The organism is Paenibacillus sp. BR2-3 (genome assembly GCF_046529485.1).
Taxonomy (GTDB): domain Bacteria; phylum Bacillota; class Bacilli; order Paenibacillales; family Paenibacillaceae; genus Paenibacillus_AQ.
In genome coordinates, this window is sequence record NZ_CP126311.1 from 749,730 (window position 1) to 807,400 (window position 57,671).

General features: G+C 46.2%; 45 protein-coding genes, 15 tRNA genes, 3 rRNA genes and 2 pseudogenes (2 of these 65 cut by a window edge). 51 read left to right on the forward strand and 14 right to left on the reverse strand.

What is annotated here, in order from left to right; all coding sequences use genetic code 11:
- From PaeBR_RS03555 to PaeBR_RS03565, 3 genes are all read left to right on the forward strand, one after another.
- A protein-coding gene (locus PaeBR_RS03555; RefSeq protein ID WP_410515064.1) for an IS630 family transposase crosses the window boundary here: on the forward strand, positions 1–510 show its 3' portion. The gene continues 147 nt to the left of window position 1, outside the view; only the last 510 of its 657 coding nucleotides appear in the window; the start codon falls outside the window, past its left edge; the stop codon is at positions 508–510.
- 180 nt (positions 511–690) lie between these two features.
- The gene (locus tag PaeBR_RS03560) at positions 691–3,384 is read left to right on the forward strand and encodes a DEAD/DEAH box helicase (protein WP_410513535.1); all 2,694 of its coding nucleotides are present in this window, start codon (positions 691–693) and stop codon (positions 3,382–3,384) included.
- A 21-nt stretch (positions 3,385–3,405) separates the two neighbouring features.
- Positions 3,406–4,134: an SWIM zinc finger family protein gene (locus PaeBR_RS03565; RefSeq protein WP_410513536.1), complete on the forward strand. Its 729-nt coding sequence runs from the start codon at positions 3,406–3,408 to the stop codon at positions 4,132–4,134.
- 1,197 nt (positions 4,135–5,331) lie between these two features.
- Here the strand turns inward: PaeBR_RS03565 and PaeBR_RS03570 are convergent.
- From PaeBR_RS03570 to PaeBR_RS03580, 3 genes are read right to left on the reverse strand one after another with little or no spacing between them, the layout of a single operon-like run.
- Entirely contained in the window at positions 5,332–6,612 is a 1,281-nt protein-coding gene (locus PaeBR_RS03570; protein WP_410513537.1) for a DnaJ domain-containing protein, read from the reverse strand.
- Positions 6,613–6,627: 15 nt separating this feature from the next.
- Positions 6,628–8,484, reverse strand: a complete 1,857-nt coding sequence (locus tag PaeBR_RS03575; RefSeq protein ID WP_410513538.1) for an Hsp70 family protein — start codon at positions 8,482–8,484, stop codon at positions 6,628–6,630.
- Positions 8,481–9,098, reverse strand: a complete 618-nt coding sequence (locus PaeBR_RS03580; RefSeq protein ID WP_410513539.1) for a nucleotide exchange factor GrpE — start codon at positions 9,096–9,098, stop codon at positions 8,481–8,483. The genes PaeBR_RS03575 and PaeBR_RS03580 overlap by 4 nt, the downstream gene beginning before the upstream one ends.
- 623 nt (positions 9,099–9,721) lie before the next feature.
- Here PaeBR_RS03580 and PaeBR_RS03585 point away from each other — a divergent pair.
- Together PaeBR_RS03585 and PaeBR_RS03590 are read left to right on the forward strand one after the other, a co-directional pair.
- The gene (locus PaeBR_RS03585; RefSeq protein ID WP_410513540.1) at positions 9,722–10,291 is read left to right on the forward strand and encodes a hypothetical protein; all 570 of its coding nucleotides are present in this window, start codon (positions 9,722–9,724) and stop codon (positions 10,289–10,291) included.
- Positions 10,292–10,306: 15 nt separating this feature from the next.
- Positions 10,307–11,002, forward strand: coding sequence for a nuclease-related domain-containing protein (locus PaeBR_RS03590; RefSeq protein ID WP_410513541.1), 696 nt, complete (start codon positions 10,307–10,309; stop codon positions 11,000–11,002).
- A 117-nt stretch (positions 11,003–11,119) separates the two neighbouring features.
- On the opposite strand, the pseudogene PaeBR_RS03595 reads toward PaeBR_RS03590, so the two are convergent.
- Positions 11,120–12,656 (reverse strand): annotated as a pseudogene (locus PaeBR_RS03595) (acyl-CoA synthetase).
- 384 nt (positions 12,657–13,040) lie between these two features.
- Between PaeBR_RS03595 and PaeBR_RS03600 the strand changes: the two are divergent.
- From PaeBR_RS03600 to PaeBR_RS03660, 13 genes are all read left to right on the forward strand, one after another.
- On the forward strand, positions 13,041–13,415 hold the full coding sequence (locus PaeBR_RS03600; protein ID WP_410513542.1) for a hypothetical protein: 375 nt from the start codon (positions 13,041–13,043) through the stop codon (positions 13,413–13,415).
- 189 nt (positions 13,416–13,604) lie between these two features.
- A complete protein-coding gene (locus PaeBR_RS03605) occupies positions 13,605–15,743 on the forward strand; it encodes a right-handed parallel beta-helix repeat-containing protein (protein ID WP_410513543.1) in 2,139 nt (712 codons plus the stop codon).
- A gap of 180 nt (positions 15,744–15,923) precedes the next feature.
- On the forward strand, positions 15,924–16,670 hold the full coding sequence (locus PaeBR_RS03610) for a YveK family protein (RefSeq protein ID WP_410513544.1): 747 nt from the start codon (positions 15,924–15,926) through the stop codon (positions 16,668–16,670).
- On the forward strand, positions 16,660–17,325 hold the full coding sequence (locus PaeBR_RS03615) for a CpsD/CapB family tyrosine-protein kinase (protein ID WP_410513545.1): 666 nt from the start codon (positions 16,660–16,662) through the stop codon (positions 17,323–17,325). Before PaeBR_RS03610 ends, PaeBR_RS03615 begins: the two co-directional genes overlap by 11 nt.
- Before the next feature lie 42 nt (positions 17,326–17,367).
- On the forward strand, positions 17,368–19,212 hold the full coding sequence (locus PaeBR_RS03620) for a polysaccharide biosynthesis protein (protein WP_410513546.1): 1,845 nt from the start codon (positions 17,368–17,370) through the stop codon (positions 19,210–19,212).
- 20 nt (positions 19,213–19,232) lie between these two features.
- Positions 19,233–20,375, forward strand: a complete 1,143-nt coding sequence (locus tag PaeBR_RS03625; protein WP_410513547.1) for a glycosyltransferase family 4 protein — start codon at positions 19,233–19,235, stop codon at positions 20,373–20,375.
- The gene (locus tag PaeBR_RS03630) at positions 20,365–21,543 is read left to right on the forward strand and encodes a glycosyltransferase family 2 protein (protein WP_410513548.1); all 1,179 of its coding nucleotides are present in this window, start codon (positions 20,365–20,367) and stop codon (positions 21,541–21,543) included. Before PaeBR_RS03625 ends, PaeBR_RS03630 begins: the two co-directional genes overlap by 11 nt.
- A complete protein-coding gene (locus PaeBR_RS03635) occupies positions 21,446–22,561 on the forward strand; it encodes a glycosyltransferase family 1 protein (protein ID WP_410513549.1) in 1,116 nt (371 codons plus the stop codon). The genes PaeBR_RS03630 and PaeBR_RS03635 overlap by 98 nt, the downstream gene beginning before the upstream one ends.
- A gap of 14 nt (positions 22,562–22,575) precedes the next feature.
- Positions 22,576–23,523, forward strand: coding sequence for a glycosyltransferase family 2 protein (locus PaeBR_RS03640; protein WP_410513550.1), 948 nt, complete (start codon positions 22,576–22,578; stop codon positions 23,521–23,523).
- On the forward strand, positions 23,520–24,593 hold the full coding sequence (locus tag PaeBR_RS03645) for an EpsG family protein (protein WP_410513551.1): 1,074 nt from the start codon (positions 23,520–23,522) through the stop codon (positions 24,591–24,593). The genes PaeBR_RS03640 and PaeBR_RS03645 overlap by 4 nt, the downstream gene beginning before the upstream one ends.
- Before the next feature lie 13 nt (positions 24,594–24,606).
- A complete protein-coding gene (locus PaeBR_RS03650) occupies positions 24,607–25,341 on the forward strand; it encodes a glycosyltransferase family 32 protein (protein ID WP_410513552.1) in 735 nt (244 codons plus the stop codon).
- Positions 25,342–25,354: 13 nt separating this feature from the next.
- Complete coding sequence (locus tag PaeBR_RS03655) at positions 25,355–25,969, forward strand: sugar transferase (protein ID WP_410513553.1); 615 nt, start codon at positions 25,355–25,357, stop codon at positions 25,967–25,969.
- Positions 25,969–27,153, forward strand: a complete 1,185-nt coding sequence (locus tag PaeBR_RS03660) for an aminotransferase class I/II-fold pyridoxal phosphate-dependent enzyme (protein ID WP_410515065.1) — start codon at positions 25,969–25,971, stop codon at positions 27,151–27,153. The genes PaeBR_RS03655 and PaeBR_RS03660 overlap by 1 nt, the downstream gene beginning before the upstream one ends.
- 4 nt (positions 27,154–27,157) lie before the next feature.
- On the opposite strand, the gene PaeBR_RS03665 is transcribed toward PaeBR_RS03660, so the two are convergent.
- The gene (locus PaeBR_RS03665; RefSeq protein ID WP_410513554.1) at positions 27,158–27,814 is read right to left on the reverse strand and encodes an acetyltransferase; all 657 of its coding nucleotides are present in this window, start codon (positions 27,812–27,814) and stop codon (positions 27,158–27,160) included.
- 192 nt (positions 27,815–28,006) lie between these two features.
- On the opposite strand from PaeBR_RS03665, the gene PaeBR_RS03670 reads away from it, so the two are divergent.
- From PaeBR_RS03670 to galE, 11 genes are read left to right on the forward strand one after another with little or no spacing between them, the layout of a single operon-like run.
- On the forward strand, positions 28,007–29,191 hold the full coding sequence (locus PaeBR_RS03670; RefSeq protein WP_410513555.1) for a nucleotidyltransferase family protein: 1,185 nt from the start codon (positions 28,007–28,009) through the stop codon (positions 29,189–29,191).
- 14 nt (positions 29,192–29,205) lie between these two features.
- Entirely contained in the window at positions 29,206–29,862 is a 657-nt protein-coding gene (locus PaeBR_RS03675) for an acyltransferase (RefSeq protein ID WP_410513556.1), read from the forward strand.
- The gene (locus PaeBR_RS03680) at positions 29,859–31,091 is read left to right on the forward strand and encodes a glycosyltransferase (RefSeq protein WP_410513557.1); all 1,233 of its coding nucleotides are present in this window, start codon (positions 29,859–29,861) and stop codon (positions 31,089–31,091) included. The genes PaeBR_RS03675 and PaeBR_RS03680 overlap by 4 nt, the downstream gene beginning before the upstream one ends.
- On the forward strand, positions 31,088–32,119 hold the full coding sequence (locus tag PaeBR_RS03685) for a glycosyltransferase family 2 protein (RefSeq protein ID WP_410513558.1): 1,032 nt from the start codon (positions 31,088–31,090) through the stop codon (positions 32,117–32,119). The genes PaeBR_RS03680 and PaeBR_RS03685 overlap by 4 nt, the downstream gene beginning before the upstream one ends.
- Positions 32,120–32,134: 15 nt before the next feature.
- Complete coding sequence (locus PaeBR_RS03690; protein WP_410513559.1) at positions 32,135–33,292, forward strand: polysaccharide pyruvyl transferase family protein; 1,158 nt, start codon at positions 32,135–32,137, stop codon at positions 33,290–33,292.
- Between the two features lie 8 nt (positions 33,293–33,300).
- Positions 33,301–34,500, forward strand: a complete 1,200-nt coding sequence (locus tag PaeBR_RS03695; protein WP_410513560.1) for a glycosyltransferase — start codon at positions 33,301–33,303, stop codon at positions 34,498–34,500.
- On the forward strand, positions 34,500–35,699 hold the full coding sequence (locus PaeBR_RS03700; RefSeq protein WP_410513561.1) for a glycosyltransferase: 1,200 nt from the start codon (positions 34,500–34,502) through the stop codon (positions 35,697–35,699). Before PaeBR_RS03695 ends, PaeBR_RS03700 begins: the two co-directional genes overlap by 1 nt.
- A 22-nt stretch (positions 35,700–35,721) precedes the next feature.
- Positions 35,722–36,918 carry a glycoside hydrolase family 88 protein gene (locus PaeBR_RS03705; RefSeq protein WP_410515066.1) on the forward strand — a complete coding sequence of 399 codons (1,197 nt, stop codon included), beginning with the start codon at positions 35,722–35,724 and terminating at the stop codon, positions 36,916–36,918.
- A 1-nt stretch (position 36,919) separates the two neighbouring features.
- On the forward strand, positions 36,920–37,807 hold the full coding sequence (locus PaeBR_RS03710; RefSeq protein ID WP_410513562.1) for a glycosyltransferase family 2 protein: 888 nt from the start codon (positions 36,920–36,922) through the stop codon (positions 37,805–37,807).
- Positions 37,804–39,336 (forward strand): lipopolysaccharide biosynthesis protein, encoded by a 1,533-nt coding sequence (locus PaeBR_RS03715; protein ID WP_410513563.1) that lies wholly within the window; start codon positions 37,804–37,806, stop codon positions 39,334–39,336. Before PaeBR_RS03710 ends, PaeBR_RS03715 begins: the two co-directional genes overlap by 4 nt.
- Before the next feature lie 21 nt (positions 39,337–39,357).
- Positions 39,358–40,392: a UDP-glucose 4-epimerase GalE gene (gene galE / locus PaeBR_RS03720; RefSeq protein ID WP_410513564.1), complete on the forward strand. Its 1,035-nt coding sequence runs from the start codon at positions 39,358–39,360 to the stop codon at positions 40,390–40,392.
- A gap of 3 nt (positions 40,393–40,395) precedes the next feature.
- Here the strand turns inward: galE and PaeBR_RS03725 are convergent, their stop codons facing one another.
- The 8 genes from PaeBR_RS03725 to PaeBR_RS03760 all read right to left on the reverse strand — a co-directional run bounded on the left by PaeBR_RS03725 (position 40,396) and on the right by PaeBR_RS03760 (position 46,840).
- Positions 40,396–40,725 (reverse strand): helix-turn-helix domain-containing protein, encoded by a 330-nt coding sequence (locus PaeBR_RS03725; protein ID WP_410513565.1) that lies wholly within the window; start codon positions 40,723–40,725, stop codon positions 40,396–40,398.
- Between the two features lie 51 nt (positions 40,726–40,776).
- The gene (locus PaeBR_RS03730; RefSeq protein ID WP_410513566.1) at positions 40,777–42,576 is read right to left on the reverse strand and encodes an ABC transporter ATP-binding protein; all 1,800 of its coding nucleotides are present in this window, start codon (positions 42,574–42,576) and stop codon (positions 40,777–40,779) included.
- Positions 42,577–42,589: 13 nt separating this feature from the next.
- Complete coding sequence (locus PaeBR_RS03735; protein ID WP_410513567.1) at positions 42,590–43,048, reverse strand: lasso peptide biosynthesis B2 protein; 459 nt, start codon at positions 43,046–43,048, stop codon at positions 42,590–42,592.
- Complete coding sequence (locus PaeBR_RS03740) at positions 43,045–43,344, reverse strand: lasso peptide biosynthesis PqqD family chaperone (RefSeq protein ID WP_410513568.1); 300 nt, start codon at positions 43,342–43,344, stop codon at positions 43,045–43,047. The genes PaeBR_RS03735 and PaeBR_RS03740 overlap by 4 nt, the downstream gene beginning before the upstream one ends.
- Before the next feature lie 2 nt (positions 43,345–43,346).
- Positions 43,347–44,273: an aldolase gene (locus tag PaeBR_RS03745; RefSeq protein WP_410513569.1), complete on the reverse strand. Its 927-nt coding sequence runs from the start codon at positions 44,271–44,273 to the stop codon at positions 43,347–43,349.
- Positions 44,274–44,385: 112 nt separating this feature from the next.
- Positions 44,386–44,511 carry a paeninodin family lasso peptide gene (locus tag PaeBR_RS03750; protein WP_410513570.1) on the reverse strand — a complete coding sequence of 42 codons (126 nt, stop codon included), beginning with the start codon at positions 44,509–44,511 and terminating at the stop codon, positions 44,386–44,388.
- Positions 44,512–44,536: 25 nt separating this feature from the next.
- Positions 44,537–46,474 (reverse strand): asparagine synthase-related protein, encoded by a 1,938-nt coding sequence (locus PaeBR_RS03755; RefSeq protein ID WP_410513571.1) that lies wholly within the window; start codon positions 46,472–46,474, stop codon positions 44,537–44,539.
- A gap of 234 nt (positions 46,475–46,708) precedes the next feature.
- On the reverse strand, positions 46,709–46,840 hold the full coding sequence (locus tag PaeBR_RS03760; protein ID WP_410513572.1) for a DUF4023 domain-containing protein: 132 nt from the start codon (positions 46,838–46,840) through the stop codon (positions 46,709–46,711).
- A 117-nt stretch (positions 46,841–46,957) separates the two neighbouring features.
- On the opposite strand from PaeBR_RS03760, the gene PaeBR_RS03765 reads away from it, so the two are divergent.
- The 22 genes from PaeBR_RS03765 (at position 46,958) to PaeBR_RS03870 (ending at position 57,402) form a co-directional block, all read left to right on the forward strand.
- Entirely contained in the window at positions 46,958–47,650 is a 693-nt protein-coding gene (locus PaeBR_RS03765; protein WP_410513573.1) for a pseudouridine synthase, read from the forward strand.
- 118 nt (positions 47,651–47,768) lie between these two features.
- A complete protein-coding gene (locus tag PaeBR_RS03770; RefSeq protein WP_410513574.1) occupies positions 47,769–48,431 on the forward strand; it encodes a TetR/AcrR family transcriptional regulator in 663 nt (220 codons plus the stop codon).
- A gap of 2 nt (positions 48,432–48,433) precedes the next feature.
- Positions 48,434–49,645 (forward strand): Acg family FMN-binding oxidoreductase, encoded by a 1,212-nt coding sequence (locus tag PaeBR_RS03775; protein ID WP_410513575.1) that lies wholly within the window; start codon positions 48,434–48,436, stop codon positions 49,643–49,645.
- A 366-nt stretch (positions 49,646–50,011) separates the two neighbouring features.
- Positions 50,012–51,569 (forward strand): 16S ribosomal RNA (locus PaeBR_RS03780).
- Between the two features lie 307 nt (positions 51,570–51,876).
- Positions 51,877–54,805 (forward strand): 23S ribosomal RNA (locus tag PaeBR_RS03785).
- A 74-nt stretch (positions 54,806–54,879) separates the two neighbouring features.
- Positions 54,880–54,996 (forward strand): 5S ribosomal RNA (gene rrf / locus PaeBR_RS03790).
- Together the 16S, 23S and 5S rRNA genes with 15 tRNA genes alongside form the textbook arrangement of a ribosomal RNA operon.
- A gap of 57 nt (positions 54,997–55,053) precedes the next feature.
- Positions 55,054–55,130, forward strand: a tRNA-Ile gene (locus PaeBR_RS03795).
- A 3-nt stretch (positions 55,131–55,133) separates the two neighbouring features.
- Positions 55,134–55,209, forward strand: a tRNA-Asn gene (locus PaeBR_RS03800).
- Between the two features lie 4 nt (positions 55,210–55,213).
- Positions 55,214–55,303, forward strand: a tRNA-Ser gene (locus tag PaeBR_RS03805).
- 75 nt (positions 55,304–55,378) lie between these two features.
- Positions 55,379–55,450 (forward strand) — tRNA-Glu (locus PaeBR_RS03810).
- A gap of 6 nt (positions 55,451–55,456) precedes the next feature.
- Positions 55,457–55,532 (forward strand) — tRNA-Val (locus PaeBR_RS03815).
- 90 nt (positions 55,533–55,622) lie between these two features.
- Positions 55,623–55,699, forward strand: a tRNA-Met gene (locus PaeBR_RS03820).
- A gap of 116 nt (positions 55,700–55,815) precedes the next feature.
- Positions 55,816–55,892 (forward strand) — tRNA-Met (locus tag PaeBR_RS03825).
- Between the two features lie 25 nt (positions 55,893–55,917).
- Positions 55,918–55,995, forward strand: a tRNA-Asp gene (locus PaeBR_RS03830).
- A gap of 130 nt (positions 55,996–56,125) precedes the next feature.
- A tRNA-Gln gene (locus tag PaeBR_RS03835) sits at positions 56,126–56,200 on the forward strand.
- 31 nt (positions 56,201–56,231) lie between these two features.
- Positions 56,232–56,304: transfer RNA gene (locus PaeBR_RS03840), tRNA-Lys, on the forward strand.
- 20 nt (positions 56,305–56,324) lie between these two features.
- Positions 56,325–56,408 (forward strand) — tRNA-Leu (locus PaeBR_RS03845).
- 6 nt (positions 56,409–56,414) lie between these two features.
- A tRNA-Gly gene (locus tag PaeBR_RS03850) sits at positions 56,415–56,489 on the forward strand.
- 10 nt (positions 56,490–56,499) lie between these two features.
- A tRNA-Arg gene (locus tag PaeBR_RS03855) sits at positions 56,500–56,576 on the forward strand.
- Positions 56,577–56,603: 27 nt separating this feature from the next.
- A tRNA-Pro gene (locus PaeBR_RS03860) sits at positions 56,604–56,677 on the forward strand.
- 12 nt (positions 56,678–56,689) lie between these two features.
- A tRNA-Gly gene (locus PaeBR_RS03865) sits at positions 56,690–56,760 on the forward strand.
- Between the two features lie 177 nt (positions 56,761–56,937).
- Positions 56,938–57,402: a DUF1905 domain-containing protein gene (locus tag PaeBR_RS03870; RefSeq protein ID WP_410513576.1), complete on the forward strand. Its 465-nt coding sequence runs from the start codon at positions 56,938–56,940 to the stop codon at positions 57,400–57,402.
- 91 nt (positions 57,403–57,493) lie between these two features.
- Here the strand turns inward: PaeBR_RS03870 and PaeBR_RS03875 are convergent.
- Positions 57,494–57,671, reverse strand: a pseudogene (locus tag PaeBR_RS03875) (dihydrofolate reductase family protein); its annotated part runs 109 nt beyond the window's last position; the annotation flags it as partial.

Genomic DNA, 57,671 nt, shown 5'->3' on the forward strand with positions numbered 1-57,671 from the left:
ATGAAACCTGGGCAAGTGCGGCGTGAAGATTACGAATACGTACGAAAGGGGAGCTGCAGTGTGTTTTTGTTTACGGAACCGTTAGCTGGATGGCGTCACGTACAGGCAAGCGAAAGACGAACCAAGGCAGATTGGGCACTTCAAATCCAGGAATTACTGGACGTTCACTATCCCGATGCGAAACGGGTTCGGCTCGTCATGGACAATTTGAACACGCACACAATCTCTTCGTTATATGAAACCTTTCCGCCAGAACAGGCCTTATCTTTAGCGAAACGATTGGAAATCCACTACACTCCCAAGCATGGAAGCTGGCTAAACATGGCCGAAATTGAACTGAGTTCTATGACGATCCAATGTCTGGATCGGCGCATCGGCTCTATCGAACAATTGCAACGCGAAATCACGGCATGGGAAGTCGATCGCAACCAGGCACAAAAGTCCGTGGAGTGGCACTTTACCACTCAGCAGGCCAGAGGCAAATTGAAACATTTATACCCTGAAATTTGATGCGGTCAAGGTACTAGGGATGAACTTGTATGAAGGAGATACCGACCGGCTGTCTGACTTTTAATGGGCTTAATCGATCTGGATTTTCCCATCACATTTATAGTTTATGCTATGATGAAATGAGTAGACAAAGGTGGACAAAGGATTAATGGCGTATATTTCTAAATGGAGTGATGCAAGATGTTGACGGACTCAGATCATATTGGCGATAGCCGGAAAAAACAGCTCATTGCGATTATTCATCCTGATGGGCTGTTTGAGCTGGATTGGCAGGCTGCGAATCAGAAGCTGGACAGCAGTGCCCTTGCTGTACAGGATGAAATATTCAGGCATTATCGCCAGCATTATGAACAGTTTTGGTTCAGGCTGGGATTTGTGAAGAACTCCGAAGCGATGTCGGAATCGCTCAGCTACCTTATTCGTATCGCGGCTTCCTTCGTAAGAAAGCTTGCGCAAAATCCGGATATTGAAGCGCTGCGAGAGAATGCCAAGGCTGAGCTTGAGGAAGGGGAAATAGAAAAGCTTCTATACAACGCACCTTATTTAATAGGCTCGCAATATTTGGACCAAAGCTGGATGGAAAAGGCTTGGGAAGCGCTTCATAGAGCTTTTGGACATAGAATACAGAACTACGAGGGCAGTATTGCGCAGCTATTCATGGCCAGTGACTACCCGATTCATCTTGCAGGACGAGTATACTTCCATCTCGTAGAGAATAAGAAGGAAGGGGAGGAGTACCCCTTCTCCTTCTTGTCGACCTATGCGGCTGAACTTTCGACAGAAGGTAAATCCAGGCATCTCCCGCTAAAGAATGCGCTCATGGAGTACGGCGAAAATAATAGAAAGCTGCTTGACTTGCTATCAACAGTCAATAAAGCATCGGAGAAAAGTGCATTCATATCAGAGCTGCTAGAATCGGGAGATATCTTTCATCCGATCGGCTTGACTGCGGATGAGGCGTATACGTTTTTAAGGGAAGTATTGCTGTATGAGGAAGCCGGCATTTTGTGCCGCATACCCAAGTGGTGGAAAAATAAGTCGGATGCGCTTAAATTAACTGTCAGTGTAGGTGACAAGCAGCCATCTCATATGGATATGGATGTGTTATTAGGTTTTAATGCCGAGCTATGGCTAGGCGGAGAAGCCATTACTGCCGATGAGTTGAAGCAGTTGCTGGCAGAAGAAGAAGGGCTCGCGTTCATTAAAGGCAAGTGGGTAGAGGTTAACCATAAGCGGCTGCAGGAAGCACTCAAAGCCTATGAGCAGGCACTGCAATTGATGGACGAATCAGGCCTCAGCCTGGTCGATGCGATGCGGCTGCAATTAAATGGAAGTAAAATGCTCGACATATCCGAGGAAGCGGTAGAGCTTGATGTAACGAATGGAGAATGGCTCGATTCGGTTATTAACCGTCTGACACATCCGGATGAGATAGAATCGCTTGCATCCGCGGGGGACAATTTTCATGCTAGCTTGCGCGCCTATCAGGAGCGGGGCCTTGACTGGCTTTATTTGATGAAAACGCTGGGTTTGGGAGCATGCCTTGCTGATGATATGGGTCTGGGTAAGACTGTTCAGGTTATTGCGCTGCTGAATGTTGTGCGGACGCGGAAACAGGAGAAGGCCTTGCTGGTGGTGCCAGCGTCGCTCATCGGGAACTGGATGAGTGAGATCGGGAAATTTGCTCCTTCATTGAAATATTATGTCTACCATCCATCTGAGAATAAGGAAATAGCCGAGAATGACGGAAGCTTGGAGGAGCATGAGCTATTTATTACGACCTATGGCATGCTTTCCAAATATGAATGGCTTACGGAACGGGCATGGGATACGTTAATATTGGACGAGGCTCAGGCGATCAAAAACCCGGGCACGAAGCAGACAAAGCTGGTGAAGCAAATCAAGGCTTCCTATAAGATCGCGATGACGGGTACACCGATTGAGAACCGTTTATCCGATCTATGGTCCTTATTTGATTTTTTGAACAAGGGCTTGCTCGGAACGGCCAAGGAGTTTACACAATTTACGAAGAGCATGCGCGAATCTGTTAATGGTTATACAAGATTGAAGCAGGTCATAAGTCCGTTCATTCTTAGAAGACTGAAGACAGACAAAACGATTATTACCGACTTACCGGACAAAATCGAGATGAAGACCTATTCGACGCTAACGAAAAAACAGGTCGTGCTGTACAATAAACTCGTACAGGAGCTGAAGCTGAGGATCGAGTCGACAGAGAAAGGGATTGAGCGCAAAGGGCTTGTGCTCGCAGCGTTAATGAAGTTCAAGCAAATATGCAATCATCCCGATCAATACCTGGGCCAGCAGGTATACGCGGAGGAGGAAAGCGGGAAGTATGCGAGGCTGAGGGAAATTTGTGAGACGATCTATGAGAAGCGTGAGCGGGTTATTATTTTTACGCAATTCAAGGAAATAACAGAGTCGCTGCGTGCCTTTCTCGAACAGATTTTTGAACATAAGGGGCTTGTGCTGCATGGAGAGACGGCGGTAAATAAGCGCAAGGACCTTGTAGCTGAGTTTCAGGGGAAGGAATATGTACCGTTCATGGTGCTTTCCATTAAAGCGGGCGGCGTCGGACTGAATCTGACCTCGGCCAATCATGTCATACATTTCGATAGATGGTGGAATCCGGCTGTAGAGAACCAGGCGACGGATCGGGCATTCCGAATCGGGCAGCAGAAAAACGTCATTGTTCACAAGTTTATAACAAAGGGTACGGTCGAAGAAAAAATCGATCAAATGATTGAAGATAAAATGAAGCTTTCGAGCGAGATTGTTCCGGATATACAGGAGAGTTGGATTACGGAAATGGATAACGACCAGATTATGGATTTAATGAGGCTGTCTATATAGTTTTGGGAGGGAGAAACGAACATGGCATTTTATAGTGGATATCCGGAATATGTTCCCGTTGGTGAGAAGAAGAAAAAAGCAGCAAAGGCGATTGAGAAGCTGAAAAAGAAAAGTCCGGGGATTGCACCAGTTGTTATTACAGGACGAACGATAACGAGAACATGGTGGGGAAAGTCATGGAGCAACAATCTGGAGAGCTATTCGGACTATTCGAATCGGATAGAGCGAGGCCGCAGTTATGTTCGGCACGGGGCGGTGCTTGATCTGCAAATTACGCAGGGCAAGATAAGCGCGCTTGTTCAGGGTAGTACTTCAAAGCCGTATAAGATCGAGATTACGATAGCCCCCCTCTCGAAGGAAACATGGGATGTGGTTGTGAAGGAATGTGCAGGAAAAATAGATTCGCTGCAGGAACTAATAGCGGGCAAATTTCCAAAGGGGCTCTCTGAGCTTTTTACGGTTAAAGGTAAAGGGTTGTTTCCAGCGCCCAAGGAGATTACTCTGACATGCAGCTGTCCCGACTCGGCGAAGATGTGCAAGCATGTGGCAGCGGCCCTTTATGGTGTTGGTGCTCGTTTCGACGAGGATTCTGCTTTGTTTTTTGTACTCCGAAGCGTCAATGTAGACGACCTCATTTCAGTGTCGTTAACACAAAAGTCGCAAGCAATGCTTGGAAAGTCCAAGGGAAGAGGACGCCGGGTTATGGTCGGTGCCGATATTTCGGATGTGTTCGGTATTGAGGTGGAATAGAGTTCACGAATCCATTTGCAAGATCATGTGTTTGATCGGCGAGAAAATGAGAATGATAATAACCCGTCACTGGAGCAATCCAGGGCGGGTTATTTGATGATTAGAATTAGCGCTTGACGAATTTTGAAGAGGTTCATCTCATTCAAGAACAGTTATTGAGCCGAATTCGGCTCAATAAGGCTCTGTATCCACGAATAACGGAGCCTCTGTCCTCTTCTGCTTCCCTTAGGGCATCAGCACGAAAATAAGAGATATGTAGTCCGCCCATCCGTCTATCGGCTTTTTCTGCTGCTTTCGCTACCTATAATCATGTAATTTTTACAACATTTCATAAAAAAATAACGGATTAGAGATTAAATTGTTGTATTAAATGCAAAATTCTCTCATGTTTCTGACTCTGTAATAGATAAATGTTGCATTCGATACAGGTGTGTTGATTATACAAAAAATGGATACAAAAGGCCGCCTACGGTTACCTGATTCCGGCAGACCAGATTCTGGCGGACCTCATCCGCCTATAGTTGCACTTGGTGCAATTATTACTCGCCGTAAGTCAACATAAAGCAACTTAGTTGTACATGCTGCAACTATTTAGCGGAGAATGGCGGGAAAACGGATATTTTCTCTATTTTAGTTGCACGAAATGCAATTGTAAGTAAGATGTACTCCGTTTTCTCCCATATAGTTGCACAGAATGCAATTAAGTGTGTAACGTGAGCACACTACAGACCGTCAAAGTCGTTATATTCACATGTCCTTTGCCGCTTTTGCTCGTCTGCTTCTGTTACAGCTCTTGAAAGCGGAATGAGTAATGTTATTGTATCGACAACAAGATACCAATTGTTGGTTAATCAACAGGCCTGCATTCGATACAACATTTACATGCTGTAGAGTACATTTGACGAATAATGTTGTATTTCATACACTTATTTTCACTGTTTCATCAAGCGGCCCGTTTACCCTTTCCTGGAAAAGGAGAAGAGGTAACCAAGCAGACCGAAAGGCCTCCTATACGATCCTTGGCAAGGCACTTCGTTTCACATGCTTATCGTTAAATCAATAAATTCTAGGCCTAGGCCTAATCCTTATGCTGTGAGGTATGGGGAATGCCGAGAGCCCGCCTCCGGTAACGGTATACTTTCTTGGGTGTCCTTGGAAACTCCGTTCCTCTTCGCAAGCTTTCCAGCTTTGCGTTTTTTAACGCAGACGTCTCCGGGCCTCCCGGTTCAGTCCGGAGGCCTTCTCATTGGCTAATTTATCCCATTGATGCTTGTATTGTTGATAGACAAGAGGGTATTTCCGCTGCAATAGTTTGATTCCAGACAACATAAATTCAGCCAACATATCCATTTCTTGCAGCATTTCTGGTGGAAGAAAGGACTCTTCAAGGTCATCCAAGTCGTTAACTCCAGTTTCCTGAGCGAAGAACGAGATTGCCTTGACAATGACGCCAGGGTAGATTTGGGAGTCTTTCACAAGGCGATCTATTTCACTGATCAGGCTGGCACCATTGCGCACAAGTTGCCTTTGTTCCGTCACTGCCGGGTTCTTCGGATCCAGGTAGTAGGCCAGCTCGGCAAAAATATGAGCCTCCCGGAAAGCTTTGGAGTCCGATAATTCCCGGCTTTCTTCCAGCAGCGTGTCCACAGCGAATTCCTTGTCATCCGGATCGGTTAACGAACGCAGGAATATTCGGAACCTCTGCTTGACCTTGCTCCAGAATTGCCGCTTCTCCATATCGAACATGGCCAGGACCCAGTGGATAAAGAAAGTAAGGTCACCCGGTTGCTGCTCCTTCACATCCGGAGCCGTCTCCTCGATAAGACGCCAGCCCTCCTGACTCTTGTCGTTCAGGTCCAGAACGCGCGCAAGATAGAAGATATAGTATTTACGTTGACTGCGGTAATGCTTGTCCAAATCCTGCATATGCTGCAGAGCTGCTTCATATTTCTCAAACTCAAGCAAAAATTGGCATTTCAGTGTAGCGGCGGCGACATGCTCCTGATCGTTGTCCGTAGTCTCCATTAATTTCGCCCATTGAGTCTCGAAAAGTGCCATCTGGTCTCTGGAGAGATAAACTCTCGCCAAGGAGGCATTGGCTCCGATATGGAGTGGAGAGATTTCCAACACTTTGCGGTAACACGTTTCCGCAACAGTGTCATCTCCCGCTTGTTCCGCTTCGATCCCTTTCATGAGCAGAGAATCCACCGAATCCCCGTATTTGCGGGTAAAGTCATACTCGGAGCGTTTAGCCGGGTCCCGCAAAATTTCGTAGGCGCTCCGGATTTTCTGGAATTCTTCCGGGAACTGCTCAGGCGGAAATTCCTTGATCTTGGCAATATAGCCCTGCTTGATTGAATTGGGGGTCGCATTCACGCGCACCCCTAATATTTTATAATGGTTTTCCACCGATAGGGCAGTGTTTTTCCGTTTTCTAGTAGGGCCCTTCCTAGGTTTACTGTTGTCTTCACTCGGCATCGCCAGTCCTCCTCCTTACAGTTCCAGTTCGATCAACAAATCAGTTGTTGCTTCCATAGCGCGCTCCAATGCTTCCACATCTTCTCCCTGCAGCGCTTCATCCAATGCCAACAAGGCTTGACTCAGCTTTTTTTGTTCCGTATCTTTCAAAACCGCCAGAGCATTATGTCCGCGCTGCGCCAATATCCTTCCGTCTTCATGTGCGAGGGTGGGTGTCAGATCATCCTCCTCACTGTCCCATTCTCCGTCATCTTCATCCAGTTCGCCGGGAGGGAGGTCCCAATCATCAAGGTCTTCGTCCTCGTCGGCATCAGTTTCGTCGGGAACAGCTTCCCACAATTTCTGCAACCGGCGGGCACTTTCTTCAAACACCTCGCGGCTGTCGCGGTTGAGCGCATCCTGCACCGTGACGGACATTTGCTTGCCGGAGCTTACGCTCTCTGCCGCGACTTCCAGAATTCCGTTGAGATTATAGCGGAAAGTAACCTTGATCCCTTCATAATTTTCCCAATTCTCCGGGATGCCGTCAAGCATAAATTCACCAAGGAAGTGATTATGCTTGACCCATTCATGCTCACCCTGGTAAATCTCAATCGAGACCGCAGTTTGGCCTGGAGCCGAGGTGTAAAAAGTTTGGGAGCGCGTCACCGGAATGGTTGTATTTCGGGTAATGACAGGGGCGAATCCGCCTGGGCGGGCCCGGACTGAGACAGATTCTTTCAGAACGGCGATTCCCATCGAAAAAGGCGCTACATCCGTAGCGATGAGGCCGCTCTCCGAGAGCAAGCCGGATTTCAGACCGGCCTGTACGGCAGCGCCGAGAGCTACCGCTTCATCGGGGTTTACATCGGAACGAGGCTCTTTCCCAAGCAGGGAACGGATAGCTTCTCGCACGTAGGGAATACGCGTAGAGCCACCTACCAGCAGTACTTCGTCTATTGCATTTGCCGTTACACCGGCCTCCTGCAAGACCCCCGTCACTCTTTCCAGTGTTTGGACAATCAAGTCCTCGATGAGTGAAATGAACTGTTCCCTGCTGACCTCTGCCGTCAACCCGATCGGACGGTTATCTTTCACTGTGACCAGGGGAAGCATGACCGAAACAGACGTTTCGCTGCTGAGCACTATTTTTACCCGTTCCGCTTCCTCCTTGAGTGCAGCCTTACCCCGAATGTCCTCCCGTGGATCTACTCCGTACTGTGAGATCATTTTCTCGGCAAACCAATCCACCAGCCGCCAATCAAAATCCTCGCCGCCCAGCATCCGGTCGCCTGTAGAGGCTTTGACCTCCAGCACGCCGCTAAACATCTCGACGACGGAAACGTCAAAGGTTCCGCCCCCCAGATCATAAACCAGGAAAGTGCGGTCTCCCTGCAAATTCTCTAATCCGAAGGACAAAGCGGCGGCTGTCGGTTCATTGATAATGCGCTCCACCACGAATCCGGCCAACTCACCTGCTTCTTTCGTCGCTCTACGCTGCTCATCAGTGAAATAGGCGGGCACCGTGATTACCGCTTCTTTTTCGCCTTCGCCATACATCTGATCCGCCTGCTGTTTTAATTCTTTCAAGATTAGCGCTGATATCTCTTGCGGGCTGAATGATTCCCCGGCGATCGTTATGTTGTCTAAGGATCCCATTTTCCGTTTTACCGCTGCAATGGATCGGTCCGGCATCGCCACAAGCGCATCCTTCGCATCCTTGCCTACGACAATATTACCAAGCGGATCAATCAGAACAACAGAAGGAAGGAGCAACTCTCCTTTTGCCGAAGGGATGATCTCGGGTTTGCCATTGCGTATGTACGAAATGGCTGAATTGGTCGTTCCTAAATCAATACCTACTATGGGCCTCCAGAAATTCTCTTCACTCATCTTGGTTTCTCCTCTTCAATGGTAATGACCTGTGCTTTGCGGATCAGCGCACCATCAGTTAGCCGGTAACCCCTTTTCAGAACGCGCACGACTTGATACGGGAATAATAAAGTGCCGTCAGGCATGTCAGCCTCCGGTACCGTGCCTGCACCCTCACATGTCCTGGGATCAAAGGTTTGGCCATACACCAGTACTTCATGGACTCCCAGTGCTGTCAGGTGCTCCAGCAGCTGGTTTAGCCAGTGGCGCAGCACCTGCTCCCAGCCTTCGATCGGGGAATTTCCTGTTCCTTCGATCACCGCATCCAGATCATCAACCCATTGGATCATAGCTGCGGCCGTGCTCTGCATGACTCCCTGATCTTTGGTCCGCTGAGCTTGCTCTTGTTCGAAAGCCACTTTCCATCCGGAATCACTCTGTGCCAACAGTTCTGCCATACGGTCCAGCTTGTCTGCAGTATCCTTGCCGTTCTTGTAAGTAAGTCTGGTCAGTTTGGTCAACTGTTCGCCGATTCCCGCCGATTTCTCTTCCGCCAGACTGGCTGAATTTTGCACGGATTGACGAAGACCATCCACCTCTGCTGCTAAGATGTCTATTCGTTTTTTAAACCACATTCGGTAGCCTCCTAAACACGAAAAGGATGTTGATGATTTCTGACTTCCTTCTCGGATTGCATTCAGATTGATTATACTATTTGTAAGGGTGAGAAGGAATAAACAAGAACTACTTTGCAAAAGTTTCATTTCTGCCACCCCAATATTTTCACAAATTTTGGAGGTTTCCATCGTTTCCTGTCGAATCTACTTGTCGGCACGAGCCCATTGAAATCAACTTTCCCTTGTGCCTTGTTGGTACTCATTTGCTATAATAATAATAATACAAAACTCTTAAAGACATACGGTATAACAGAGACAGAAGGTTCCCGCGAAAGGAAATAGAGGAGATCATTGTTTCCGATTCTGATTGATCTACTGTCTTTGCCAAGTGAAATTATACCACTAAATTCATTATATCCGGCCATAATGAGGCGAACACTCACATTTAGATGGAGAAATTCCCGTTAATTCATTACGCGCCAACACAGAGGAGGGCCCTACGGGATTTTGGAGATACGATAGTTTTCGCCTATAACAACGATCGGAAGACCCCTCCGAACCCTTAGTCGCTTGATTCACGATCAGTCAACTGCTGATTTTGGTTTTGAGCTAAATTACTATGACACGCAAAGGATGAAATCATGATTACTCAAAAATTCCAGGAGTTCCTTAATCTATCCGCTGAACTGCGGCCGGATTATATTTCAAGTTTAGGCACAAACGATGACAGCAGGACTCAAATTGCAGATATTTTGCCCGAAACTCCCGAGCTGCTGAAGGCTATTTATACCACAGTCTCTGGAACAAGCAGTGATGAAGAAGAGCCGAGTCTGATCGAGTTTGTGCCAGGATACAGGCTGATTCATATCGATGAATACGAACAGGAAATGAAGGTAATATCGGCCATTTTAGAAGAAAAGGGTCAGGTTCCAGCGGGGGTTGTCCTGCCGATTCTTACGAACTATGGCAGTGATTTTATCTGTTATTATCGATCTGCTGATGGTGTGGAGCAGGTTTGTGACTTATTGCATGACTTTGGAGATCTGGTGGTTATGTATGACTCGCCTGAAATATTTCTGGAGACTCTTTGTGAGTTCTATAAACAAGAGGTTTATTTTCTGGATGAAGAGGGTTATCTGGATTGCGATTTGGTCAGAGAAGGCGAAGTTGGGGCAGCACTGAATCCAAATGCAAAGTACTGGTCGGAGTAAGGCAGGGGGATAATAATGTTTGATAAATTACTGAAGTTATTCAAAGGGAACCAACGGTCCGGAACTTCTTCGGCTGCCAAGCCTTCACCAGCAGCAAAGACATCAGCACAGCGCCCTAAAATAGAACCTACCAGGATCGGCGAGTTGGGAGAACATAAGATCAATATTCAGTTGGACCAGCTGCCCAAAGACTGCAAATATTTGAATGATAACATGATACCGAATCCGAAGGCCAAATCAGGATATTCGCAGATTGATCATGTGGTGATATCGCCTTATGGATTGTTTGTTATTGAAACTAAGAACTATAACGGGGAGATCAAAGGGTCGAGAGAAGATAGATACTGGTATGTAAATAACCGGTTTAAAATGTTTAATCCCCTGCGACAGAACTATGGGCATATTAAAGCTCTGCAAGCGATTCTCCCGGAAGCCATCGCAGTACCGCATGTTTCGATTGTTACCTTTACAATGCGGTGCAGATTCAGCATAGACCCCGCTCTCAGGAAAATCGAGTCCAACGAACTCGTTGTATACGACGTGGAACTCTCCGAGTTTATAAACAGGAAACTGATTAGAATGAAGGCTGTGACCAAGGAAAAGCCACTGGGAGAGAAACAGATTGAAGAAGCTTATGCGACAATCAAAGCCGCCAATATATCTGATCCTGCCTTACGGGCAGAGCATATCCAATCAATTAACCGAAAATAAAAAACAGCAAATCTCCTGGTTTAAGGAGATTTGCTGTTTGGCGTGTTTAGTGAATTTGCTCATGTTCCACGTTTCGTTCGCGTAGCGTCCGCTCATAAAGCCCAAACTCTTTCCATATCACCCTTGGGAATTCCGATCCTGCTCCCGCAGCTCCACGCGGCGGATTTTGCCCGAGTTTGTCTTCGGAAGATCAGTGATGAACTCTATTTTGCGCGGATACTTGTATGGAGCCGTCCACTCCTTAACATGCTCCTGCAGTTCTTTAACAAGCTCCGGTGAACCGGCTGCCGCATCCTTCAGCACAACGAATGCTTTAACCACATGGCCCCGAATTTCATCAGGACTGGCTACGACTGCACATTCTTTTACAGAGGCGTGTCTCATGAGCGCTTCCTCGACCTCGAAGGGGCCGATGGTGTATCCGGCACTGATGATGATATCGTCGCCCCGGCCTTCGAACCAGAAGTAGCCATCCTCATCCTTCCGTGCCCGGTCTCCGGTTACAAAAAAATCTCCGTTCGTACAGCTTGGTTTACGCTCAGGGTCCTTGTAATACGTATGGAACAGGGCCGGCATACTCAAATGAACAGCAATATCTCCAACTACTCCCGGAGGGAGAGGCGTACCCGTTTCATCTACGACCTCAACAAGACCCGGTGCCATGGCTTTGCCCATGGACCCTGTGCGGACCGGGGTATCCTTCAGCGTTCCGATTAGGAGCGTGCTTTCCGTTTGTCCGTAGCCGTCCCGGATAGTGATATCGAAATGGCGCTGGAATTCGTTGATAACCTCCTGATTTAAAGGCTCTCCTGCGGATACGGCACTGCGGAGCCGAGACAAATCATACGTATCTAATCCTTCGGTCTTGGCCATTATCCTGTATTCCGTTGGCGTACAGCATAATACCTGAATACCCTCATCCTGCATTAGCTGCAAGTACCGGTTCGGTTGAAAAGGCCCATTATAGACAAATCCGGTTGCTCCGTTACCCAGCACGGCCAGGAATGGGCTCCAGATCCATTTTTGCCAGCCCGGTGCAGCGGTCGCCCATACCGTCCGTGTCTGATTCCCGGATATCCAGCCAAGGAGATGAAGTGATCCGCAGGTGGGCATAACCCCAGCCGTGACTATGCACTACGGCCTTCGGATTTCCGGTGGTTCCGGAGGTATAAGCCAGGATAGCCATATCGTCCCGGTGGGTTGTTACCGCGGTCATATGATCGGGCTGTCCGCTCATCAGATTCTCCAGCTCCAGCCATCCGGCATGCTCACCATTCCCCGAAACCGCAATACGGTGATCCAGAGAAGGCAGGTCGTCGCCGATTTTATCCACTTCCCCGGTCACCTCGGACCAGACAATTACGGCCCGTGCTTCTGAATGCCGTAGGCGATAGGACAAATCCTTGGCCCGAAGCATTTCCGAGGAAGGGATAACCGCCAATCCAAGCTTCAGACAAGCCAGGTAGATGACGTAAGCAATGATTCTCCGCGGAACCATGACCAGAACTCTGTCGCCTTTCTGAAGTCCAAGCTGGGACAGTCCGCCCGCCAGCCGGTTTGCCTGCAGCAGCAGCTCCCCGTAGCTGATCTCCTCGCGATCTCCTTTTTCACTTAACCATTTGAGTGCAGTCTTACCGGAAGGATGACATTCCATCTCCGATGTAAGATTATAATATTCAGGTGCGATCCATTGCTGATTCAATTTGAACCCTCTCCTATATGAACAAGATGAGTGTTACCACTGCTCCTATTATAGCATGAACTCCTAGTACCTGATTCTAAGCAGTTTGCCGAATATACAAATATTTATGAATGCAGCCTGAAATATAATTTTAATTTGCCTCGCCGGCACCTACTTGCTGCACAGAAGAAAATCGACTTCCCGGGAAACACAAAAAAATCCCTTTCAGTATAATTTCGGAGTTGTGGTTACATTAGTTTTCATTTACAAATACCCAATTCCGTTATATTCTTTATAAAGAACCAGTTCATTTTTATTAGTCCATTTGGACTAATAGGAAAGAGAGGGACCGTTAACATGTCCAAGTATGTAACGAAGTACACCCGGTTAATGTTAATAGTTGTTCTGATTAGTACAATTATACTACCTGCTTCAGCGTATGCGTCATCAGGTACATCCTCTTCTCAATACATCACGACCTCCTCATATGCCACTTCTTTTTTCTCGACACTCGCCGGCGCACTCTCTTCATTATTCAACAAAGAAAAGAGCACCTATTCTTACACAGAAAGCAAGAAAGCCAATACAAGTTTATTAAGTTGGTTAAAGGGCAATGATCGCCGGGATGACGACGACCGATGGGATGACGACGACGGATGGGATGACGACGACCGGTGGGATGGCAAGAAGAAAGATTCCTACAAGCTTTGGGAGAAGTATTATCGTTATTAACAGGAATCGGAAATGAGAAAGCGATTCCCAAGCCGTGTGATGGCTGGGGATCGCTTTTTTGGTGGTAGTAAAATGCCCGGTTACAGCTCTTCGAACTTTTGTTTGGGTTAAAAACATGGTAGTCTATGTTAATAGAATTCGCTTTAAAGAACGAAAAAACTTTGGATAACAAACAATGGGGGGATATAGGTGAGAAGTAAATTTGGCAAATTTTCTTTGTCCTTAATACTATTACTATCTATGCAGACTTTATTTCTGTATGTGCCGATGGGAGTATCCAGCCAGGATGATACCGGGACACCATCTGCTCAAACCATTGATCTTGCTAAATGGGGGATTTCCAATGATGGAAGTCATCCGGTGGAAACGACGAAGGGGATCAACGAAGCTCTTGTATGGGCTAACCAAAACGGAATCACAGCTACCACGCTTCCTTCAGGTACCTATTTAATTGATAAGAACAGCCGGATTAATATGGTCAGCGATATGCTGCTGGAATTGCCTTCCGATACCATCCTGCAGAAGGAGAGAAATGGGAAGGAAAGATATGAGTTGATGTACTTGGGCTATGGGATTAAGAACGTGACGTTAAGAGGCGGCACTTATATGGGGGATAGAGAGAACCATGATTATTCCAAAAAGGACAGTCCGTACAGTGCCGGTACGCATGAGAGCGGGTATGGCATTATTCTTGAGGGAGCATCAAACATTGTCATCGAAGGCGTTAAGGCCGTTAATTTTACGGGGGATGGTTTGGTTATCGGAGGCTTCGGAACGATGGTTAAAGATTTGTACGAAGGTGGCCTTATCTCAGGGACGCTAAATGAAATGGGCAAACCAACGAAAAATACGGCCAAAATACGCACTAAAAAAGCAATAACCTTAAGCAACCCCATTTTCAAGACGGAGCATTTCTTTGAGTTATCCAACATGATGAAGATCAAGACTGCATTTGAGGTTTATTTCTATGCTGCGAATGGAACATTTATGAAGAAGGTACAGGCTAAAATCAGGGAACATATTGCGATTCCAAACGGCGCTTCTTCCTTCCATTTAGTATTTAATCAGACCTCAGCTAAGGGGGCTTATCTGGAGATTTGGAATAGAGTCGTGAGTGAGAAAATCGATGTTAAAAATTCTGAATTTGCTTTTAACCGTCGTCAAGGCATAACTGTTGGCGGAGCTAATAATGTCTCCATTGACGGCAACATGATTCATGATATTAAAGGAGTCGCGCCGCAGTCGGGTATTGATGTTGAAGGCGGCTATGGAGAGAATGGTCACTTGAATACCAACATTTTCATCAGGAACAATGAGTTTTACAATAACGCCATTTATGATGTGATTCTGTATGATGGCCACACCGCAACTGTTGAGGGGAATCATATGGCTTCAAAGGGTGCTTACGGTCTGGCCATATCCGAAACTTTTAAAGATGCGATGGTGGTCAATAATCATTTTGATGTGAGCCGGATCATTGCCTACCATGACGCCACATTCCTGAATAACCGCTTGAATGACGCCGGAACCTATTTCGAAGGCCCGAATTTAACGATAGACGGTATGGAGGTTACTAACGGCCTTTTCTCTGTCAGCTCCAAGAAGCCATTTGGCATTAAAGTATCCAATGTGAACATTAACATCACGAAGAAGGTCGATGCCGGGCTCAGTATTTCAAACCAGCCGATTCAACTTTCCAACGTTACGATTACGGGAGAGCCAAGTTTAAGAAGCTTCGCGGGAACTGTTGCGACCGGGAGCATATTCGATAATTTGAAGGTCATTGGTTATAATTCCACCTACGGGCTGTCACTTCCGCCTGGAACCTATAATAATAGTTGGTTTGAAGGAGCCGAAGGTGGGAAATTCGGAACGGTCTCAGGCAGTCTGGGCGGAAAGTATGTCTTTGACGGCTGTACGTTCACAACAGACACGACTGGGGCAGGCGTATTATTTGCCGAGAATAAAAACATGGAGCTGACGATTAAAGATTCCACATTCAATATTCTCGGCAATACTCAAGCCATCAGTGTGCAAGCTGCGAAGAGTGTTGTAATAGAGAACAATATAATCAATGCCAAAAAGCTGACCTCAAGCGGTATTGAGATTATCAAAATTAATGATTACTGGAAACGAAACGAGCCGTTTGATGTGCTAAGCGTGGTCATTCGAGGTAATACCATTACAAGTAACCTGCCAGCGAATGGAATCTCGACCCAGTATGCGGGCAAGGGCGCAGTTCCTTTTATTGTGAAAAATAACACGCTGTACAAAGCCAAATTGGCCTTGAAGGCCAATGACAAGGCAGGCAATAACGTCATGCGCTAATAAGAGTCAGCATCGCAAAGGATGGTCGTTTACGCCCATTCTTTTTTTCATGCAAATGAACTTTAAAACGAACAAATCGATATGAAAAGATGCAATCTAAGGTTGACATGTTCTATATAAAGAACTAAAATTGACGAATAATGTTCTTTATTAAAGTCATTCTTTGGAGTGGGTGGTAGCATGAAAGAAGAGGTAACTGCGATTGGTCGATCAGCCTCATGGAAGAGTCCGGTTAAAGAAATTGATCTGAAGGAAATCTATACCGTTATTAAACGGAGGATATGGATCATCGTACTTTCTACAGTTCTTTTGGCGACTCTGGGCGGTATTTACAGCTCTATTCCTGAAGCTCCGGTTTATGGGTCGTCTGCACGGGTGATGCTATCGGTGGAAAACGCGGAAATGCTGGGTACTCTGAAGGTGTTTATTAAGGAGCCGGTGGTGCTTGAGCGGGTCATTAAACAGCTCGGGCTGCAACAGTCAGTCGGGAATCTGCGGGAACATATCAGCGTAAGCAGCGTGGATAACTCCATCATTACGCTTATTACCGCATTTGATGAAGACCCTAAACGGGCGGTGGACATTGCCAACTTAGTGGTAGCAGCGTTCACAGAAGAGGCTGGAACCAGGCTACAATTTAACGGAGTTAGTGTTCTGACGAACGCAGTGGAGTCACCGAATCCTACACCTGTAAATCCCCCTAGCAAACGTGCTTTGATTATTGGAATCGTTGCGGGAGTTGCCGTTGGGGTATGCCTGGCGTTCCTGCTGGATTCCCTGGACGACTCCGTAAGATCCGAGCGCGACCTTGAACGGTATCTGGGCATTAAACCATTAGGACAGGTTTCGAAAATACAAAAGAAAGATTTGTTCACCAAGGTAAAACGTAAAAATGAATACATACGGGGTGAGACTATTGGCTCATAGGGAGAAAAAACTGGAGGAAGGAACCACGAATGGCTGCTTGGTTGCCCACAACAACAGCCACTCGGTTATTACCGAGCAATACCGGACGATTCGGAATAACATTCGTTTCTCAACAGGCAATAAACGGTTGGGTGCTTTGGTTGTTACTTCTCCCTCTGAAGGGGAAGGGAAAACGTCGACAGCCGTGAATCTCGCCATCTGTTTTGCTCAACTTGGGGATCGAGTGCTGCTTGTGGATGCCAATTTAAGGAGCCCTATTTTAAATCATGTTTTTAATATTAAATCATGGCCCGGACTTACAGATGGGCTGGCTAACCATATCGATATTCTGGAGACCATACAGCAGACTAATATCGAGAGATTATCCGTACTTCCGAATGGTTCGTCTCTCCATAATGCGGGTGATTTGCTTGATTCACAGGCGATGAGTGCTTTTTTGGAGGTTGCTGGTGAGCGTTTTGATGCCATCTTGCTGGATTGTTCCTCCGTTCTGGATACATCAGATACAAATGCCCTGGCCAGGAGATGTAAGGGTGTCATTTTGGTCATAGACAGCGGGAAAACGAAGCAGCAGAAAGTGCTGGAAGCCAGAAGGATACTTGAGTTTGGAAATGTCAAAATTCTTGGCGCCGTGTTGAATAAGAAGAAGAGGTAGCGTTGTGAGGTGTTTTTAAATAGGGGGAGGGGTGGGCGAACGTTGATATATAAACATCGATTGTCAGTTTTGATGTTAATGGATTCGCTTATTGTGCTGTCGGCTATTTTTATCAGCTGCTTTTTAGTAAACGGCTCTTTTAATGTATTCACTCATCCGATCGTTGTCAGTTCCATCACATTACTCTTTAGCCATCACATGTTTGCTTTTATCTATCATTTGTATAAGAAAGCATGGGAATATGCCAGTGTCGGGGAAATGATTCTTATTGCGAAAGTGGTTACTTTCTCAATAACTTCAGCTGCTACAGTCCAGCTCGTCATTTCACAGCAGATTCAATACCGGTTGCTGGCTGTCACGTGGATGCTGCATATTCTTCTCATTGGCGGGTCGCGTTTTTGCTGGCGTGTGGTTCGGGGATCCATTATTAAGCAGGAACAGCCAGGCCAGTGCAAGCGAACGCTGATCATTGGGGCAGGCGCGGCAGGCAGCATGATTGCACGACATTTGCTCTCAAACTCCGATACAGAACTTAAACCGGTTGCTTTTGTGGATGACAATGTAAACAAGCATGGCCTAGATATTATGGGGATTCCCGTAATTGGGAGTGCGCATTCCATTGAAGAAATCGTTACCGAGCTTCAAATCGATCATATTGTCATTGCTATTCCCTCCCTCAGCAAAGTTCGGTTAAAGGAAATCTTTGATGAGTGCACCAAGACGAAAGCAAAGACACAAACGATGCCCATGCTGGAGAATATTGCGAGCGGCAAGGTGTCCGTAAGTCAATTCCGGGATGTGCAGGTAGAGGATCTGCTTGGACGGGAACCGGTACAGCTGGATATAGACAGCATTTCCGGATACGTGACGAATAAGGTGATTCTGGTTACAGGAGCGGGGGGCTCGATAGGCTCTGAGGTGTGCCGGCAAATCTCCGAATTCCGCCCTAAAAAACTCGTTCTGCTCGGGCATGGCGAGAATAGTATTTACTCTATTGAAATTGAATTGAAGACTATGTTCAGGGAAAAAGGCATCCAATTCTATACCGAGATAGCAGATCTTCAGGATGAGAGCAAAATCATCAGCGTCATGAACCTCCACCGGCCAGATGTTGTGTACCACGCGGCTGCCCACAAGCATGTGCCTTTAATGCAGCGGAATCCGGAAGAAGCGGTTAAGAACAACATTATTGGAACTATGAATGCAGCAAGAGCGGCAAGTCTGGCGGGAGTTGAGATATTTGTAATGATCTCTACGGACAAAGCCGTAAACCCTACCAGTGTTATGGGGTCTACTAAGCGGATTGCGGAAATGATCATTCAGCATATGGACCGGTTCAGCCAAACCAAATTTGTCGCCGTTCGATTCGGCAATGTGCTTGGGAGTCGCGGCAGTGTAATCCCATTATTCCGCAAGCAGATTGAAGTTGGCGGCCCTGTCACTGTAACCCATCCCGATATGGTTCGCTACTTTATGACGATTCCAGAAGCTTCAAGATTAGTTATTCAAGCGGGAGCGCTGGCACGCGGAGGAGAGGTCTTCGTACTCGATATGGGTGATCCGGTCAAAATCGTGGATCTGGCCAAAAATCTGATTCGGATGTCGGGATATTCCATTGAAGAAATCGGGATTGAATATACGGGCATGAGACCCGGCGAGAAGCTTTATGAAGAGCTGCTAAAGGATACAGAGGTGCATGAGGTGCAGGTGTATCCCAAAATCTATGTCGGTAAATCATCTGAAATTAACTTTGACGGAATTGATCATCTGCTCCAGATCTACGACACCCTCACCATAGAAGAGTTAAGACAGATGCTGCTGGATATCGCTAATAACCGGATGGAACTGGCTCTTCCTCTTCTAAAGGCAACAGTCGGGTGGAAATAACATGGAAAGGAAGACGGCGCATGTCCAATAAAGTACTGTTTTGTGCAACCGTCGACTTTCATTTCAGCTCGTTTCATTTACCTGTGCTGGAATGGTTCAAGCAGCAGAATTGGGAAGTCCATGTGGCCGCACAAGGGGACATGGACCTCCCTTTTGTAGACAAAAAATATAATATTCCCATCGAACGTTCACCCTTCCGTCGTGAAAATATTGAGGCTTACCGGCAATTGAAAACAATCATTGAGCAGAACGATTACAGGATTATCCATTCCCATACGCCAATGGGCGGTGTTTTAACCCGGTTAGCAGCAAGGGGATTTCGTAAAAAAGGAACCAAAGTCATTTATACCGCACACGGTTTTCACTTTTGCAAAGGCTCCTCCCTCCTGAACTGGATGCTTTACTATCCTATCGAAAAAAGTCTTGCCCGGATTACAGACTGTTTGATTACTATCAACAACGAAGATTACAGGCTCGCGGTAAATCATATGTTTAAAGCGCAGCAGATTGAACGTGTGAACGGAGTTGGTATTAATACAGAACGCTACAGGCCAGTAACATCCGCTGAAAAGATGCAGCTCCGGCAGGGTACCCGGTATGGTCTGGATGATTTTCTGATGTTCTATGCGGCGGAATTCAATCGAAACAAAAATCACCAGCTGCTGATCAGGTCGTTAGCCGGGGTGAAGGATCAGCTTCCCCGGGCCAAGCTATTGTTTGCGGGCCGGGGAGACCTGCAGGAGGAATGCCGGCAGCTGGCCATACAGCTGGATGTGGAGCATATGGTTGAATTTCTCGGTTATCGCAACGATATCGAGAAGCTGCTGCCTTTGTGCGATGCTGCCGTTTCCGGAAGCTTGCGGGAAGGCCTGCCCGTCAACATTATGGAAGCGATGGCTTGCGGGCTTCCTGTTATTGCGACACGTAACCGGGGACATTTGGAGCTTGTGAAGGATCACGAGAACGGCTTCATTGTAGATTCTGAAGAGGTTAATGAGCTGTCCAAGCATATTCTGGCATTGGGATTGTCATTCGATCTAAGACACAGGATGGGTTTGCAGAGCGCGGAGTACATCAGAAAGTATGATCTGAAACAGGTAGTAGAGCAGTTAAACCTAATCTATTCAAGATATATGACAGGAGCCGTTCAAAATGGTACCTGAAATTAGTATTATAGTACCCATTTACAATATGGAAAAGTATATATCCAGGTGTTTGGACAGTCTGCTGGGCCAGAGCTTTATCGACATAGAGATTCTGGCAGTTAACGATGGCTCTACGGATACCACTCTAAATATACTTGAGCAATATGCGCAGGCGGATAGCCGTTTGATCATCATGAATAAAAGTAATAGCGGAGTTTCCTCTGCCCGTAATGAGGGGATTCTAAGGGCCAAGGGAAAGTATATCGGCTTTGTGGATCCTGATGACTGGGTAGACAGCAATATGTACGAGGTTATGCACAACACGGCTGAGCGTGAACATGCGGATATTGTAATGTGTACTTATATGCGTGAATTTGGGACTCACTCCAAGGGAAAAGTGTTTGCAAGTCCGGAAGTGGTGGTCTACCGCCAGGAGGAAGTTCAGACTAACATTACAAGACGGCTTATTGGTCCTATAAAAGAGGAACTTGCACAGCCGGACTATCTGGATGCCTGGGGTACCGTATGGTCAAAGCTCTATCGTTCAGAGCTGATTAAGACTAATGATGTTTATTTTATCGATCTCGATGTTATAGGCAGCAATGAGGATTCTTTATTTAATATTCATGTATGTTACCATGCGAAGTCATTTGTTTTCATCAATCGCCCCTTTTATCATTATTGGCGGACTCCAACCGCCTCATCCATCACATCCAGTTACAACCCACTGCTGGAACACAAATTCATCAAACTGTACCGTCATATGGAATCTTTTATTACCACGAATGAATTGCCTTACCCGTATAGATTAGCCTTAAATAACCGGATCTGTATGAACATTCTCGGGCTTGGTCTAAATATCATCAGCAGTGATCATAAGGTCTCCGTATTTAAAAAAGTGAAAGAGATTAAGTCCATCATCTCTAATGGCAGAACCACCCTTTCGTTTAAGGAGTTCGAATTGCGATATTGCCCGGGAGTATGGAGATTATTTTACTTGTTTGGTAAATGGAGATTTGCTGCGGGGATGTTTCTTATGCTGAAGTCGATTAACTGGATCAGATTCATGAATACGAGAGGTGTAGCTAATGAAACCAGTTCGAATCTTGCAGGTAGTAACCGTAATGAACCGGGGCGGGCTGGAGACGATGCTCATGAATTATTACCGGCGAATGGATCGGAGTAAAATTCAATTTGATTTTATGGTCCATAGATCCGCCAGAGGCCATTACGATGATGAGATCGAATCCTTAGGCGGGGTAATATACAGACTGCCGCAAATTCGACCGGGCAATTATCGGCTCTATTTTAAAGAGTTGAAGCAATTCTTTGATCAGCACACCTACTATGATGTCGTTCACTCCCATATGAACGAGAACAGCAGCTTTGTACTACATACCGCCAAGAAAGCCGGAATACCTTGCCGGATTGCGCACAGCCACTTAAGCGACTTGGGCATTGATATTAAGTTGCCCTTTCGGGTTTATGCCAAATATCGTATGAAAGATAATCCAACCCATTACTTTGCGTGCTCGAAGAATGCAGGTCAGTGGCTTTTTGGAAAGAAAATTGGAGAGCAAGGCACGCTAACCGTAATGAACAATGCAATAAATGCTCAGGAATTCGCGCTCGATCATAGGGTGCGGGAACGGATTAGAAATGAGATGAATGCCGGTGAACGCTTGGTCATCGGTCATGTAGGAAGATTTAATGAGCAGAAAAATCATGAATACTTAATTGAAATCTTTCACCAGTTATATCAACAAAACAAGAATGTCATGCTGGTCTTGATAGGTGAAGGAAAGCTGCAACCCTCGGTAAAAAGAAAGGCTGAGAATTTAGGACTGACAGAGCAAGTTTTATTTCTGGGAGTGCGGTCTGACATTTCGGAATTAATGCAGGGCATGGATTTGTTTGTATTCCCCTCATTGTTTGAGGGACTGCCAGTGGTGCTTGTGGAAGCACAAGCATCTGGATTGAGATGTATAGTCTCCGATACGATTACTCGTGATACGGATGTAACTGGAAGGATTGAGTTTGTTAGTCTCAAGAAATCTCCACGGGTTTGGGCGCAGCAGATTCTCAAGACCTCTCATGACCGTGTGAACACGGTTCAATTGCTGCAACAAAACAGATATGACACCGAGGTTATGGCGGAGTGGTTGGCCGATTTTTATATGAACCATATGGCAGTGAACAAGTAGCTGGAGGTGAAGGGATGAAATCCATGCTGACCGTTTTTACACCCACTTATAATAGGGCGCATACGCTGCATCTTTGTTACGAAAGTCTTAAGAGACAGACCTGTAATGACTTCTTTTGGCTAATTATTGATGACGGATCAACAGATCATACCAAAGAACTCGTGGAAGCATGGATGGAAGAAGGAAAGATTCAAATACAATACCACTACCAGGATAATCAGGGTATGCATGGGGCCCATAATACGGCTTATGAAATTATTGATACCGAGCTAAATGTTTGTATTGATTCAGATGATTATATGGCTGATGATGCTGTTGAGAAAATCGTGAGCTTTTGGAGTCGGTACGGAAGCGTTCAGTATGCGGGTATTGTTGGACTCGATGCAGCGCCGGGTGGCCAGGTGATCGGAACCGCAATGCCGAAGGAGCTGGAAGCATCCAGATTAAATGATTTATATGCAAAATGGAAGGTAAAGGGAGATAAGAAACTGGTATACCGTTCTGAACTGACCCGAGCAACCCCGCCGTATCCATTGTTTTCAGGTGAGAAGTACTGCCCCTTATCTTATAAATATCTTCTGATTGACCAGATGTATCCTCTATTGATTTTGAATGAGGTGCTTTGTTACGTAGAGTATAGACTCGATGGCTCCAGTATGAACATGATCAGACAATACAGGAATAATCCCAGGGGATTTGCCTTTTTCAGGAGAGTGGCGATGACGTTTGCCCCTTCGTACAAGGAAAGGTTTCGTGAAGCGGTGCATTATGTCTCAAGCAGCATGTTTTCAAGAAATAAGAATTTTATTGCGGATTCACCTTTTAGATGGACCACGGTCCTTGCGATTCCATTAGGTGCTCTATTATATCTGTATATTCAGAGGGGAAACCAACCGCAACCTGTCCGGAATCCTCGGAGCTCAAGAAAGGTCGGGACTTCTACAGGAAGTGGAGACAAATGACAACATTATGGCTTACCTTGGCAGCTGTTTTTATGTTTGCGCTCACAGCCAGGTATTTCTCAACATCCTCTATAACCATACCTGCATCTGTCAGCCCCAATAAAATATTTGTTCTACTGACAGCCCTTGTAATTAGTATGGTTTCAGGATTAAGAAATAATATTGGGGATACCTATTTTTATATGCACAGTTTTATTATCAGTGATTTTTCCTGGTCATCGATTCTTCAGCAAAGAGACATTGGATTTAACATTTTCGAGAAGATTTTAAAGAGTTACACGGATGATCCGCAAATATTAATACTTGTTACAGCGTTAATTACCAATGTTCTTATTGTTATGGTGCTGTACAAATACTCGAGACTGTTTGAACTGGGAATCTACATTTATATTACATCCGGCGCTTTTATTGTTTCAATGAATGGGATAAGGCAATACCTTGCAGCAGCAATTGTATTCGCGGCAACCAAATATGTTTTTAATGGCAGCTGGAGGAGATATATAGCGGTCGTCTTGTTCGCATCCGTGTTTCATCAAAGCGCTTTGATTATGATTCCCATTTATTTCATTGTCCGCAGGGAAGCTTGGACACGAACCACTTATTTCTTGCTCTCAGTAGCTGTGCTCATTGTTTTCGGTTTTAATCAATTTTCTTCGATCCTGTTTTCTGCGCTTAAGGATACCCAATATGGTGAATACCAGAGTTTTTCGGAAGGTGGAGCCAATATTATCCGGGTTGTTTTTTATGGTCTTCCGCTGGTTATCGCCTTTCTGGGCAGGATTAAACTGAGAAATCTTTTTCCGAAAATCGATATCGTTGTGAACTTATCTTTAATTGGATTAGTCTTAATGATGATTTCCACACAAAATTGGATCTTCGCCAGATTGGCTATTTATTTTAGTTTATATCAAATTTTGCTTTATTCCTGGATAATAAAAGCGTTTCGAAAGAAGGATCAAAAGCTTATTTACATCATCATACTGATCGTTTATTTTATCTATTCATTCTACGAGAATGTATTAATGTTGGATATCCGCTATCAAAGCGACTATTTAACCTGGTTTTTATAAAGGAGAATGTAGGATGCAATCTTCAGAAAAAATACCCGGAATCGTTCACTATTGCTGGTTTGGGCGTGGAGCAAAGCCGAAATTAGTCCAGAAATGCATCAAAAGCTGGGAGAAGCATTTGCAGGGCTTTGAATTTGTAGAATGGAACGAAGATAACTTTGATATTAATGTTAATCGCTATGTCAAAGAAGCATATGAAGCTCGGAAGTTTGCGTTTGTGAGCGACTACGCGCGGCTTCATGCGCTCCATCATCACGGCGGTATTTATATGGACACGGATGTAGAAGTGATCAGGCCGCTGGACCGTTTTTTGGTTCATGAGGCTTTTACCGGATTTGAGGACGAGAAATTTCTTCAATCGGGAATCATGGGCTCTGTAAAAGGTCACAGGTGGATCAAGGAGCTGCTTGATTACTATGAGTTCAGAAGCTTTCTGCTGCCGGACGGTACTTTGGATACTACTACTAATACAGCGGTTATTAGTGGGATTTGCCAGAAACACGGATTACAGTTAAACGGCAAGCATCAAGTGCTATCCAATGAGGTGACCTTTTACCCGCGCTGCTTCTTTAGTCCTTATGATTATATCAATGGTGGTAATTTTATAACGGAGGACAGCTACACGATACATCATTTCGCTCAATCCTGGCTTCCCGCTCATGTCCGGCTAAGAAGTCATTTGAAGCGGATTACCAGCCGTGTTATTGGGCCGAATAATATTGCCAGAATGAGGAAAATTTTCTCATAGGGAGCTTGAAGGTATGAAACGATTTTTTGATCTTATTGTATCGATTCCAGTGTTTATTGTGTTCTTGCCGCTTATTGCAATTACCGCTTTACTCGTCCGGATAAAGCTGGGTTCTCCGATAATCTTTAAACAGAAACGCCCGGGATTGCATAGAATCCCGTTCTACATGTACAAATTTAGGACAATGACGGATGAGCGGGATGAGTCGAATCAATTATTGTCTGACCATATTCGCCTTACTCCATTTGGAAAGTTCCTTAGAAAGTGCAGTCTGGATGAACTTCCTCAGTTGTGGAATGTGATCAAAGGGGATATCAGTCTGGTTGGACCCAGACCGCTGCTAATGGAGTACCTGCCGCTTTATAACGACGAGCAGGTTAGGCGGCATCTGGTTAAACCGGGTATAACCGGCTGGGCGCAAGTGAACGGACGCAATACGATCTCATGGGAAGACAAATTTAGACTGGATATCTGGTATGTCGATCACTACAGCTTTTGGCTGGACCTGAAAATATTGGTGTTGACCCTGCTTAAGGTAGTGAAGTCCGAAGGAATCAGCAACAGCAATCATGTAACCATGCCGCTTTTCCAGGGGACTGCCAAAAAAGAAGAGGGAAGCAGAGGATGATGAGGACTATGCCAACGAATAATCGGATCTACCTATCCCCACCCCATATGAGCGGAAGGGAACAGGAATATATTAATGATGCTTTTGATTCCAACTGGATTGCGCCCCTTGGGCCCAACGTCGATGCGTTCGAAGAAGAGATCGCGGCATATACAGGTGTGAGGGGGGCCGTGGCTCTAAGCTCAGGGACAGCCGCTATCCATATAGCGCTGCATTTGCTCAATGTGGGCAAGGGAGACCGTGTATTCTGCTCAAGCCTAACCTTCGTTGCAAGTGCGAATCCTATTTGTTATTTAGGTGCGGAGCCGATTTTTATTGACTCGGAGCCCGATACGTGGAATATGTCGCCCATTGCGCTGGAGAGAGCTCTGAAGGAAGCGGCCCTAGCCGGGAGATTGCCCAAGGCTGTAATTGTCGTCCATTTGTACGGACAAAGTGCCAGAATGAAGGAAATTACGGCCTTATGCGAACACTATGAAATACCGGTTATCGAGGATGCTGCCGAATCGCTGGGGTCCACCTATGGTGGGTTGCCAAGCGGATCGCTGGGCAAGTTCGGGATTTATTCCTTTAACGGCAACAAGATCATCACCACTTCCGGCGGGGGGATGTTGATTTCAAATGATGAGGGAGCGCTAAGCAAGGCGCGGTTTCTCGCGACACAGGCAAGAGATCCGGCACCCCATTATCAGCACAGTATAATGGGCTATAACTACAGGCTGAGTAATCTTCTGGCTGGGGTGGGAAGAGCGCAGCTACAGGTTCTGGATGAAAGAGTGGAAGCAAGAAGAGCGATTTTTGAAACCTATCAGGTGGCGCTAGGGAACAACAAAGGCATCCGGTTCATGCCCGAGCTTGCAAATACAAGGTCGAACCGATGGCTGACTACCCTTACCGTGGATGAAGAAAAGACCGGAATCAAGGTATCGGATCTGCTGAAGTCGCTCACCGCAGACAATATCGAAGCCCGTCCGGTCTGGAAACCGCTTCATATGCAGCCATTATTCAAGGACGCACTGTTTTATCCCCACAGCGAAAATTTATGTGTATCCGAGCAGTTGTTTCAATCCGGTCTCTGTCTGCCTTCCGGTTCGAGCATGAGTCTGAGTGATCAGCAAAGGGTGATTAACCGTATTCAGGAGGTTTTGCTGATGGTCGTTAACCCTGCCGGGAGAACGTTTTAATCCACTAAAGATAACGTTCTCCTTCCAGGCGTGACCTTACTTTACGGGCCGGAGTTCCGTACGCAAGGGAATAGGCATCTATATCGGACAACACTGTTGATCCTGCCCCAATAACCGTATGCTCTCCGATATTTTTAGAATGAATGACATTGGCACCTAGTGAGATTACGCTGTAACTTCCGATATGTACATCACCGCCTGTTGTTGCATTCGGGGCCAGGGTGACATAGTCTCCAAGGGTGCTGTCGTGATCGACAGATGCCTTGGAATAAAGGATGCAATGCTCTCCTATATGCGTATCGCTTCCAACCACGGCACCAGCCATGACCACAGAACCTTTTCCAATGACAGATCCTCTGGCGACCGAAGCGGAAGGATGTACCACAGGAATAAAAGAAAAATCCCTATGCAGGGAGCGAATACGGCTAACCATCTCAGATCGCCTCCAGTTATCCCCAATCGCTACAATTCCGCCATAGATGTTCTCCTTATTCTCGGCAATATATTGCTCATTGCCGAGAACCTCATAACCATAGACTTTGGTCCCAGGAGCTTTATAACTGTCGAGGATTCCGATGACTTCATAACGGCCTGATTGTTCAATAACATCGATTACGGCCTTAGCATGACCACCTGCACCAAAAACAAGTATACCTTCCAACGGATATTCAGCCTCCCTCTCTATTCTAAAACTATATCATATACACCTATATTCCCGGGGGAATTTGTAGTTCTTTGTAACATAGCAATTGACAACTTTCAGTGAACAGTGTTACGATTTATTTGTGTTCGTTAAATAGAACGAAATGTCATTGTTTTGTTCGTTATACGCTTAATACTAAGGGGTAATCCTATGCTAAATCCGTTTGCTCTCAACAAGGGAGCCCTATCCACAGAAATGCAGTTACTTATAGCATTTCTAGTCACAGACAGCGTTCAGGATTTGCCGGCAAGCAAGCCGGAGCTGTTCCGGCAGACGAATTGGGACACCTTTATTAAACTGGTTCTACACCATCGTGTATACCCTAATATTTATCCTAAGATTAAGGCAATTACGGAGCAGTGGGTACCCGCCGAGGTTATTCGCAGGTTCCATTCCTTCTATTGTGAGAACACGTTTCGGATGCTTCAATTGAGCGGAGAAATGGAGTATATCGGTAAGGAGTTGGCCGATTCCAATATAAATGTGCTTTTTCTGAAAGGACCGGTAATCGCCAAAGATTTATACGGAGATATTTCACTTCGGACTTCCTGTGATCTGGATCTATTAATTCCTCTTGATGATTTGTTTAAAGCGGAAGCGCTGCTGATGGGTCTTGGTTATGTAAAAGATGACTATATTCACACGGTTTTAAACGACTGGAAGTGGAGGCATCATCATATCACCTTCAACCATCCGCAAAAGGGAATCAAGGTCGAACTTCACTGGAGACTCAACCCCGCTCCGTCCAAGGAACCGATTTTTAAGGAACTATGGAGCAGGAGGAGGGAAAGCAGTCTGGTCAGCTACCCTATTTATTATTTAGGGAAGGAAGATTTGTTCCTCTTCCTCATCTCACATGGTGCGAGGCATGGATGGTCGAGGCTGCGTTGGCTGCTTGATATCGAACGGTTGCTTCTTCAGCAGCCGGATGTCGATAGGCTTACAACCATGCTACATAAATATCACCTTTACTATATTGGTGGCCAGGCTCTGGTGCTTGCTTCCAGTCTTTTAGAAGCTCCGATTGAACGATCTGCCTTGCAACCCATGGTGAATGACAAGAAATCTCAGCGTTTGGCGCAGGATGCCCTCTTTTATTTGGAACGTATGGTGAACCTGCATTCTTATCCCGTTCCCGATGAAGTGGCCCATTATCATAAAATGCATCAATTCTCGTTATTAACCATGCACCAAAAGCTCTGGTTCATCCTAAGCTTTCTTTACCCTTATCCGGAAGATGCAGAGACACTGCCCTTACCGAAGGGACTACACTTTCTATACATCCCATTACGACCTTTTTTATGGGCCTGGAGGAAAACCAAGAGATTGACCTAGGGAGGGATAGGGGTATGGGACAATTTATAAAGATGTTGAAGACCATACACTTGCAATACCGTGAGAGGGGTCTTTTATGTACACTCGCCATGAATTTGTCTCATTTAACAGGAGTTATAAGAGGTCTGATCTATAAGCTGATTTATTTCAGGAGCATCCAGTATGCCCCGTATTCCATGCAATCCAACAGTACAATAGAGGTTTTTAATAAGAGGTCGAAGATCAGACTGGGCAAATTCGTTTTCATTCGGAAAAATGTGAGCATCCGGATGGATTTCGACGGGGAATTGACCTTGGGGGACAATGTGTTCATTAACGATAACTGTACTATCAATTGTGTCAACAAGATCCATATCGGCAACCATACGAAAATTGCTCCAAATGTATGTATTAATGATCATGACCACAATTACAAAAAGACGGATGAGGGTCATTTGATCAAGGGCGAGGTAGTTATAGGTTCCGGTGTGTGGATCGGATCTAATGTAGTGATACTGAGAGACACATTTATTGGAGATCATGCAGTCATTGCAGCAGGCAGTGTAGTCAAGGGAACTGTTCCTGCCCATACGCTGTTTTTGAATAAGCGGGAAAATATATTCAAGGAAATCATAGAATCCAAATCAAACATAGTGAACATGAAACCTGTGACAACGAGGTCTCAAGCATGAAAAAGAATATTTTGATTTCCGTTTACGATCTGGAAATTGGCGGCATAGAACGAAGCCTTATCAACATGCTGGAATCGTTTGACTATGAGCATCATAATGTGGATTTGCTGGTCTTTTCCCATAAAGGTGATTTAATGGGGCTCATTCCGGTGCAGGTCAATTTGCTTCCTGAAAGAAAGAAATATACCGTCTTCAGGAAATCGCTAAGACAATGCCTTTCGGAGAGAAACCTTATGGCAGTGGCAGTTAGGCTTCTGTCTAAAGTTATTGCCAAGGCGAGTTCTGTGAGGAAAAAGCTGAAAGAAGGTCCAGGATATATACAAATGCAGTGGGAATCCAGATTATCCTCCTACTATATCCGGGGACCTGAGAAAGAATATGATCTGGTCATCAGCAATGGCTGGCCGCATGATGTCGTGTTGAAAAGGGTGAAAGCCAAGAAAAAGCTGGCATGGATTCACACAGATTACAGCATGCTGGAGATCAATAACAAGATGGATCTCAAGGTATGGAGCGGATTTGATTATATCGCTTCCATATCAGAGGCTTGCACCGAGTCTTTTTTAAGCCGATATCCGGTACTGAAAGACAAGATTGTGCAAATCGAGAATATTACTTCCCCCGAATTCATTAAGAAGATGTCCCGCGCAGAGGATACTCCCGAGTTCTCAAAGACCTTTAATATTGTATCTGTCGGACGATTATCCTACGTGAAAGGTTACGATATGGCTGTTCAGGCTTTAAAGGCGCTGCATGGCCGGGGGATGACAGATATCCGGTGGTATGTAATCGGGTATGGGGGGTACGAGCAGGAGCTGCGAGATTTAATCGCAAGGCACCAATTGGAAGAGAGCTTCATTCTTTTGGGCAAAAAATCAAATCCATATCCGTATATCAAAATGTGCGACGTATACGTGCAGCCCTCCCGTTATGAAGGAAAAGCCGTAACGATTACTGAAGCGCAGATTCTGGGCAAGCCGGTAATCATCACGAATTACCCTACGGCACAGAGCCAAGTGGCAGACGGTGTGGACGGAAGGATTTGCGATTTGAGTCCGGAAGGGATTGCGGATGCCATTCATTTGATGTACCAAAGCCTGGATATTAGAAATGCCTTAATTTCGAATCTCGAAGATAAAGATTACAGCAACAGTTATGAGCTACACAAGCTTTATCAGCTGATACCTTCTACTAACAATAAGCGCAAGAAGGAGCCGTTGTACACATGAGCATAAGGGTTAGTGTCATTATTCCTGTATATAACGCAGGTCCCTTTCTTAGAGAATGTATAAGATCGCTTATGAACCAAACGCTCAGGGAGTGCGAGTTTATATTTGTGAATGACGGTTCCAAAGATGACAGCAAAGAAATTATAGAAGAGCACATGCCGCTCGACTTTAGAATCAGATTAATCAATCAGAATAACCAGGGCGTAAGCATGGCTCGAAATGCGGGACTTACCGCAGCCTCCGGGAAATATATCGGTTTTGTGGATGCAGATGATACCGTGGAGGCTGATATGTTCGAAGTTTTATATACCCGCGCCGTGGAGTGGGAATGCGATATGGTCATCTCTGATTTTGAAAGCACCGTAGGTTCCCATAGTATAATCACGGATTTCCCTCTTCCGAGATGCACAAAGCTTGACAGAGGGTATATCCGGAAACAGTTGCTGCCCGAGTTTGTGAAGTCTGACATTCTAAACGCCGTGTGGAATAAGATGTACAGGGCAGAGATCGTCAGAAAGTATCAGGTGATTTTTCCTGCAAATGTCGCGTTGGGAGAAGATGCCTACTTTAATATATTGTTTTTTAGCGTAGCGGATAGCGCGGTGTACATTGATTATTGCGGGTATCACTATATAGCAACGGCAGGGAGTGCTACCCGAAACATAGCGGACCAAGATTATTTCAGCAGAGCTGTTCAGGTCTATGAAACCCGGCTGCCGGAAATCTATGCGAGTCTGTTGGATGGGAAGACAATTGGGGAGTTGAAATCAGAAAGGCTGATCAATACGGTCTTATCCATAGTCCACCTTTACTTCGAGCCCTCCAAAGATATGGGGTTGCGCCAACGGTACAAATATATAAGGGAAATGGTTAGCAGCAGGACCGTAAAAGAAGCACTGCCCATATATTTCGAGAATCATTACAGTTCGTCAGGCCGGTACAAGAGAATGCTGCTTGAAATGATCAGGAAGAAAGTTGTGCCCGGCTTATATTTAGCTGCCGCATACAGCAGAATGCGAAACAAATAACGGGGAGGGAATGACATGAAGATCATGATGTTTTTACATGGAGGGAGTTTAAACAGGGGCTGCGAGGCCATTGTACGCTCCTCCACAGGAATTATCAAAGAGAAGATCAATGATTCAAAAGTGTATCTGGCTTCCAACAGGCCTGAGACCGATCGGGTTATAACAGCCTTGGATGGGATTTATGACGGGTCTGACCGGACGATTGATAAATACTCGTATAATTGGCTCGTTTCCTCATTAAAAGTGAAGTTTTTTAAGGATGACACTTATGCTTTCGGTAAAATCCACCACAATATTATCAAGCATATTAACGATATGGATGTCTATCTTTCCATTGGCGGCGATAACTACTGCTATGGCGAGCAGCCGGGTTGGTATGAAATTGACCGCAGAGTCAAGAAAGAGGGCAAGAAGCTTGTTCTTTGGGGATGCTCTATTGGAGAAGAGGATATGACGGATCTGAAATTTGAGGATCTAAAAAGATTTGATCTGATCCTGGCCCGTGAATCGCTGACTTACAACATGTTAGTAGACAAGGGGCTGCAAAATGTAAGGTTGTGTGCCGATCCGGCGTTTACGATGGAGAAAGAGGAACTCCCTTTGCCCGAAGGCTGGCAGACCGGCAATACAATAGGCCTCAACTTCAGCCCGCTGGTGATGAACCGGAACAAGCAGTCCCAGGCCGCAGTCCGGGAACTAATTGGGCATATTTTGCATACCACGGATATGACTATTGCCTTGACTCCCCATGTTATTGAGAACGGGAATAATGATTTTGAGGTTTTGAAGCAATATTATGATGAGTTTAAGCATACGGGCCGGGTTATCCTGCTGCCCGATTATTTAACAGCAATCCAGTATAAAGGATATATTGCTAGAATGAGATTTTTCATTGGGGCGAGGACTCATGCCACAATAGCCGCCTATTCCAATGCGGTGCCCACCATGGTTCTGGGCTACAGCGTGAAGTCGAAGGGCATCGCAAGAGATATCTTTGGCGAAGAGAAGCTGGTGCTTGGCATAGAGGATATATCCAGTGGAGCAAAACTGATTCATAAATTAAATGAAATGCTGAATGAAGAGGATAGCATTAGGCAAAAATTGCAGAAATCCATTCCCCAAATCAAAGAAATGTCCTACAAAGCCGTTGATTATTTAAAAGAATTGGCGTGAGGCCCGATATGAAAAAGAACTTGCTGTTCGTCATGCCAAGTCTATCTGCCGGCGGGGGAGAAAAAAGCTTGGTTAATTTGCTCTCCCAGATTGATTTCAACCAATATGAAGTGGATTTGTTTTTATTCAATCATGAAGGAATATTTATGGAATTTTTGCCCGGCGAAGTCCATGTGCTGCCGCTTCCCGACAGCTATCGTCTGTTCAATTTACCTTTTGCCGAATCCGTAAGAAAGCTTGTATTTCAAAACCGGTTGCCTTTGGCCTACTGCAGGGCAATGTTTGCCTTTAAGAACGCCATAAGCCGGAGCAACGCGGTTACTGAACAGTACAATTGGAAGTATCTAGCCAGCTCCTTGAATGTATTGGATAAAAGGTATGATGTCGCAGTCGGTTTTTTGGAGAAATCATCCACCTACTTTTGTGTTGATAAAGTGCAGGCTGCCAAGAAAATAGGCTGGGTTCATATCGACTACGACAAGCTGGGTATGGATCCGAGATTTGATATTAAATATTTCGAACAACTGGACCATATTGTTACCGTATCAGAGGAATGCACCCATGTTCTTAAAAAAAGATTTCCTGAGCAGCGTCATAAAATTGAAATGATCTATAATATCGTCTCACCGACCATGATCAAGCAGATGGCTAATCAAGCAAATATTGACGTTTATGAGAGAAGCCACAATGAAATCATTATTCTGTCTATTGGCCGGTTGCATTACCAGAAGGGCTTTGAAATGGCTGTTGAAGCCTGCAAAATACTGGTGGATAAAGGCTATAAAGTCCGTTGGAACATTATCGGCCAGGGCGAGGAACATGAGAGGCTGGCCCATCTGATCCAAGAAAACGGACTTCAAAATCATTTCAGGCTGCTCGGCCTAAAATCCAACCCTTACTCTTATATCAAGCATGCTGATATCTACGTCCAAACGTCCAAATTCGAAGGCAAATCGATAGCCATCGACGAGGCGAAAATACTGAACAAACCGATTCTTGTCACAAATTTCAGCACCGCAAAGGATCAAATCAAGCATGGGTATAACGGCTGGATTGTTGAAATGAATCCTGGTGATATCGCTCGCGGAATCGAGCAGCTCATTCTGGATGAGGATTTGAGACTGCAATTATCAAAGAATCTCTCACAGGAGCAGCTTGGGACGGAAGAAGAGATCGATAAACTTTATAAGCTTGTGGGTGAGAGATAATGAAGAAAAGGCTGTTGTTCGTTATGAATAATCTGCAGTGCGGCGGTGCGGAGAAATCGCTGATTTCTCTGTTGCAGACATTGGATTATTCCCGGGTTGAGGTCGATTTGTTCTTATTCAGGCATGAGGGTATTTTTATGTCCCAGATTCCGGAACAAGTGAATCTACTGAACGAACCCCGTCATTACAAGTATTTTAATATGTCGATAAAGACAGCCCTTGCAGAGTGTCTCCGAAGAGGAAATATTCGCATAGCGCTTGCCCGTACCATCGCCCAGTTCATTTTCATTACGGAGAAGAATAAGGCCCGTTGTGAACAGAGGGCATGGAAGTATGTATCGAAATCAGTACAGAAAATCCAGGGGCGCTATGATGTTGCCATCGGATATCTTGAGAAAAACCCTATCTACTGCGTGATAGATAAAACGGATGCCCATACCAAGATCGGATGGATTCATACGAATTATTCGAACCTTGAAATGGATGCGGCGATTGACAGGCCCTTTTTTAATAAATTGGACCGGCTCGTTACCGTTTCTGAGGAATGTGCCAGAGCCATACAAGAGGAATTTCAGGATCAGCAGGAAAAAGTAAAAGTAATTCATAACATCGTTTCCCCCAGCATCATTCGCCATATGGCCGGCACCGAACCGCAGGAGCAGCTGCAGTTTGATAGGGAGTTTACGAACATTATCACTCTATCCAGATTAAGCTATGCCAAAGGGATAGACTTCGCGATTGAAGCATGCAGAATCCTTGTTGGCAGTGCCTATAAGGTTAAGTGGTATATATTGGGATTCGGAACGGATCAGGAGCAGAAGGACTGCAGGCATTTGATTGAGAAATACGGGCTCGAGAACCATTTTATCCTGCTGGGTGTTAAAGATAATCCGTACCCCTATATCCGACACGCTGATCTTTATGTGCAGACCTCAAGATTCGAGGGGAAATCCATAGCTATAGATGAAGCGAAAATTATGCACAAGCCGATCGTCGTTACGAATTTCAGCACTGCCAAAGATCAAATTGAGCATGAGAAGAATGGATTAATTGTAGAGATGAATCCCGAGGCAATCGCGGAAGGCATAGTAAAGCTAATCACGGGTGAGGAATTAAGAACCCAATGGGTTAATCAGTTATCCCAAGAGAACTTGGGAACCGAATCCGAAATTGATAAGTTATATGAGTTGATTTTATGAGAGGGGTGGGGCCATGTTCGGGATGATACTGCAGTATGTGACCTATCCCTTCATCGCAATTGGATTCATTGTAATTGCAATTGATTTGTTGCCTCTTATGAAAGACTGGTTGGGCAGAATACGAATAGGTCGATACGAAGATACAACTGCATGGAATCAATCCATGGTCAGCTTGGGTATGGCTTGGCTAAAGAGAATGCCCAAAATAAAAGTAACTGATAACACAAGATTAATAGTTTTAGACATGATAAAGGGAAACTACTCGAAGGCAGCGATCCAGCACTGGCAGGAAGCAGCTCTTTTACTGGGACTTTCGGAATATTTGCAGCATAATGATGATCCCGAGGTCAAAGCTGAAATTCAGCACTATTTACATAAGCATTTTGACATGGATGGGCAATGGAGGAAGAAGCCGGAACATATAGACGCTGCAATTCTTGCTTATGCTTTGATGAAATTGAACTTTATAGACAAGCACAAATACAGGCGCGGCCTGGACTATGTCTGGGATTTGCTGAAAGAACATCTGGGAGAGGACGGAACCGTTCAATACCGGAAATATATGAAAAGCTACCGTTACGTCGATACCATCGGCTTCATCTGCCCTTTTCTGATCGCCTACGGCAGGGAATTTGGCCAAGAGGAATGTATTGAACTTGCTGTCAAGCAGATTACCGAATATGAGAAACATGGTCTCTCGGAAAAGTATGATTTGCCGTGTCATGCTTATAGACTTGAGGATCTGGCACCACTCGGGATTTACGGATGGGGACGGGGGCTTGGCTGGTATGCGATTGGCCTGATTGATGCCTGGACGGAACTGCCCGGTTATCACAAGCATAAACAAACGTTAGAGCAAAGCGTAAGTAGATTTGCAAAGGCTGTAATGCGTTATCAGCAGGCTAGTGGAGCCTGGAATTGGACGGTAACGCGGCAGGAAAGCCGGCCGGATTCGTCGGCAACAGCTACTTTAGGATGGTTCCTGCTGAATGCGGTACAAATCGGGGAACTGTCGGAGGAATGCCTGAAGCACGCTGATCTCTCCATGAAATATTTAATGAAAGTGACCCGGAGAAACGGCGCGATCGACTTCTCCCAGGGAGATACCAAAGATATCGGCGTCTATTCAATGACCTTTAATATTCTGCCGTTTGCTCAGGGATTCAGTGTAAGGGGGATCAACATGTATCTAAATACTTATGTTGGAAGGAGACCTTAACATGAAAATCACAGTTTTTACTCCAACATACAACCGGGCTTACATTATTGCAGAGCTGTACAAATCCTTACAGGCGCAAACATTCACCGATTTTGAATGGCTTGTTATGGATGACGGGTCGGATGACAACACCCAGGAATTGTTTGAGGCATGGAGCGCGGAAAACAACTGTTTTCCCATCCGTTATTACAAGGTCGAGAACGGCGGGAAACATAGAGCTATAAACAGGGGAGTGGATCTGGCTAGGGGAGAACTTTTTTTTATTGTAGATTCCGATGATTATCTTACCTGCAACGCCTTGGACAGCATAGCCGGATGGGAAGGCAGCCTGGAGGATAAAAGCCGGTTTTGCGGCATTGCCGGTAACAGGGGTTCTCATGAAGAGGGTTACCTCGGAACCACCTTTAATGGTGACTATATCGATGCCACTTCGCTGGAACGGCATAAATGCCATATAACCGGAGACAAGGCCGAAGTATTCTATACGGAAATTTTGAAAAGATACAAGTTCGATGAGATTTACGGGGAGAAATTTATTACGGAAGCTACGGTGTGGGACCGAATGGCCTATGACGGCTTCAAGATCAGATGGTTTAACCAAACGATCTATATATGCGACTATCTCGAAGATGGATTAACCCATAATATGAAAAGAATTTTCTCGGAAAATCCGATAGGGACGGCCTGCTATATCAGACAGCAGATTAAACATTACGAATATGATCTGAGGGGAAGGCTTTCCAACTATAATTTGTATTACGATTTTGTGGGGGGCAAAACGGGCCTAAGGCGGGCGGCTCACTATCTGGAAATTCATCCTTTGACCTTGTTCACTGCCGTATTTTCGGTACGGCTTCGAAAGCTTATGTTTCACAGGGGAAGCCCATGAGAGTAAAAAACTCGCTAATCAACATTACCGCCGGCATCGGAAACCAGATCATTATCACACTGCTCAGCTTCATTTCCCGGACCGTATTCATTAACTCCCTGGGCATCGAGTATCTGGGCGTAAACGGCCTGTTTACCAACATCCTGATGATGCTAACACTGGCTGAAGCGGGAATCGGAACCAGCATCATGTATAGCCTTTACAAGCCTATTGCTGAGAATGACTACGAGAAAATCAATAAGCTGATGCGGTTATACCGGAACGCTTATCTGGTTATTGCATTGGTAGTAACCTTGCTGGGCCTGTCTCTGATGCCTTTTCTCGACACTATCGTTAAGGACTCCAATGTAAACAATCTGTATCTCATATACCTGATTTTCCTGCTTAACACGGTCACGCCATACCTCTTTTCCTACAAAAACTCATTTTTGAATGTAAGCCAAAAGGGATATATCATTACACTTACTTTCTCGGTTTCGTCCATATTATCCACCTGCCTCAAGATTGGCATCCTCTACTACACCGCAAATTACATCATGTTCCTGATTATTGACAGCATTATAACCATTACAACAGCAATTACGCTTACAACGATCGCCAACAAAAAGTATCCCTATCTGAAGAAAAAAGTCACTGGCTCGCTGGATGCTGAAACCAAGGGCGGAATCATTAAAAATGTTAAGGCCATCGTCATTCAAAATATCGGCAGCTATCTGGTACTGGGTACCGAGAATATCCTGATTTCGACCTTTGTCAGCGTTGCGGCCGTAGGACTTTACTCTAATTACAAGATGCTGGTGGATATCGCCAGAACGTTTATAAACCAGATCTTCAGTAACTTATACCACAGTGTAGGGAATCTTGTCTCCAGCGAAAGCGATAAAAAAATATACAGCGTTTATAAGGTCATGCTGCTTCTCTCTTTCTGGCTGTACTCTTTGCTCACCATTCTCTTATATATCCTGATCGAACCGTTTATCTCCATATGGATAGGAAATCAGTTTCTGATGTCTAACAGTGTTCTGATCATACTGATGCTTCTGTTTTTTGAGAGAGGAATGCGCAATCCGATTTCTACGGTGAAGACAACCGCGGGCATTTTTCATGAAGACCGGTTCGTACCCTTGGTCCAAGCTGCAATAGGGCTGGGTGTATCAATAGTTCTGGTTCAACGGATTGGAATTACGGGAGTATTTATCGGTTCCTTGGTCAGTGCCTTGGCCATGCCTTTCTGGACAACACCTTACCTTGTGTACAAAAAGGTATTTCATCTATCCGTGGTCGATCATTACCTCAAATATGCGTACTACATGTTAATAGGCATAGGCGCATTTGTTGCGACTTACTATACAAGCGGGTTTATCCACGCGGACAGTTTCCTTCATCTGGTTGCAAAAGGGTTGATTGCTTTCACAACTATTAATATTCTCTACGTTATTCTGTTTCACCGGAGCGAAGAGTTTGATTATCTGCTGGGCGTTGCAAGGGCGCTGCTAGGCAAGTTGACCATGAGATTCAGACCCAATTAAAACATAATGGAGGCGGGTTTAATGGCTATTTTAATTACCGGGGGAGCAGGATACATTGGCAGCCATACGGCAGTAGAACTGCTTGAGGCGGGATACGAAATCGTGATTGTCGATAATTTTTCCAACAGCCACCCTGAAGCGATTAAACGGATCGGAGAGATCACGAATAAGCCCTTTATCTTCTACGAATTGGACCTGATGGATCAGGAAAGGCTTGAAGAAGTGTTTGCCAGACATTCTATTGAGGCGGTTATTCATTTTGCCGGTCTTAAGGCTGTTGGAGAGTCTGTGCAGTTACCTCTTAAATACTATCATACCAATATATACAGCACGCTCGTCTTATGTGAGATAATGAAGAAATACGAAGTGTTCAAGCTTGTCTTTAGCTCCTCGGCAACCGTCTACGGCTGTCCTGAAACCGTCCCCATTACAGAGGATTCCTCCCTGGGCGCTTCCAATCCGTATGGCCGGACCAAACAAATGATTGAAGAAATTCTCCAGGATATGGCCCTGTCCGATCCGCAGTGGGGGATTTCAATTCTGCGCTATTTCAATCCGATCGGGGCGCATAAAAGCGGAAGAATCGGTGAGAATCCGAGCGGCATTCCGAATAACCTTATGCCTTATATATCACAGGTGGCTGTCGGGAAGCTTGAGCGATTGAACGTGTTCGGATGCGATTATCCCACAGTTGATGGTACGGGGGTCAGAGATTATATCCATGTTGTGGATCTTGCACAAGGCCATATAAAAGCCCTTGAACGAATTATGCAACGTAAGGGTGTAGATGTATATAATCTGGGTACCGGAAAAGGCCTCAGTGTGCTGGAGATGATATCCACTTTTGAGAGTGCCTCAGGGCGTAGAATTCCCTATGCTTTCGCTGAGCGAAGATCAGGTGATATAGCGGTCTGCTATGCAGATACGCTAAAGGCGAACCGGGAGCTTAATTGGAGTGCAGACAGGGGCATTATGGAAATGTGCGAGGATACATGGCGGTGGCAGTGTGCCAATCCCAATGGCTATAGTGAGATCGAATTGGAAAAGGCCAATTGACCTTTAATTACGTTCCAGCTTCCACTTGTTGAACTCCAGAAATTCTTTGAATTGTCCTTTGCTAACGCCGGATTGCATCGCTTCTCTCACAAGAGCGGTCCACTCCAGATCGATAGGGTCGTTATGATCCGTCGCTCTCTCCGTTTGGAGGAACTCTTCCACGGTAATGCCCAAGACCAGTCCCACTTTTTCAAGAAATTGAATAGACGGGTTCTGCTGAATTCCGCGTTCGATTGAACTTAAATAAGACTTGGCGACGCCAGCTCTTTCGGACAGCTCTGTAAGGGAATAATTTTTCTTCTTGCGAAGCATTTGGATCCTTTCACCGATCATGGTTTGTACCTCCATTAATATGGGACATGGGAAGAGGTGTTAAGCAACGCTTTACATTGCCTCTTCCTGATTGTTTAACAGACTGCTGAAAACTCCGCCTTTTTCGGAGGCAAGTCCTGTGAATTTCCCCTGTTGCACAACTCTCCCGCTATCTATAACCAGGATCTGGTCCGCATTCCGTATAGTCGAAAGCCTATGGGCAATAACAATGATTGTTATTGAATTTTTTAACCGGTCCAGCGCCTCCTGAATCTTTTTTTCGTTCTCCGTATCCAGCGCACTTGTAGCCTCATCCAGAACAAGAATGGAAGGCTTTCGGATCATGGCCCGGGCCAGCACCAGACGTTGACGTTCTCCTCCCGATAATCGTATTCCACGGTCACCTATCAGGGTATCGAGTCCCTGGGGCAGCTTTTGCACAAAATCGGCCGAAGAGGCAAATTCCAGCGCCTCCCACAGCTCTGCTTCATTGGCATCAGGCTTAACCATCATCAGGTTGTCCCGGATGCTTGCATTGTAAAGAAAAGGGTCCTGGGCGACATAACCGATAGAACGTCTGAACGGAAGCAAATGATCTCCTGTGATAGGTTTTCCGTCCACCAGAATTTCTCCTGATTCAGGCTGCATGAGTCCCATTAGCAGATCAATAAGAGTACTTTTCCCTGCGCCTGAACGGCCCACAACTGCGGTCATACGGTTGGCGGGAATCGACACATTGATATTTTGCAGCGAATAGACAGGCTCGTGTGAATGATAACGGAATGAGACCTCTCTGACCTCTAATCCTTTCTCCATGTGAATGGGGATGATCATATGATCCTCATGCGAACGTATGCCTTTCTCGGCGTGTTCCAGACATTCATCCTGGAGCTGCTGCAGCGCCTTAAAGGAAGGGAGCATGGAAGCGAGCTGTTCCAGTAGAGACTGCAGGGTGGTAAAGGTAGGCCATAGACGGGCAAAGATCAGGATAACAAGAAGCAAATAGGGTCCATCCATATGCAGGAATTGAAAGGACATGAATATAAAGGCGGCAATGAGCAGGCCCGAAGACATCTTGTATAGAAGCTGGGAGTTCATTCGGAGTCTTATATATTCAAGCTGTTCATCAAGCATTCCCTGTGTGACCGTCTGCAGCCAGTCCAGCCGTGAACTCTCCAGATTGTTGCTCTTGATATCCTTGATTCCGTTCAGTTGGTCCGTTATGCCGGCCAGATAAGTTTGTCCAATCAGGGAAGTACGGCTGCCCAGTTTTTTGGCGCTCCGGATAAAGCCACGGGAGAACACGGAGAGAGCAAGACCGCAGCCAAGGACAACCAGGGTCATTTGGGGAGACAGCCAGAAGGCAAAGCCGATCTGAACCAGCGTGAAGAGCAGGGAAGTGATAAACTGTAAAAAGTAGTTAATTCCGCTGATCACACGCGCAGATTCCAAAGTCATTAAATTAACCAGGTCCGAGGTTCGTTTCTTCAGGAAAAAAGGCCACTCCGCCCGAAGCAGGGCGCTGTAGACCTCAAACCTAAGCTTGCGGCTGAATCTCTGCTGAATATCTACATTCCGGATCATCACTGAACGTGAAATCAGGGTCTGGCCGAATACAATGGACAAGTAGATGCCGAGCACGATAAAAAGCACTGTAATTTGAGACAGGTCCAGCAGTTTATCAAAAACGGCGAAGTGGAAGCTGGCACCTTGCCCCCCAAGTTGAATTCCGGCCATGCCGAGCATCGGGATTAATAATAGAATCGCTGCGCTCTCCAGCAGTCCGCTGATAACCATGCCGGCCATATTGAGATACAATTGAATTCCCGAAAATGCATGCAGCTGCTTGATGTAATACATTATCGTTTTCATAAGAACACCCCGATTAGTCTGTTAAAACCTCTTTGGCAAACTTCTCCACGATGACAAAGCGGTTCATAACATCCGCTCCGGAAATATAAAAAGGGCCGCTGCGTAGCCAGGCGTGGGCGATCATTCTACCGTTCTCATCCTTGGCAGTGCCTAAATAAAGCGTGCTGTTGATGCGCCGCCTCTCCAGCATTTTCATTCCGGCTATGGCTCTTACCAGACACTTGCTATCCCAAGGCGTATACCTGCTGACTACATGAATGGCACTAGTGATATTTTTAATTGGACGGATATCGTCCTTTCGGTAATCTTCTGCAGTTTCCCGGGATTTCAGTCCCAGCGTGGGAGCTATTTTAGCAAATTTGAAGAGCATCATAATGCGTGCCCAGCCTAACATAAGAAAGGCTTCAGCGAACAAAAGAACCGTAGTTTTATCGAAGGTTAACAACAACCGGATTCTTCTAATCGCCCTCATCCTGCATTTGATAAGCGAATCAGTTCTTCATCCATAAGATGCTGCAGGAAAGTAATGATGTCCTGCTCGCAAATGTCGGCTTCGACTTCATAGGCCGTTTGAATCGTGTTGATAATCTCCTTAATGGATGAAGGAGTGCCCAGCGTATTCCAGATGTCTCCGCCAACCTCACCAAGATTGTAATATTTTCCTCTTTGAACGTTTAGCATGACCTTTTCGCCGTCCATATCGCTTACTATATTTCCTTCGCATTGAACGAGGACGTCATTGACGGATAATGTGCTCACTTTACTCATCGTTAATCTTCTCCTTCGGTAATCGTTTCTAATATGAGTGATGTTTGTGCGGGAGCGCTGAAGCCTTCCGCCGGCCGGCTTAACCGGTACATTGGAAGCTGGTTTACGAACTGGGCCAGCGTGCTGAAGTGCCATTGTCTGAGACCCATCCGGTCAATCATTCGCTTTTGGTAAGTATGATGAAATAACGTATGAAACCGTTCCATTCCCTGGATCGGCGCAATTGTTACTGAACCTTCTGATTTAACAGCGAGTTCAAATACACCTGCCAGCGGTAAAGGCTCTGTATGGAATTGATTATGCACAGGCACGGCGAATTTAGTTTCTCTTCTAATAAGAGGACGGTAATTGGATGATTGAAGCCCTAATTGCTGCAGGCTATGTTCCCATAACTTTTGCTGTGGATAGCCGGGTATGGCCAAAGGTCCGCCATCCGTTAGTTTGATCGGAATAACATCGTCACTGATCAGGCGATAGCCTTGATCCATGAGGTAGGAGGCAAGTGTTGATTTACCAGCGCCCGATTGGCCTAATAAAGCATAGGCTTTATCGTGCAGCATAATTGCGCTTCCATGAAGCGGAATAATATTTCTTTGCATCAGGAGGATGCCCATGCAGCTTCCCAGAATATAAAGCCGGATGCAGTCTTCATCGGTAGCGGCAAAGGGGGACACGATGATGGAGCTGCCGTCCCGTATGCAGAAGATGGCGACATCGGAAACTTGGAACATAACCTCGTTATCAGATACACCCAAGTCTGAACTTAGCTTCGGGATGTCCTGCCAACGCACTGACAGGTCTTCCTTGGTCACTCTTATGGCTCCGAGAATGCCAGGCCGGTCTGTATAGGGCAGTTCCGGTAAAGGAAATTCACTGTCTATCTGCAGACCGAAAGCCTTGTATGCGAGATGTTGAGTCGTATTTGTCATGAGCCTCACTCCATAGTGTCGATATTCGCCTATTCAGCGTTGTTTAAAAGATAGCCCTTATACCCTTATCAGGATAAGGTTATAAGGGCGGGGGCTCGCTCATAGCGCAATCCTAGGAGTAGTTGACTGGTTCGTCCGGGTCTGGCTGAATAGCGTCAGGCTTTGCTTTACCTGGTCCTAACATGGTCATGTTTACGTTAAGTACTTCCAAAGAAGGTTTGCTGTATTCTTTTTTCATTAATATCACCTCCTTTCAAGCCGTCTTATTGAGGCATACTTTGCATAAATCGGTAGAAGATTAATCCGCGCATGAGTACGCGAAAGTCATACCCATAAACGATTTCGGGATTTGGATTCGTCCTGATTCTGTTCAGGCATTCAGCCAGCACCGTTTTGTTCAGATAGGGAGCAGTATGCGGGTCTTTAATCATGGCCTGCAATTCATGAATGAAATCGCTCCAGGCCGGAAGCATCCGGTGAACGCCGTCAGCTCCTTGAACACCGCGGGTTTTGCGATTTACACGGACTTTGTCAGGCAACAATCCCGCCATTGCTCTCCGGAGCAGGGAGCGGTCCACGCCTTCTTGCACATATTGGCTCTCCGGTACGGATAAACAGAAGCGAATAACACGTAAATCATTCGTCGGGTCTCGGTCCCAAATCCGGTATTTCAGCGAAAGCTTGGTGCTTATCGTTCCATTAATGTTCCAGAAGTACAATTGATTGAAGTGATCCTTCCTGACGTCATAAGCGCTTAGCCCGGAGCCCCAATTCTCAATACCGGATTCCCGCAGCCGTTCATGAACATCCGTTTCCTTGGCGAACTGTGGATTGATGAGCGTTGGAAACGGTTCCTCTTCATTTGAAGCAATACAACGTGCCAAGGGAGGAAAGACCTTTTTTCCGACAATTTGGCGAACCTGCTTCCTGTTAGCGCTTGTGGTTTGATAATAGCGCCTATTCTCCCAGAAAAAGCGGATCCACCTGAATTGTTTGATAAGCCTGGCTTGATAATCCAGAGCTGGTCCCCAGGAAATTGTGAAGTTGCCTCTTTGACCACTGAGTAGAACACCGACGCCCTTGTCTTGGGCTTTCTTATAAATCCCCTTTAGCCAGAAGGAATTCTCGAAGAATTTATACGGCATTTCCAGAGTATCCAGCCAATCATCGATTTCCGTATAGGGACTCATCTCCGGGAAATTCAGGAAGCTGGGCACGATATTCCCCACATGATAAATCGTTGATTGGATATAAGGCCTTTCATCCGCGAAGCGGCGTGGTAAATTGAAATCGATGAAGTCATCCACCGGATAAGAGCTGAACGTATGTAACGGCTTGTTCAAAGGGCGAAGCGATCCAGCCGCAAAGCTGACCACGGAGCCGGAATCAAGACCGCCGCTCAGATGGGCTCCCACCTCATGGTGAGTTCTTAACCGGTCAGAGACCGCTCTTCCGAACACTTCCCGGAAGGCCTCCTCATACTCGCCATTCGATTTGAGCCGAAGCCTGGGCTGCGGATATAATCTGCAATATCTGGAGAAGCTCACACGCCCGTCTGATATTGATATCGAATGGGAGGGAGCCAACTGTTCAATTCCTTTATAAATGGTAGAGAAAGAATCGACAGCATCGGTTGAGATGGGAATAGTCAAAAATTCGGATGCCCATTGTTCATTCAGTTCCTTGTGCACTCCCGGCAGGGAAAACAAGGGGTGTATGACGGTACAAAAAGAGAACAAGTGACTGGTGCGGGTAAAATAAAGCGTCCGGCTGCCAGAGAAATCTCTTGCCCCGAATAAGGAGCGCTTCTTCTCATCCCAGATCATAAAGGCGAAATCGCCAACCAAATGCCCGGGGGCTTCATGTCCCCATTTCTCATATGCAAGCAGGATAAGCAGGCTGTCTGGCATGGAAGCACGGTCTGCCTTAATGACTCCGAGGGTATCGAAAAGCTCTGTTCGGTTATCTATGATGGCGTCTGCTGTAATGCATAGTCCGCGTTCACGATCAATAAAGGGTAGTACTTCTTGGATGGATTCCGGGGTTATCCACTGCGCATGGCAACCGAGAAAAACTTCCCTGTTATGCCAGGTATGAATACAATCGGCAGGATAGCGCTGTAATGCGCTCATCATATTGAAGCCCCACGTTGCATCAATGCTATCGTGCTGTAGATGAATTATTCCGGTAATTGCGCTCATTAAAGCCCTCCATAATTATTCAAACGGCATAGGATAGTAGTATAAGTCTTGTTCTTCCTAAAGAAAGTTATCACAATTTTATGTTCTTAATAAAGAACATAATTATAAATATAAGGTACACTCCTTTCAAATCCTTGTCAACAAAAATAAAGCCCGCTTATCCTTTTTGGATAGGCGGGCTGTTGGTTTCCATATGAACTATGGCTCATTCCTCCGACAATAGTGTCTGGAGTGCTATTTATTAGTACCATGCTGCTTAGTGGGCAGCTTTTCATTTGGGGTACCCTTACCCTGATGCTGTTTGTTTTTTTCGGCTTTCTTCTGGGTATCATGCAATTTCTCTACAAACTCATGGGTATTATCCATTTTTTATCCTCCTCAGGTATATAGTCTAGTTGTTACTTTAACCATTTCTCCGCAAAATCATGTGTGTTATCCTATACCGGATGTATAACCCCATCCCTTCAGGAAAGTAGGCTCATTATGAGAATCAATAAATATATAAGTGAAACAGGCTTCTGCTCCAGGAGGGAAACAGACCGTTTAATTGAAGCTGGAAGAATTACGGTCAATGGTGTTGTCTGCATCCCAGGGACGGATGTAGCGCCTGATGATGTTGTTCTTATTGATGGCCGCGTCATTGGAAGCAAAGGAGAAGACGTGTATATCGCCTTAAATAAACCAAAGGGCGTTGTTTGTACGGCGGCAAGGCATGTTGCAGGCAACATCATTGATTTTATGAACTACCCTTCCCGTATTTTCGCTATTGGAAGATTGGACAAAGACTCGGAGGGGCTGATTTTATTAACCAATAATGGGGATATCGTAAATAAAATGATGCGTTCGGAAAACGGCCATGAGAAGGAGTATTGGGTAACAGTAGACAAACCGGTGACGCAAGAATTCATTCAAAAAATGTCCAGTGGCGTAGATATTCTTGGAGTGACAACAAAACCGTGCAAAGTTCTCCGTCTAAATGATTATGAGTTCCGGATTATCCTGACCCAAGGGCTAAATCTCCAAATACGCAGAATGTGCAAGGCTCTGGGGTATAGAGTGATGAGGCTTGAGCGTATTCGAATAATGAATATTTCAATTAGCGGCTTAGAAAAAGGAGAATGGCGGGATCTCACCAGTGAAGAATTGCAGATACTCCTCACCCGGTTAAATCAATAGTAATTATAGAAGAAAAGTATTGACGATGTGCGATATTAGCAATACGATGATTAAAGTAAACTGTTAGTATACAAAACAACATGACAGTGCAATTTTTTCGTAGAGGAGGGCGAATGGGGTGGGAATTAATGAACGTAAGGCGAAGGAAAAGGAAATCCGCAGAAATGACATCCTTGAAGCAGCCGAAAGAGTATTTTTCAGGGACGGGTATGCGGTCTCTACTATGGATAATGTGGCAAAGGAAGCCGAGTTCAGCAAAAGGACTGTGTATGTTTATTTCAATAGCAAGGAGCAAATCTATTTTGAAATCATGGTGCGGGGCTACAAATTATTAATTGGAATGCTGGAGGCTGAACTTAAAAACGAGAACCAGCAGCATGCGTTAGACAAAATCAAACAAATCGGCACAATCATTTATAGATTTAGTAAGGATTATCCTGAATATTTTACGGCTATAGTGGAGTACGAAAATGGTGAAATGGATTTTAAAAACGGGATTCCCGATAAAGCCCGCGAAGAGTGCTATGCCCTGGGAGAGGAGTTATCGCTGTTCTTATCAAGCGCGTTGAATGAGGGAATTGAAGAAGGCGTTATTCGTCGTGAGCTGGATGTGGTAAATACAACACTTATTCTGTGGGCATGTATCATTGGCGTATTCACTACAACTAAGAAAAAAGCTGAATATATAAAAAACTACCATGATAGGAACCCGGATCAATTAGTATTTGAAGCGTTTGAGCTTTTAATTAAATCCATCAAAAGGGAGAAAGAGGGGATATAACAATGAAGAAGGGGATAAAAAAGACCATGTTGCTGACGCTCTCCGGCCTTGCAGTGTTGTTAATTGTGGTTCTGGTTGCTTTATTTAGCTCAAGCGGAATAATGAGAACCTCCGAATATCTGGAACCCTGGCAGAGAACGTATTCGCAGCAATTTGAGGATCCCAGGATACGTCTGGCAGCCCATGGGTTATTGGCCGCGAATGGCCACAATATGCAGCCATGGAAGATCAGGCTTGATCCGAAAGAAACCATGGTCTTCTTTTTATATGCCGATAGCGATCGCTTATCCAAGCAGGTAGACCCTTTTGCCAGACAAACGATGATTTCTCAAGGCACTTTTCTGGAATACGTTCAGGTGGCCGGAGTAGAACTGGGGTATAAGACCGCAATAGAACTATTCCCGGACGGTAATTATGATGAACAAAATCTGACGGAGAGTATGGATTCAAAGCCGGTGGCAAAAGTAACTTTAATTAGTGCTGAGCCTGTAAAAAGTCCGCTTTATAGTTCTATGTATTTGCCGGACACAAACAGGGCAGCATACCAGAAGACCCCACTCACTGCGGAACAGTTAAATCAATTGGAAAGCATTAATACCGACAAAGATATTACAATGAAGATATATCAGGATAAAAAGAATATGGAGAAGTTAGGGAATTACGCAATACAAGGAGCAATAATTGAATCGGGTGTTCATCGGATCAACGAAGAATCGGCTGCCATCTTTCGTGCCAATGAATATCAAAAAAATAAATACCGTTCCGGTTTTTCTCTTGAAGGGCAAGGTACCTCCGGGGTAATGAAACACATCATGCAGGGACTGATTACAATCTTTCCTTCAATTAACAGCGAGAAGACCTCGGCGGATATATTTGTGAAATCCACTCAAACAGCCATAGACCATACACCTGCATATGCCATGATTATTACGAAGGATAATAGCCGGATAGAGCAGGTTAAGAGTGGAATGCTTTACAGCAGACTGGTTTTGACTGCTCACCAATTAGGATTTGTAATTCAGCCGCCAAGCCAAGTGCTGGAAGAATATCCGGAGATGAAAGAACAATACACAATGATACATAGGGAATATGCCGACGGAGGCAGCACCATTCAGATGTTTTTTCGATTAGGTAAACCTACCAGGGAATTCCCGCAAAGCATGAGACGGGATGTTATGGATTTAATTGATGCATCAGAGGGAGCCGAGAAGTAGAAGATAAGAAGCCGAAAGTTATTTTTAAAAAAAGCTTGCAATAGATATTCACACATGGTATATTCTTATTCCGGCCAAGAAATGTTGATGCCGAGCTCGAAAAGAAATTATAAAAAAGAGCTTGCATTACACGGTTGGATATGATATATTATAAGAGTTGCTGGTGAGGCGTTAATGACCGACAACGAGAACTTGATCTTTGAAAACTGAACAACGAGTGAGTGGGATTTTACGAAAGTGAAATCCAAAAAAATGAGAATGTAAATTCTCGTCAGATGTTTCAAAATGAGCTATCGCTCTTTTCAATATCTTTTCGGATGTTTATTTTCTCGGAGTGATTCGGGGGAGTAGGCGCTCGGAAAAAACTAATTGGAGAGTTTGATCCTGGCTCAGGACGAACGCTGGCGGCATGCCTAATACATGCAAGTCGAGCGGAGCAAAAGCTTTCCTTCGGGAAAGCCGATGTTTAGCGGCGGACGGGTGAGTAACACGTAGGCAACCTGCCCCTTAGCCTGGGATAACTACCGGAAACGGTAGCTAATACCGGATAATTTCTTTGTTCTCCTGAAGAGAGAATGAAAGACGGAGCAATCTGTCACTGAGGGATGGGCCTGCGGCGCATTAGCTAGTTGGTGAGGTAACGGCTCACCAAGGCGACGATGCGTAGCCGACCTGAGAGGGTGAACGGCCACACTGGGACTGAGACACGGCCCAGACTCCTACGGGAGGCAGCAGTAGGGAATCTTCCGCAATGGGCGAAAGCCTGACGGAGCAATGCCGCGTGAGTGATGAAGGTTTTCGGATCGTAAAGCTCTGTTGCCAGGGAAGAACGTCTCATAGAGTAACTGCTATGAGAGTGACGGTACCTGAGAAGAAAGCCCCGGCTAACTACGTGCCAGCAGCCGCGGTAATACGTAGGGGGCAAGCGTTGTCCGGAATTATTGGGCGTAAAGCGCGCGCAGGCGGCTATTTAAGTCTGGTGTTTAAACCTTGGGCTCAACCTGAGGTCGCACTGGAAACTGGGTGGCTTGAGTACAGAAGAGGAAAGTGGAATTCCACGTGTAGCGGTGAAATGCGTAGATATGTGGAGGAACACCAGTGGCGAAGGCGACTTTCTGGGCTGTAACTGACGCTGAGGCGCGAAAGCGTGGGGAGCAAACAGGATTAGATACCCTGGTAGTCCACGCCGTAAACGATGAGTGCTAGGTGTTAGGGGTTTCGATACCCTTGGTGCCGAAGTTAACACAGTAAGCACTCCGCCTGGGGAGTACGGTCGCAAGACTGAAACTCAAAGGAATTGACGGGGACCCGCACAAGCAGTGGAGTATGTGGTTTAATTCGAAGCAACGCGAAGAACCTTACCAGGTCTTGACATCTGGGTGAAAACACTAGAGATAGTGTCCCTCTTCGGAGCACCCAAGACAGGTGGTGCATGGTTGTCGTCAGCTCGTGTCGTGAGATGTTGGGTTAAGTCCCGCAACGAGCGCAACCCTTAACTTTAGTTGCCAGCAGGTAAGGCTGGGCACTCTAGAGTGACTGCCGGTGACAAACCGGAGGAAGGTGGGGATGACGTCAAATCATCATGCCCCTTATGACCTGGGCTACACACGTACTACAATGGCCGGTACAACGGGAAGCGAAACCGCGAGGTGGAGCCAATCCCAGCAAAGCCGGTCTCAGTTCGGATTGCAGGCTGCAACTCGCCTGCATGAAGTCGGAATTGCTAGTAATCGCGGATCAGCATGCCGCGGTGAATACGTTCCCGGGTCTTGTACACACCGCCCGTCACACCACGAGAGTTTACAACACCCGAAGTCGGTGGGGTAACCCGCAAGGGAGCCAGCCGCCGAAGGTGGGGTAGATGATTGGGGTGAAGTCGTAACAAGGTAGCCGTATCGGAAGGTGCGGCTGGATCACCTCCTTTCTATGGAGAATCGTCACCTGCGATGGTGACATTCAAATCTGGAAGCGTAAGCTTCTATAAGAACCTTTAGGTTCGAACACTCACTCGTTGTTCAGTTTTGAGAGTTTAAGCTCTCAAATGCAAGAAACTTGATCCTTGAAAACTGGATACCGAAACGAATTTGCGTTTTAGAACATCTTTTAGCACACTTGTGCAAACAAGTGAAAGTTATTAGTTGATACGATTGCTTCTTAATGGAGTGTCGAAGATTGACTTTCTTCTTCGGAAGAGAATCAATGTCCGATATTTTTCCTACGGAAAAAATCGAGGTTAAGCTAATAAGAGCACACGGAGGATGCCTAGGCGCCAGGAGCCGACGAAGGACGTGGCGAACAACGAAACTGCCTCGGGGAGCTGTAAGCAAGCTTTGATCCGGGGGTGTCCGAATGGGGAAACCCAGCTGTGGTAATTCGCAGTTACTCATCTCTGAACACATAGGAGATGTAGAGGCAGACCAGGGGAACTGAAACATCTAAGTACCCTGAGGAAGAGAAAACAATAGTGATTCCGTCAGTAGCGGCGAGCGAACGCGGAACAGCCTAAACTTGGGCGATTTATCGCCTGGGGGTTGTGGGACGTCTCACATGGAGTTACAAAGGAATTTGGTAGGCGAAGAGGTCTGGAAAGGCCCGCGATAGAGGTAATAGCCCTGTATCCTAAACCATGTTCTCTCCGAGACGGATCCCGAGTAGTGCGGGGCACGTGAAACCCCGTATGAATCCAGCAGGACCATCTGCTAAGGCTAAATACTACCTGGCGACCGATAGTGAAACAGTACCGTGAGGGAAAGGTGAAAAGCACCCCGGAAGGGGAGTGAAATAGAACCTGAAACCGTGTGCTTACAAAAAGTCAGAGTCCGATCTATGGATGATGGCGTGCCTTTTGTAGAATGAACCGGCGAGTTACGTTTAACATGCAAGGTTAAGGTGAGAAGCCGGAGCCGCAGCGAAAGCGAGTCTGAATAGGGCGATATAGTATGTGGACGTAGACCCGAAACCGTGTGATCTACCCCTGTCCAGGGTGAAGGTGCGGTAACACGCACTGGAGGCCCGAACCCACGCATGTTGAAAAATGCGGGGATGAGGTGGGGGTAGCGGAGAAATTCCAATCGAACTCGGAGATAGCTGGTTCTCCCCGAAATAGCTTTAGGGCTAGCCTCGGCACAAGAGTAATGGAGGTAGAGCACTGATTGGTTGCGGGGCCCGCAAGGGTTACCAAGATCAGTCAAACTCCGAATGCCATCTACTTATTGCCGGGAGTCAGACAGTGAGTGCTAAGATCCATTGTCAAAAGGGAAACAGCCCAGACCATCAGCTAAGGTCCCCAAGTGTGTGTTAAGTGGGAAAGGATGTGGAGTTGCACAGACAACCAGGATGTTGGCTTAGAAGCAGCCACCATTGAAAGAGTGCGTAATAGCTCACTGGTCGAGTGACTCTGCGCCGAAAATGTAACGGGGCTAAACACACCACCGAAGCTATGGCTTGATACGTATGTATCAGGGGTAGGGGAGCGTTGTGTATACGTTGAAGGTGTACCGTAAGGAGCGCTGGAGAGTACACAAGTGAGAATGCCGGTATGAGTAACGAAAAGATCAGTGAGAATCTGATCCGCCGAAAGCCCAAGGTTTCCTGAGGAAGGCTCGTCCGCTCAGGGTAAGTCGGGACCTAAGGCGAGGCCGAAAGGCGTAGTCGAAGGACAACAGTTTGAAATTACTGTACCACCGTAATCCGCTATGAGCGATGGGGTGACGCAGGAGGGTAGTGACGCGGACTGATGGATGTCCGTCTAAGCAGTGAGGTTGATGTGCAGGCAAATCCGCACATCGATAAGGCTGGGCTGTGATGGGGAGCGAAAATTACAGTAGCGAAGGTCATGATCTCACACTGCCAAGAAAAGCCTCTAGCCAGGAGAAGGTGCCCGTACCGCAAACCGACACAGGTAGGCGAGAAGAGAATTCTAAGGCGCGCGGAAGAACTCTCGTTAAGGAACTCGGCAAAATGACCCCGTAACTTCGGGAGAAGGGGTGCCCCGGTAGTGTGAATAGCACGAGGGGGCCGCAGTGAAAAGGCCCAAGCGACTGTTTAGCAAAAACACAGGTCTGTGCGAAGCCGCAAGGCGAAGTATACGGGCTGACGCCTGCCCGGTGCTGGAAGGTTAAGGGGAGCGGTTAGGAGCAATCCGAAGCTGTGAACCGAAGCCCCAGTAAACGGCGGCCGTAACTATAACGGTCCTAAGGTAGCGAAATTCCTTGTCAGGTAAATTCTGACCCGCACGAATGGCGTAACGACTTGGGCGCTGTCTCAACGAGAGATCCGGTGAAATTTTAATACCTGTGAAGATGCAGGTTACCCGCGACAAGACGGAAAGACCCCATGGAGCTTTACTGCAGCTTGATATTGAATTTGGGTACGATCTGTACAGGATAGGTGGGAGCCAGGGAAGCAGGAGCGCAAGCTTCTGCAGAGGCGACGTTGGGATACCACCCTGATCGTATCTAGGTTCTAACCTGGTACCCTAATCGGGTACGGGGACCGTGTCAGGCGGGCAGTTTGACTGGGGCGGTCGCCTCCTAAAGAGTAACGGAGGCGTTCCAAGGTTCCCTCAGAATGGTTGGAAATCATTCGAAGAGTGCAAAGGCATAAGGGAGCTTGACTGCGAGACCTACAAGTCGAGCAGGGACGAAAGTCGGACTTAGTGATCCGGTGGTACCGCATGGAAGGGCCATCGCTCAACGGATAAAAGCTACCCTGGGGATAACAGGCTTATCTCCCCCAAGAGTCCACATCGACGGGGAGGTTTGGCACCTCGATGTCGGCTCATCGCATCCTGGGGCTGAAGTAGGTCCCAAGGGTTGGGCTGTTCGCCCATTAAAGCGGTACGCGAGCTGGGTTCAGAACGTCGTGAGACAGTTCGGTCCCTATCTGTCGTGGGCGCAGGAAATTTGAGAGGAGCTGTCCTTAGTACGAGAGGACCGGGATGGACGTACCGCTGGTGCATCAGTTGTTCCGCCAGGAGCATGGCTGAGTAGCTACGTACGGACGGGATAAGCGCTGAAAGCATCTAAGCGTGAAGCCCCCCTCAAGATGAGATTTCCCAATACGTAAGACCCCTTGAAGACGACGAGGTAGATAGGTTGGAGGTGGAAGTGCAGCAATGCATGGAGCTGACCAATACTAATCGGTCGAGGGCTTATCCAATATCTATCACGCAGATTCGTTTCGGATTCAGTTTTCAGGCGACTCAAGCCTGAACATTTACGCTGTAAATGCCGTTTGGTGGCGATAGCGGAGGGGTTCCACGCGTACCCATCCCGAACACGACCGTTAAGACCTCCAGCGCCGATGGTACTTGGACCGAAGGGTCCTGGGAGAGTAGGACGTTGCCAAGCGGATCACCACAGTAACTGTGGTATTTTTTTTGCTCATAACATTTACATACGATAGTAGGGCCCTTAGCTCAGCTGGTTAGAGCGCACCCCTGATAAGGGTGAGGTCGGTGGTTCGAGTCCACTAGGGCCCACCATATTCCCTGATAGCTCAGTTGGTAGAGCACTCGACTGTTAATCGAGTTGTCACAGGTTCGAGTCCTGTTCGGGGAGCCATTATGGAGAGGTGTCCGAGTTTGGCCGAAGGAGCACGATTGGAAATCGTGTAGGCGCCACAAGCGTCTCGAGGGTTCGAATCCCTCTCTCTCCGTTGCAGTTACTTCCCGTAAGGGATGAGAACCCTCAGTGGTTCGTTGGAGCATGAGCTTCATAAAGATAACAGTTTGGCCCGTTGGTCAAGGGGTTAAGACACCTCCCTTTCACGGAGGTAACATGGGTTCGAATCCCATACGGGTCATATCATGGAGGCTTAGCTCAGCTGGGAGAGCATCTGCCTTACAAGCAGAGGGTCGGGGGTTCGATCCCCTCAGCCTCCACCATAAAAAATCCCCAAAAAGTGAAGCAAATGCTTCGCAGCGGGTTCCGAGTACTTTTCGGGGGCCCCACAGGGATAATAATACTTTTTCTGACGCGGGGTGGAGCAGCCCGGTAGCTCGTCGGGCTCATAACCCGAAGGCCGCAGGTTCAAATCCTGCCCCCGCAACCAATTTATCCTTATGTAATATTTTCTTTGGATAATGTGGTATAGTGGATTTAACACATTTGCTTGTCATCAAAGGATCAGGGCTTAAGCCCATCGGTATCCGGCATACTTATTACTGACGCGGGGTGGAGCAGCCCGGTAGCTCGTCGGGCTCATAACCCGAAGGCCGCAGGTTCAAATCCTGCCCCCGCAACCAATTTACACTTATGCATTATGTCTTTGGAACCGTGGTGTAGTTGGCCTAACATGCCTGCCTGTCACGCAGGAGATCGCGGGTTCGAATCCCGTCGGTTCCGCCATCTATTTATCTTCAGGGATGAGAATCCAAAAGTTGGGTTCGTTGAAGCATGAGCTTCGGTAGGGAGACTTCGCAATCTCGTAACGAAGTGAAGAGTATCCCGTCGGTTCCGCCATTTAGTTAATTATTGTTGGGGATTAGCCAAGCGGTAAGGCAACGGACTTTGACTCCGTCATGCATAGGTTCAAATCCTATATCCCCAGCCATTTCACCCCGAAAAGTGAAGTTTAGCAATGAGAGCCATTAGCTCAGTTGGTAGAGCACCTGACTTTTAATCAGGGTGTCGAAGGTTCGAGTCCTTCATGGCTCACTTTTATTTATTAGTAACATGCGCGTGTGGCGGAATGGCAGACGCACCAGACTTAGGATCTGGCGTTTCACGACGTGGGGGTTCAAGTCCCTTCACGCGCACCATATTTTGCGGACGTGGCTCAGCGGTAGAGCATCGCCTTGCCAAGGCGAGGGTCGCGGGTTCGATTCCCGTCGTCCGCTCCATATCAATTTTGCGCCCTTAGCTCAGCTGGATAGAGCGTTTGACTACGAATCAAAAGGTCGGGAGTTCGAATCTCTCAGGGCGCGCCATTTATATTTTCAACAACTTTATACTGTCGGGACGTAGCTCAGCTTGGTAGAGCACCTGGTTTGGGACCAGGGGGTCGCATGTTCAAATCGTGTCGTCCCGATTTTACATATTTGCGGGTGTAGTTCAATGGTAGAACTTTAGCCTTCCAAGCTAATAGCGTGGGTTCGATTCCCATCACCCGCTTACCTTAACTTAGACAGAGAGCTGCGAATTATCGCGGCTCCTTTTCATTAGTGAGAGAAATCCGTGATGAACAGTACACTTGCTGGTGGAGGCAGGTGTTTTTTTGTGTAGAGCTTATCTTTGCGATAAAATGGAATTCAACCTCTGACTGTCAATTACAGTAGAAAGGAGATCCATATGCACGAATTCGAAGCCAAGTTAGTAAAACCGGACATAAGCGGAAGCTGGACGTACCTGACCGTGCCTTTTGATGTTGAGAAATCATTCGGCTCAAGAGCTCGGGTTCAAGTTAAAGGGACGGTTAATGGCATCCCCTATAAAGGAACGCTTATGCCGCACGGGGATGGGAAGCATTATATGGTAGTGAACAAAGCACTTAGAGATCTGGCCCGAGCCACTAATGGAGATAAGGTTAAGGTTACGATGGAACAGGATCACGAGAAGCGCGAAGTGGAGGCTTCCGATGATTTCCTCGCTGTATTGAATACGAATGAGAAGGCTGAAGCGAACTACAACAACATGGCTTATTCCCATAAAAAAGCATATGTCGATTGGATTGAAGGATCTAAGAGACCGGAAACAAGACAAAGCCGCATCCAAAAATCAGTTGAAAAGCTGGCTGACGGAATAAAGCTGAAATAATGATATCTCTGAATAAAAAAAGCAGTTTTAACATGCTCAATGTTTAGACTGCTTTTTTGTGTTCAAAATAGGTACTATCTCTACGTCAGGATTATTTTTTCTCAGGCTGGTAGGTAAGTATAATGACTCCCGATGGGGTCGTCTTGGTTTCAACAAGTGCAAGAGCGGCCTTATCGCCTTCTCTGAAGAGACGTTTACCGCTCCCCAGCACAACAGGATGGAGGATGAGGTTGTATTCATCGATGAGGCCGTGCTGCATTAGCGTGTGT

Coding starts and splice junctions, on each gene's coding strand:
- PaeBR_RS03560 (WP_410513535.1), top strand. CDS start 691: ATGTTGACGGACTCAGATCATATTGGCGATAGCCGGAAAAAACAGCTC.
- PaeBR_RS03565 (WP_410513536.1), top strand. CDS start 3,406: ATGGCATTTTATAGTGGATATCCGGAATATGTTCCCGTTGGTGAGAAG.
- PaeBR_RS03570 (WP_410513537.1), bottom strand. CDS start 6,612: ATGCCGAGTGAAGACAACAGTAAACCTAGGAAGGGCCCTACTAGAAAA.
- PaeBR_RS03575 (WP_410513538.1), bottom strand. CDS start 8,484: ATGAGTGAAGAGAATTTCTGGAGGCCCATAGTAGGTATTGATTTAGGA.
- PaeBR_RS03580 (WP_410513539.1), bottom strand. CDS start 9,098: ATGTGGTTTAAAAAACGAATAGACATCTTAGCAGCAGAGGTGGATGGT.
- PaeBR_RS03585 (WP_410513540.1), top strand. CDS start 9,722: ATGATTACTCAAAAATTCCAGGAGTTCCTTAATCTATCCGCTGAACTG.
- PaeBR_RS03590 (WP_410513541.1), top strand. CDS start 10,307: ATGTTTGATAAATTACTGAAGTTATTCAAAGGGAACCAACGGTCCGGA.
- PaeBR_RS03600 (WP_410513542.1), top strand. CDS start 13,041: ATGTCCAAGTATGTAACGAAGTACACCCGGTTAATGTTAATAGTTGTT.
- PaeBR_RS03610 (WP_410513544.1), top strand. CDS start 15,924: ATGAAAGAAGAGGTAACTGCGATTGGTCGATCAGCCTCATGGAAGAGT.
- PaeBR_RS03625 (WP_410513547.1), top strand. CDS start 19,233: ATGTCCAATAAAGTACTGTTTTGTGCAACCGTCGACTTTCATTTCAGC.
- PaeBR_RS03630 (WP_410513548.1), top strand. CDS start 20,365: ATGGTACCTGAAATTAGTATTATAGTACCCATTTACAATATGGAAAAG.
- PaeBR_RS03635 (WP_410513549.1), top strand. CDS start 21,446: ATGAAACCAGTTCGAATCTTGCAGGTAGTAACCGTAATGAACCGGGGC.
- PaeBR_RS03640 (WP_410513550.1), top strand. CDS start 22,576: ATGAAATCCATGCTGACCGTTTTTACACCCACTTATAATAGGGCGCAT.
- PaeBR_RS03645 (WP_410513551.1), top strand. CDS start 23,520: ATGACAACATTATGGCTTACCTTGGCAGCTGTTTTTATGTTTGCGCTC.
- PaeBR_RS03650 (WP_410513552.1), top strand. CDS start 24,607: ATGCAATCTTCAGAAAAAATACCCGGAATCGTTCACTATTGCTGGTTT.
- PaeBR_RS03655 (WP_410513553.1), top strand. CDS start 25,355: ATGAAACGATTTTTTGATCTTATTGTATCGATTCCAGTGTTTATTGTG.
- PaeBR_RS03660 (WP_410515065.1), top strand. CDS start 25,969: ATGAGGACTATGCCAACGAATAATCGGATCTACCTATCCCCACCCCAT.
- PaeBR_RS03670 (WP_410513555.1), top strand. CDS start 28,007: ATGCTAAATCCGTTTGCTCTCAACAAGGGAGCCCTATCCACAGAAATG.
- PaeBR_RS03675 (WP_410513556.1), top strand. CDS start 29,206: ATGGGACAATTTATAAAGATGTTGAAGACCATACACTTGCAATACCGT.
- PaeBR_RS03680 (WP_410513557.1), top strand. CDS start 29,859: ATGAAAAAGAATATTTTGATTTCCGTTTACGATCTGGAAATTGGCGGC.
- PaeBR_RS03685 (WP_410513558.1), top strand. CDS start 31,088: ATGAGCATAAGGGTTAGTGTCATTATTCCTGTATATAACGCAGGTCCC.
- PaeBR_RS03690 (WP_410513559.1), top strand. CDS start 32,135: ATGAAGATCATGATGTTTTTACATGGAGGGAGTTTAAACAGGGGCTGC.
- PaeBR_RS03695 (WP_410513560.1), top strand. CDS start 33,301: ATGAAAAAGAACTTGCTGTTCGTCATGCCAAGTCTATCTGCCGGCGGG.
- PaeBR_RS03700 (WP_410513561.1), top strand. CDS start 34,500: ATGAAGAAAAGGCTGTTGTTCGTTATGAATAATCTGCAGTGCGGCGGT.
- PaeBR_RS03705 (WP_410515066.1), top strand. CDS start 35,722: ATGATACTGCAGTATGTGACCTATCCCTTCATCGCAATTGGATTCATT.
- PaeBR_RS03710 (WP_410513562.1), top strand. CDS start 36,920: ATGAAAATCACAGTTTTTACTCCAACATACAACCGGGCTTACATTATT.
- PaeBR_RS03715 (WP_410513563.1), top strand. CDS start 37,804: ATGAGAGTAAAAAACTCGCTAATCAACATTACCGCCGGCATCGGAAAC.
- galE (WP_410513564.1), top strand. CDS start 39,358: ATGGCTATTTTAATTACCGGGGGAGCAGGATACATTGGCAGCCATACG.
- PaeBR_RS03725 (WP_410513565.1), bottom strand. CDS start 40,725: ATGATCGGTGAAAGGATCCAAATGCTTCGCAAGAAGAAAAATTATTCC.
- PaeBR_RS03730 (WP_410513566.1), bottom strand. CDS start 42,576: ATGAAAACGATAATGTATTACATCAAGCAGCTGCATGCATTTTCGGGA.
- PaeBR_RS03735 (WP_410513567.1), bottom strand. CDS start 43,048: ATGAGGGCGATTAGAAGAATCCGGTTGTTGTTAACCTTCGATAAAACT.
- PaeBR_RS03740 (WP_410513568.1), bottom strand. CDS start 43,344: ATGAGTAAAGTGAGCACATTATCCGTCAATGACGTCCTCGTTCAATGC.
- PaeBR_RS03745 (WP_410513569.1), bottom strand. CDS start 44,273: ATGACAAATACGACTCAACATCTCGCATACAAGGCTTTCGGTCTGCAG.
- PaeBR_RS03750 (WP_410513570.1), bottom strand. CDS start 44,511: ATGAAAAAAGAATACAGCAAACCTTCTTTGGAAGTACTTAACGTAAAC.
- PaeBR_RS03755 (WP_410513571.1), bottom strand. CDS start 46,474: ATGAGCGCAATTACCGGAATAATTCATCTACAGCACGATAGCATTGAT.
- PaeBR_RS03760 (WP_410513572.1), bottom strand. CDS start 46,840: ATGGATAATACCCATGAGTTTGTAGAGAAATTGCATGATACCCAGAAG.
- PaeBR_RS03765 (WP_410513573.1), top strand. CDS start 46,958: ATGAGAATCAATAAATATATAAGTGAAACAGGCTTCTGCTCCAGGAGG.
- PaeBR_RS03775 (WP_410513575.1), top strand. CDS start 48,434: ATGAAGAAGGGGATAAAAAAGACCATGTTGCTGACGCTCTCCGGCCTT.
- PaeBR_RS03870 (WP_410513576.1), top strand. CDS start 56,938: ATGCACGAATTCGAAGCCAAGTTAGTAAAACCGGACATAAGCGGAAGC.